Here is a 57,671-nt window from a genome sequence, read left to right as displayed (position 1 = left end):
TCAAGGATGAACTCGAGGCTTATGGGATCAATGCCCGTGGCTGGTTTCCGAGCATCGAGACCCGTTTCTTCCCCGGGTGGATGAACGGCGGGGCCATCTCGCTTCCAACCGGCGTGATCTACCTCAGCAACGATCTCCTGAAGAGCCCGTACGGCTTGCAGATCGCGGCCCACGAGGCCAGGCACCAGGTGCAGTACGAGATGATCCGCCGCACCGATCCCGATCCGTGGGATATCTTGACCGGTGACGACAACAGCGACAAATACGAGCAGGTCGAGCGCGACTACGGCTTCACGCGCGAGGAGATCGAGCAATGGCGCCACGAGTTCAAGGTGTGGAATTACGAGTTTCCCCCGTCTGGTGACCCGAATAATCCCGAGTACCAGGAGCAAATGCAGCGGTATCTGGACCAGCAGGTTGAGGTCAACGCCCGGGAGCGTGAAGACGAGTTCGCCGACGTGTACACCTCCGAGGATCTAGAGCAGGACATGCGCGATGCCGGAGTGCGGTGACGCCGAGGCGCACCCGGGCCGCCGGGGCATGCTCGCGGCGGGTGCGCTGCTCGGTATCGGGCTGCTCGCGGGCTGCGGAGGTCCGATGGCGAGCACCTGCTACGAGGGCGATGTCCCCGCGGATGAGCTGCCCGATACGGGGTTCGAACTGCCCTTCGGGCTCCCCGTCGAGACGTTCCAGCGCAGAGAGCCGCAGCTGATCCCGGGGGCGATCGCGGTGAGCCCCGATGGAAAGACTGCGGTGGCCCTCGAGCCACCCGACCGCAAGTTCCTGGACCTCAGCCGCACGGCGGGAACCACCTACTGGGACGTCGCAAGCGGTCAGATCATCGAGCGTCGCGATGACTGGATGAGCGGGGCGCTCGCATGGCACCCCAGTGGAGAGCTGCTCGCCGTCTCCTCCCAGGAGCGCATCCTGCTGATGAGCCCGGACGGTCAGGCGCAGTGGACCCTCGGGGGACACCAGGAGTCCACCCGCCGCGTCGTCCGTGAGATCCGTGATCTCGCCTTCAGTCCCGACGGCGAGCGCCTGGCATCTCTCAGCACGGACCGCACCGTCCGCCTGTGGTCCGCCGCCCCGGGCACGTGCGATCCCGGCCGGGTCCTCTCCTGGCGGCATCCGCCGATCGCCCTCGCCTTCAGCCCGGACAGCGCGGTGCTCGGCATCCTGCTGGAGGATAGGGGTCTTGTCCTGCATGACGGCCGCACAGGCGAGAAGCTCTCGCCCGGCCCCGGCGAGCAGGTGCAGGGCACGGCCGTTGCTTGCAGCGCCGAGGGCACGTTCGTGGTCGCCGATGAGGAGATGGGCACGCTGCGCAGTGTCACTGTCGATGGCGCGGTGGCCGACGGGCCCGCGCTGCCGACGAGCTGCGGGCAATACGCCGCTGCAGGACCCGACGGGCAGGTTGTCTTCTCCGGGCCGGGCCCGGACCTCGCGCTGTGGACTCCGGGGCAGACGGAGCTGCAAGTGCTCACCCCCGAGGTCGACGACTCCGCTCCGAGCCCCATCACCGAACTTGGCCGACCCGCCATCGCCCCGGACGGCACGCTGTACGTCATCTCCCGCTGGCAGGGCATCCTCCGCTTTGACGGCACGAGCTGGGGCACCTTCGAGATGCCGTGAGGCGCACGGCATCTCGTCGGCGCCACCACCCCGTCCCCAGCAGCTCATGGAACAATCGACCGGTGCCTGTGGACCTGATCTATGACGACCCCGCCTCCGATGTGATGCTCGATGCCGCCGCCGGTGTGCGCCGCAGCATCCTCCCCGGCGGAGTGCGTCTGCTGACCCAGACCGACCGCACCGTCCGCTCCGCGACGCTCGGCCTATGGCTGCAGGTGGGATCGCGCGATGAGACCCCGCAGCATGCCGGCTCCACGCACGTGCTCGAGCATCTGCTGTTCAAGGGGACCGCGCGCCGCAGCGCCCTGGACATCGCCGCGGCTTTCGACGAGGTGGGCGGGGATTCCAATGCGATCACCGCCAAGGAGCACACCCTGTACTACGGGCGGGTGCGCTCCGCGGATCTGCCGATGGCGGTGGACGTGCTGACCGACATGGTCACCGCGAGCCTGCTGCAGGAGGAGGCGCTGCTCACCGAGCGCGAGGTGATCCTCGAAGAGCTCGCCATGGCGGAGGATGACCCGAACGACGTCGGCTACGAGACGTTCCTCGCCGATGTGCTCGGTCCGCAGACGGCACTCGGCCGACCCGTCGGCGGCACCGCACAGACTGTCAGCTCGCTTGACATCGAGGATGTGCGCGCCCATTACGCCGAGCACTATCGGCCCGAGAACCTCGTGGTCACCGCCGTGGGGGATCTCGACCACGATCAGCTCGCCGAGCTCCTGATCGCAGGGCTGCGCCGTGGCGGCTGGGAGCTGACCGACGGCGCCCTCCCGCAGCGCCGCAGCCCCGCCCCGCAGGAGGGACCCGATCCTGTGAGCACGCCCTCGGACCTGGCCGCGCTGCGTCCGCACCGCCTCACCCGCCCCACCGAGCAGAACCACATCTACCTGGGCGGACAGGGCGTGACCGCCCTCAGCGAGCAGCGCCACACCCTCTCGGTGCTGATGTCAATCCTGGGCGGCGGGATGTCCTCCCGCCTGTTCCAGAACATCCGCGAACAGCGCGGACTCGCCTACACCGTGTACTCCTTCAGCTCCGGGTATCGGGATGCGGGCCTGTTCGGCATGTACGCCGCCTGCCGCCCGGGCCGCACCGCCCAGGTGGTCGAGCTGCTGGCCGCGGAGATGGACCGCATGGGCAGCACTGGCGTCACCGAGCAGGAGCTCACGCGTGCTAAGGGCCAGATCACCGGCTCGTTCGCCCTGGGGCTGGAGGACACCAGCTCTCGGATGGGGCGGCTCGGCACGATCGAACTGGCCCACGGCCGGTACACGAGCGTCGATGAGACCCTGGCCCGCATCAGCGAGGTCACCGGTGAGCAGGTGCGCGAGCTCGCGCAGCGCTTCGCCACCTCGATCAGCACCCGCGTGGAGGTGGGGCCGGAGCACCCGGCCTGACCCCTCCCACCCAGCGCCCCGCCCACGGGCACGCCCGAGCGACCAGACCCACCGTCCCACTCCAGCGCCCGCCCCCGCATCGTTCCCCGCCCCATCGTCCTCAGGAGGATCCGTGACCGCATCCAAGACCAGCACCCCCGAGCAGACCTCCGCCCTGATCCGCGTGGCCGTGATCGGCGCCGCCGGTCGCATGGGCAGCGCCGCCTGCGCCGCCGTGGAGGAGGCCGCGGATCTTGAGCTCGTCGCCCGCATCACCGACGGCGATGACCTCGCGGGTATCACCGCGGCCGGCGCGCAGGTCGCGATCGACTTCACCGTCCCGGCCGTCACTGCCCAGAACGTGGCCTGGCTGGTGGAGCACGGCGTGCACGCGGTCGTCGGCACCACCGGCTGGAGCGAGGAGAAGCTCGATGCCCTGCGAGCCCAGCTCGAGCACGCCCCGGGGATCGGTGTGCTCATCGCCCCGAACTTCGCCATCGGCGCCGTGCTCGCCATGCGTTTCGCCGAAATGGCCGCCCGCTACTTCGACAGCGCCGAGGTGATCGAGATGCACCACCCGGACAAGCTCGACGCTCCCTCCGGCACCGCCCGCCACACCGCTGCCGCCATCGCTCGCGGACGCGCCGCCGCCGGGCTCGGCCCCGTGCCCGATGCGACCGACACCGACCCCGACCACGCCCGCGGCGCGGTCGTGGACGGGATCCACGTGCACGCGGTGCGCCAGCGCGGCCTCGTGGCGCATGAGGTCGTGCAGTTCGGCTCGGCCGGGGAGCAGTTCCTGCTGCGACACGACTCCTTTGACCGCATCAGCTTCATGTCCGGCGTGCTGCTGGGCGTGCGCGAGGTCGCCTCCCATCCGGGCCTCACCGTGGGCCTGGACGGCTACATGGACCTGGGCTGATCTGCCATGCCGAAGGGACTGGGGCCGCGGATCTTCGTGGCCGTCCTGCTGCTGATCACGCTCGCCTACTGCTATGGCCTGGGCTGGATCGCCTGGGGCTTCCTGCGCGCCGGGGGAGTGATCGGCTACGGGCTCGCACTCGGCATCGCACTGCTGCTGGGGCTCACCGTGTGGGTGACCTGGCGGGAGGTGCTGTTCGGACTGGGCACCGCGCGGCTGGCCCGCGAATACACCCCACCCGCAGATGGCGGTGCGCACGGGGCCAACGGGACCGATGGGGGCGAAGGGGCCGACGGGGCAGACGGGGCCGATGGGACCACCGGGGGCAAGGGGGCCGATGGGGCGGTGCCCGCACCCGCGGATCCGCGCGCCGAGTTCGAGGCCGCCCGCGCGGCCGTCGAGGACGGCGGCCAGGACGACTGGCAGGCCTGGTATCGCCTGGGCCTCGCCTATGACGCGCTGCGCGACCGTCGCCATGCACGCATGGCCACCCGTCGGGCCCTCGAGGCACGCGGCCGCTGAACGACGGATCCCCACCGCGGAGCAGAACGCCGCTGCCACAGGCTTGATACCGTCGAGCCATGCACCCTGCTGTGACGGACGCCACGGATGAGTACCCCTTCGACCTCGGCTCCTACCGCCGTGAGGTCTCCACGACCGACCCGGAGGCCGCTGAGTGGTTCCGGCGCGGGCTGATCTGGACCTACGCCTTCAACCATGAGGAGGCCTACGGCTGCTTCGTGCGCTCGGCGCAGGCAGACCCCGGATTCGCGCTCGCCCACTGGGGCGCCGCGTATGTGCTGGGTCCGAACTACAACAAGCCCTGGGCGGACTTCGATCCCGAGGATCTCGAGCGCTCCCTCGCGCACGCCGCCGAGCACACCCGGCGCGCCCTCGACCTGGCGTCCGATGCGCCCGCCGTGGAGCGCGCGATCATCGCGACGCTCCCGCACCGCTACCCGGCCGAGCAGCCGCCGGCGGGGGAGGACTGGCCGGAGCAGTGGGTGCTCGGCTACGCCGAGGCCTGTCGAGAGCTCTACCGCGATCACCCCGATGACCTCGACGTTATCGCCATCCACCTCGATGCCCTGCTCGGGGTGCGGCCCTGGGAGCTGTGGGATCTGCGTACCGGCGAGCCCGAGCCCGGGGTGCCCACCCTGGAGGCGAAGGACGTCGCGGACCGTGCGCTCGTGGACCCGCAGGCCCGTCAGCACCCCGGCGTGCTGCACATGGCGATCCACCTGATGGAGATGTCCGGCCAGCCCGAGACGGCGCTCTGGGTGGCGGACTGGGCACGGGATGTGGTGCCCGACGGCGGCCACCTGGTGCACATGCCCACCCATATCGACGTGCTGTGCGGGGACTACCGCCGCGTCATCGAGACCAATGAGCGGGCGGTTCAGGCCGATGAGCGCTACCTCGCCGCGCGCGGCGGGGAGAACTTCTACACCCTGTACCGGGCGCACAACCTGCACTTCGTCATGTATGGGGCGATGTTCCTCGGGCAGAGCCAGAAGGCCATCGACGCGGGGCGGCGCCTTGAACAGACCCTGCCGAAGGAGCTGCTGACGGTCACCTCCCCGCCGATGGCGGACTGGCTCGAAGGCTTCTACCCGATGACCATGCACGCCCTGATCCGCTTCGGCCGCTGGCAGGAGATCCTCGACGAGCCGCTGCCCGAGGACCAGAATCTGTTCTGCACCACCACCGCCGTGATGCACTACGCCAAGGGCGTGGCGAGCGCCGCGCTCGGGGACGTGGAGGCCGCCCGGGACCACCGTCGGCTCTTCCACGCGGCCGTCGAGCGCGTCCCGCATTCCCGCACCGTCTTCAACAACACCTGCCGGGACATCCTCGAGGTGGCCGCGGCGATGCTCGACGGGGAGATCGAGTACCGCGCCGGGAACCACGACGAGGCCTTCGCGCATCTGCGTCGCAGCGTCGAGCTGGACGACTCCCTGCCGTATGACGAGCCGTGGTCCTGGATGCAGCCCACCCGCCACGCACTCGCCGCACTGCTCATGGAGCAGGGCCGCCTGGATGACGCCGAGCAGGTGTACCGCGAGGACCTGGGCTATGAGCCGTCGATCCCGCGCGCGAACCTGCACCCGGACAATGTGTGGAGCCTCCACGGCTACCACGAGTGCCTCGTGCGCCGCGGGGCCGATGAGCTCGCCTCTGTGGTCAAGCGCCGCCTGGACATCGTCCGCGCCCAGGCCGATGTGCCGGTGACCGCGTCCTGCGCCTGCCGCCTGGAGGCCATGGGCCCGACGGCGCGAGCGGCCGCCGGGCCGCTCCCGCTGGGCTTCGCCGCCGCCGCGACAGAGAGCGGCGGATGCTGCACCGGGGATGCATCGGCCGATGAGGGCTGTGACCAGGCCGCTGAGGATACGGACGGTGCCTGCTGCGAGAACCCTCAGGCTTGACGCAGCACCCGCACGGGGTCGATGCGGCTGGTCAGTGCCGTGGGAGCGGCTGCTGCCAGCATCGTCACCACCAGCACCAGCCAGGCGACGGCCAGGTGAAAGCTCCAGCGCGGTGCAGGCAGGAGTCCCAGGTGGTGCATGAGCAGCATCACCGCGGTCCCGGCGGTCACCCCGGTCAGCGTCAGCGCTGCCACATGCGCGAGCGCGATCACGATGATCTGACTTCTGCTCGCCCCGAGCACGCGGCGGCGTCCGATATCGCGCTGATGCAGGAGCGTCCACACCCCCACCAGGATCATGACCACTCCACCCCCGATCACCAGCGCCCCGATGAGCGCTGTGGTGCCGGAGCGGCTGATATCACGGCGGACGGTCTGCGCGGCCTCGCGTGCCTGGGAGCTCCCGTCCACGGTGATCTGCTCTGTGCTCAGCAGGGCGATGGCATCGCGTTCGTGCACGGTCGGATCGGTCCCCGCCGTGCCGATGATCAGCAGGCTGCGCACCTCGATCTGGTCCCCTTCGACCAGCCGGAGAGCAGTGCCGTCCAGCCGCGGGACGTCCTCGGCGCTGGCGTGATACACCCCGCTGACCGGCCAGGTCACGCCGTGAAGGTCCTGGTAGGCGTAGTGCTGCAGGTCCCCGTCGGCGCTCAGCCATGACTCGGGGATGTAGATGCCGGCCGTGCCGCCTGACGGCACCTGGAGCGCGGATTTCCCAGTGCTGAGCACGATGGCAGGGCGTACGGGGACGGGCGGCCCTCCGGGAGCGGTCGCCAGGGGGACCACATCGGCTGCGGGCCCCAACGCGGCGACCACCTCGACATCGCTGCGCTGGGCGTAGGCCGCGAGCGCATCACGGGAGACGGTCACTGGTGTGTCCGCCGTGATCACGGTCGTGCGCAGCGCGGGTGTGGAGAGGTTCTGCTCCACGCGGTGACGCAGGGCATCTCCTTGCCCGGCTGTCGAGTCGATGAGGACGGTGCAGAGCGCGACGAGGGTGAGAACTAGTGCAGAGAGCACCGGGGCGCGGCGGATTTCGCCGAGTGCTTCACGCAGCAGCGTGCGCGCGGACACCGCGGCCCTCCCATCGCAGAATCCGATCGCAGCGGCGCGCAAGCTCTTCGTCATGGGTGACCACGAGAACCGCGGCCTCGTGGAGGTGGGCACGATCCAGCAGACGCTCCACGACCTGAGATCCGCTGGTGGCATCGAGGTTGCCGGTCGGCTCATCGGCCAGCAGCACAGGTGGGTCCTTCACGAGCGCCCGGCACAGCGCGACGCGCTGGGCCTGTCCTCCCGAGAGGTCGCGCACGGTCGAGCCGGCCTTGGGGGCCATCCCGACGTGCTCGAGGAGCTCGTGCGCGTATCGCGTGGCCTGCGGTGGGGGGATCCCGGCGAAGAGCGCACCTTCGATCACGTTCCCGAGCACGCTGCGGCGAGGATCGAGCATCGCGTCCTGGAACACGAAGCCGATGCTCTGCGCACGAAGCCGACTGCGCTCCGCGTCGCGGAGAGTGTCCACACGCTGGCCGTGCAGAGAGATCCGGCCGGTGTGCGGGGTGAGCATCAGCCCGGCCAGGTACAGCAGGGTGGACTTCCCACAGCCTGATGGCCCCACCATCGCTGTCACCGATCCAGCGGGAATCTGCAGGTGCAGGTCGGCGACCACGGCGGTGTCGTTGCCGGGGTAGCAGTACGTCACGCCATCCAGGTCGATCATCCGGAGCGGTCCTCCGGGGCAACGATCAGCACTTCGCTGCCCGGATCAATACCGCTGACAATCGCCGCGCCACGATCGGCGATCTGCACCGTTACCGGAAGATGGGCGCCCTCGCGCGTGGTGACATAGGTACTGCCATCAGGTTTCTGCCGTAGCGCCGCCACGGGGACGAGCGGCCCGGTGGTTTTCTCGGCAAGGGTGACGGTTGCGGAGAGCCGTTGTCCGTTGCGGAGGGGAGCGCAATCGGAACCGCAGGGCTCCGGCAACGTCACGGGGATCTGGATCCGGCCGTCCTCGAGGGTTGTCGGAGCACCAGTGATGGCGTGGAGCGTCTCGTCCTCGAGTGGCACAGTGACAGGAAGCCCCTCCCGAAACTCAGCAGCGATGTCTCCCTCGGAGTGAATGGCAAAACTCGGTGCTGCCTCGAGCACCTGCGCCACCTCCTGCCCGCTGCTGAGCACGCTGCCGACGTGAACTCCATCGGTAGCTAAGACGCTGGCGGGAAGCTCAGGAACGAAGATCAGCTCGGCGGGAGTGATGATCGCGGCGGCAGGGCCGGTGATGTCGTGCTCGGCGTGCCAGCGGATGACGGCTGTCTCCGTGGCCGGTCCGAATTCGCCGTCGATCGGGACCTCGCGGGGTAGGTGACCCGTGGCACGGAGGAACGTCTGGAGCTGTTCGACATCGCTCCCACTCATGTCGCGCTTCATCTCTCGGAAAGCAGGAACCTTCCCTTCAGCAGCAATGACGGGTTCCTCATTGATCCAGAGAAGCGGATCGCCGACGTCGATCATCTCGTCAGCCACCGGCCGTGTGAGCGTGCCGTCGCGCGGGGCGCGCACCGTGAGCGCGTTGGCGCGCGTCACGGTGACGGCGGCAGGGATGGTGTGCCCGAGCGTCCCTTCGGTGACCGTGACGAAGGTCGGCGGTGGGGGAGAGTCCGCTGCCTCGGTGCGAGTCGCCACGGATGTTGCGGCGAACCACGTGATCACCAGGGCCATCACGATCCCGATGGCGCCGATCACCAGGCGCGGGCGAACGGCGGACATCACCCGCATGTCGCCTGGGCTTCCTCAAGCGCTTCCACCCCGTCATTCTCCGCGACGGAGCCCCACGGATCCCAGGCCGCTCCCTTGGACTCGATCCACGTTTCCCGCGACGGTGGCTCCTCGACTGTGTAGCCCTCGTCGGTGAGGCATTGCGCCTGCTCGACAAGTTCGTCGTACACCGCAGACAGATACTCCGGGTCCGCAGCGGGCGGTGGGCCGATCGCCCCCGCCTGCATCAGCTCCTTCTCGCACAGCTCGTAGACCCGATCGAACTCTTCCTCAGTGACGACGGTGTTGTCATATTGGAAGCCGCCATCGGAGGTGACCTCGATGGGAAGCCCCTCTCGGTTCATGCACTCCCCGATGGCCTCAGCGCGTTCTTCGTAGACGACACTAGGCGGCGTGGAACCATCTGGTGCTTGCCCGCCAGCCTCGTCTGGTGGATTGTCTGAGCAACCTGCGGCCACTGCGAGGATGAGCGTCGCCCCGAAAGCCCACGTCGGTAATCGAAATGCCATTCGTGGATTATGGGGGTAGTCAGCGTGCACAGTAGGCAGATGACTTGTCGTAGCCAAAATACCCCTTACCCCCGGTAATGTAGTACGACGCACTGGGGTATCCGAGGCCGAGGTAGGTGGTACGAACATAGCCGGCATCCGCGTATTTCTTTGTTGTGTTGCGCTGAGTGTGCGAGTGTTCTCCGTCGGCGTAAATTTTTGTGGCCACGGGACTGTCGGTGTTGCAGGTCTTAGTGCCCTGCTCGGCCCCCGCGTAAGCATGGGCGGATACTGCCGATGCTGCCGTGAGGAGCACTGCTGTCATGGCGAAGGTTAGACGACGACGCATGTGAATCCCCCAAAATCGCTCGCACTTCATCGTGAGAAACTTTGTTGACAGTTGCGCTGTCGGTAGCGACGTTAGCCGGGTGCGGACGGTATCGCAAGTGAACATTTGGTAAACCAGAAAAGAAGAGAGGGTGTATCTGCTTTGGTTGCTGGCGGGTTTCGGGGGACCGCGAGTGGTGCGGTGCAAGCTCCGTGCTGTCATCAGTCTGCGCGGAAGCCTTCGCCCCGTCAGCCCCAGCCCAGCGCTCGCAGCCCCGCGGCGGTGGCCGCAGCAGCGATCACCACCACGAGGAACGGCACGCGCCGCCACAGCAGCAGCGCCGCCACCCCCAGGGCCACCAGGCGCGTATCGAGCTGGAGGGACTGCCCGCTGGTGGCGGCCTGCGTGGCCACCAGCGCACCCAGCAGCGCGATCGGCAGCAGCGTGGTGATCCGGGAGATGCGCGGACGCTCGAGCACCTCCGGCGGCACCTGGTAACCGATCCACTTCTGGACGAAGGACAGCGCCGAGGCGGCGAGCACCGCGATCCATAGCAGGCTCATCGGGCCTCCTTCCCGCGGTCCCTTCGATCCCCTCGGATCCCATGGTTCCCTCGGATCCCACGGTTCCCTCGGTTCCCGTGCTTTCCATGCTGGGGCCGACGGGGATCCGGCCCGGCCCGCAGCCCCGCCACCACCGCGACCAGCGCCGCCGCTAGCACCGGCAGTCCCGGCGGCAGCAGCGGCGTGGTGATGAGCGCGATGAAAGCCGCCGCCACCGCGATCGCCACCGCATCCCGGGAGCGCAGGCGCGGCCACAGCAGGGCGAGGAAGGCAGCGGCCGCTGCCGCGTCCAGTCCCCAGGCCGCCGGATCCGCCACATGCTGACCGGCCAGCGCCCCCAACAGGCTGAACAGGTTCCAGAAGATATACACCGCCACCCCGGCCGCCCAGAACCCGGCCCGACGGTGGGCGGGCGTCGTCCCGGTGGTGGCCAGGGCTGCGGACTCGTCGATCGTCAGCTGCGCTCGCAGCAGCCCGCGCACCCCGCCGCGCGGCAGGGAGGGCGCCAGGATCAGGCCGTACAGGGTGTTGCGGATCCCCAGCAGCAGCGCCGCGAGCGCCGCCCCCATGGCGGAGCCACCGCCGCCCACCACGCCGATGAAGGCGAACTGGCTGCCGCCGGTGAACATGATCAGCGACAGCACCATCGCCTGGGCGACGCTGAGGCCGGAGGCGGTGGCGAGCGCACCGAAGGAGATGCCGTACAGTCCCGTCGCGATCCCGATCCCCAGGCCCGTGCGGCGGATCCGGCGCAGCTGCGCGGCCGGGAGCTGCGCGGACTCGGGCAGGTCAGTGCCAGCGGGCGTCGGGTGCGGGGAAGCGGTCATGATGGCGGCCACCCTAGGGCCCCCGCACGGCGCTGCGTCGCGCGTGTCCACGGCCCGATATGGGATCCTGCCGGTATGAGCACCACGTCGTATCCCACCGCCGCGAACGGCCCGGATCTGCCGCTGCGCACCCAGGCCCTGCTGCTGGACATGGACGGCACGCTGATCGACTCCGGCGACGCCGTGGAGCGGGCCTGGAACCAGCTGCTGCAGGAGCTCGGCGGCGGCCTCACCTTCTCCCACGCCATGCACGGCAAACCCGCTCGACAGACGCTGCACGAGCTCTACCCGGACGTCAGCGAAGAGCAGATCACTGCCGCGCACCGCCGCATCGAGGAGCTCGAGATCGCGGACGTCGCCGGGATCGAGGTGCTGCCCGGCACGCAGCGGCTGCTCGCCGAGCTCGATGCCGCTGCCGAGCAGCTGGGGCGCCCCACCTGGACCGTCGTCACCTCCTGCACCCGAGAGCTGTTCACCGCCCGCTGGGAGCGCACCGGCCTGCCTGAGCCCGCGCACACCGTCACTGCCGACCAGGTCACCCGCGGCAAGCCCGACCCCGAGCCCTACCGCGTGGGTGCCGAACGCCTCGGCGTCGAGCCTGCGCAGGCCGTGGTGATCGAGGACGCGGTGGGCGGCCTCACCTCCGGGCGCGCCGCCGGCTGCCCCACCATTGCGGTGACCAGCACCACCCCCGCCGCGGAGCTCGCCGACCTCGCGGGCGCCCTGATCACCTCCCTGGATGACCTCGAGGTGCACGTGGACGGCAAGGACCTGCTCGTCACCCGCCGCGGCGGCTGAACCTCACAGACCCCGCCGCGGGGCTGACGGGGCGGGCGTTGATAGGCTCGACCAGCCCTCCCACGCGAGGCGCGCAGCCAGCCCCGCCGGCCTCACCCCGTCGGTCCCGGACCCGCTGCCGCGCGGTACGGAAGCGGCATCACGTCCCCCTCGAAAGGACTCGCCCCATGTGCGGAATCGCCGGCACCTACGGCTTCGGTGACCTCACCGAGGACATCGCCCGACGGATGAACTGCGCCCTGGCCCACCGTGGCCCCGACGGCGAGGGCATCCACGTGTCCGGTGACGTGGGCCTGGCGCACCGTCGGCTCTCGATCATCGACCGCGAGCACGGCGCCCAGCCGATGACCACCGCTGATGGCCGCTACACGATCGTCTACAACGGCGAGACCTACAACTACCTGCCGCTGCGCGAGGAGCTCGAGGGCCTGGGCCATCAGTTCCGCACCGCCTCCGACACCGAAGTGCTGCTGGAGGCCCACGCCCAGTGGGGCATCGAGGCCTACGACCGCTTCAACGGCATGTTCGCCTTCGCGATCCACGACGCCGAGGCCGGCAGCCTCGCGCTCGCCCGCGATCACTTCGGCATCAAGCCGCTCTACTACTGGGTCGACCCGGAGATCGCTGAGGGCGAGACGCCGCGCGTGCTGTTCGGCTCCGAGATCCGCTCCCTGCTGGCCGCGAAGGTGTTTCAGGCCGCGCCCGATGACCGCGCCGTCTACCGCTACCTGAAGTTCCGCGTCCAGGACGATGACGCGCAGACCTTCTTCGCGGGCGTGCGCCGCCTCATGCCCGGCCAGGTCCTCACCATCACCCGCGACGGCGTGGAGCTCGCCTCCTACACCCGCCTGCAGGAGGAGCTGCGGGAGATCGCCCGGCAGCCGGGCCGCCCCTATGACGAGTCCGTCGTCGCCGAGTACCGCGAGCGCTTCGAGCAGGCGGTGCAGCTGCGCCTGCAGTCCGAGGTGCCCGTCGGCACCTCCCTGTCCGGGGGCCTCGACTCCTCCGCCGTGGCCGCTGTGATCGCCCGGCACCTGCGCGAACAACCGCAGGATGAGTCCTTCGCCGCCGTCGGTTCGCGCCAGAACACCTTCTCCGCCGTGTTCCCCGGTTCCCGTAACGACGAGGAACGGTACGTGGATGCGCTGCTGGAGGACTACTCCGGGCAGATCACCGCCCACAAGATCCACCCCCAGCCGCCCGCCTTCCTCGAGGACCTGCGCGACTTCGTGCGCACCCAGGAGGAGCCGATCATCTCCACCGGCCCCTACGCGCAGTACGCGGTGATGCGCGAGGCCAGCCAGCACGTGACCGTGCTGCTGGACGGCCAGGGCGCCGACGAGATGATCGCCGGGTACAACCCGTACTTCTACGTCTACCTGCGCCAGCTGCGCCGCCAAGGCCGCTTCGCCGAACTTGCCAAGGAGATGGCCGGCTCCCGCGACATCCTGCGCAAGCTCGCCAAGGTCCGCTTCTCCGGCCGCACCGAGGTGCCGATCGAGGCGCTGCTGAACAACGAGTTCGTGGCCGCCCACCAGCACGAGAAGGTCACCTCTGTGCAGGATGACCTCAAGGAGCGGCTGCTGGAGGACACCTTCCGCTCCTCCCTGCCCTCGCTGCTGCGCTACGAGGACAAGAACACAATGCGCTTCAGCATCGAGGGGCGCGTCCCGTTCGTGGACAAGGAGCTGCTGAAGTTCCTGTTCTCGCTGGATGAGTCCGCGATCATTCACCGCGGCTGGAACAAGCGGATCCTGCGCGAGGCCATGGACGGGATCCTCCCGGACATGATCGCCCGGCGTCGCAACAAGATCGGCTTCACCACCCCGGAGAGCGAATGGTTCCGGGCGGTCGCCCCGCAGCTGCGCGAGATCTTCGCCTCCGAGTCCTTCGCCTCCCGCCCCTACTTCGAGGCGCAGTCCGTCGTCGCTCTGTTCGACGATTACATCGCCCATCCTGAGAACTACGGCACGCTGATGTTCTGGCGCCTGCTGAACGTGGAGCTGTGGATGCGCACGTTCTTCGACGACGCCGACGGGGCGGGGCGTGCCCTCGGTGAGGGGGCCGCGGATCCCGAGCCCGCCCCGGAGGTGAAGCCCGCGGGGGAGGAGCCCGTCGCACCCGAACTCGCGGCGGAGGAGCCCACGACGAAGGAGGCCGCGGCCGAGGAGATCGCCCCCAAGAGCGACTATGTCGCCAATGAGGGCAAGGAGCTGGACCTGGTCTCCGCAGCCGATGGACACACCTGGCGGCGCTTCCCGCTGCAAACCGAGCTGGTGGACAAGGACACGGACCTCACCGCGCTTGTGCGCGGCCACGTCGAGCGCTTCGCCGCCGACCTGCCCGCCGATGCTCTGCCGGACGGCGCCCCCTGGTACTACGTGATCAGCGAGAAGATCATCGCGATCACGCAGGGCCGCTCCTGGTTCACCTGGGAGATTCAGCCCCGCCGCAGCGCCCGCCTGCTCAGCCGCTTCGTCACCCGCACCCCGGCCGGTATCGGCCTGGGCGACCCCACCACCATGGAGCTTGCGATCCGCGAGGTGGGTCTGCCGCGCATCCTCGCTGCCTCCGCCGCCGGGGCGGCCGGGAAGCTGGTGCGCCGCAAGGGCCTGTTCTACGAGGTCGTCGGCGCGAACGTGCGCGCGATCGACGGCCCCACCCCGTACTCGGCCTTCCCCTCGAACGTCTCCGCGAAACTGCCGCCCAAGGATCCCGACGGCGTATCCGCGCAGCTCTCGGCCGCGATCCGCGCCGCGGACCTGCCTCAGTCACTGAAGGAGTCCTTCCGCGGCACCGTGGTGATGGACGCCAACGACATCGGCCGCAATGTGCTGGGATCCGATGTGGATGTCCCCGCCGCGCAGCTCGAGGCGACCTTCGCTGACAACCCCCTGGGGCAGGGCCGCCAGCGCACCCCGATGGCGATCCTCGCGGACCTCGGGAGTGCGTCGCAGCGCTGACGCCAGAGGAGACCGGACTAGGCTTCGAGCACCAGGACGTCCCCGGGAGGAGACCATGACCGCAGGCACTGCGCGCACCGACCGCCCCTTCGGAACGCTGGGGGCCGCGATGGTCACCCCGTTCACGGCCGACGGCTCCGCCGTGGACCTTGAGGCCGCGCAGCGCCTTGCCGCGCACCTCGTCGAGGGCGGGCATGACCTGCTGGTCGTCTCCGGTACCACCGGGGAGGCCCCCACCCTCTCCGATGCGGAGAAGGTGCAGCTCTCGCGCGCGGTGCGGGAGGCCGCCGGTCCCGAGGTCACTATCCTCGCGGGGGTGGGCACCTACGACACCGCCCACTCGATCGAGCTGGCCCGCGCCCATGCGGACCTCGCTCTGGACGGCCTGCTCGTCGTCACCCCCTACTACTCCAAGCCCACGCAGGCGGGGATCATCGCTCACACCCGGGCGGTGGCCGATGCGACCGACCTGCCCGTGATGCTCTACGACATCCCCGGCCGCAGCGGTGTGCCGCTCGAGCTCGAGACCCTGCAGCGCCTGGGCGAGCATGAGCGGATCCTCGCCGTGAAGGACGCCAAGGGCGATCTGCAGCAGGCCGGGATCGTCATGGCCAGCACCGATTTCGCCTACTACTCCGGTGAGGACGCCCTGAACCTGCCGTGGCTCGCGATCGGCGCCGCGGGCCTGGTATCCGTCGTCTCCCAGGTGGCGCCGCAGCTCGAGCGGGAGCTCGTGGACGCCGTGGAGCGCTCCGACCTCGCCGCGGCGCAGGACGCGCACCATCGCCTGGTCCCCGTGGTCCAGGCCATCATGACCCGCCTGCCGGGTGCGGTCGCAGCCAAGACCGCGCTGCACCTGCAGGGGGTGCTCCCCAACGCCGCGATGCGCGGCCCCCACGCCCCGGCCGATGAGGGCCAGGTGAGCGCGCTGCGCACCGCCCTGGACGCCGTCGGCCTGCTCTGACCTTCCTGACCTCGCCCTCCTGGAGGCTTCCGTGACCGAGACCATCTTCGCCGAGCACCTGAACCAGCCGCCCAAGCTCAAGCCCGGCACCCTGCGCGTGATCCCCCTGGGCGGCCTAGGGGATGTGGGCCGCAACATGTCGGTGCTGGAGGTGGAGGGCCGCCTGCTGGTCATGGACTGCGGAGTGCTGTTCCCCGAGGACTCCCAGCCTGGCGTGGACCTGATCCTGCCGGACTTCGACTACATCCGGGACCGGCTCGATGACATCGCCGCGATCGTCCTCACCCACGGACATGAGGACCACATTGGCGCCGTGCCCTACCTGCTGCGCCTGAAACCCGACATCCCGCTGGTGGGCTCGCAGCTAACCCTCGCCTTCGTCGAGGCGAAGCTGAGGGAGCACCGCATCACCCCGTACACCCTCGCTGTGAAGGAGGGGCAGAAGGAGTCCTTCGGGCCCTTCCACTGCGAGTTCGTGGCCGTGAACCACTCGATCCCCGACGCCCTGGCCGTGTACGTCGAGACCAGCGCCGGCACCGTGCTGAACACCGGCGACTTCAAGATGGACCAGCTGCCGCTGGATGGCCGGATCACCGACCTGCGCGCCTTCGCCCGCCTGGGGGAGAAGGGCGTGGATCTGTTCATGGTGGACTCCACCAACGCGGAGGTCCCGGGGTTCACGGTGGGGGAGCAGGAGATCGGGCCGACGCTCGCCGCCCTGTTCGCCCGCGCGAAGCAGAAGATCGTCGTCGCCTCCTTCTCCAGCCACGTCCACCGCGTCCAGCAGGTGCTCGACGCCGCCGCGGAGCACGGTCGCAAGGTCGCCTTCGTGGGCCGCTCGATGGTGCGCAACATGGGTATCGCTGCCGAGATGGGCTACCTCGAGGTGCCCGATGACGTGCTCGTGGATGTCAAGCGCATCGACCAGCTGCCCGATGACCAGGTGGTGCTCATGTGCACCGGTTCCCAGGGCGAGCCGATGGCGGCGCTCGGCCGCATCGCCAACCGCGACCACCGCGTCTCCGTCGGCCCCGGGGACATCGTGGTGCTCGCCTCCTCCCTCATCCCCGGCAACGAGAACGCCGTGTTCCGCGTGGTCAACGGGCTGATGGCGCTCGGCGCCGAAGTGGTCCACAAGGGCAATGCGAAGGTTCACACCTCCGGGCATGCCAGTGCCGGCGAGCTGCTGTACTGCTACAACATCGTGCGGCCCAAGAACGTTATGCCGATCCACGGCGAGGTGCGCCACCTCATCGCCAATGGCAAGATCGCCGAATCCATGGGCACCGATCCGGAGCGGATCGTGCTGGCGAAGGACGGGCACGTTGTGGACCTCAAGGACGGGGTCGCGAAGGTCGTCGGGGAGATCCCCAACGGCTACGTGTACGTGGACGGCTCGAGCGTGGGCGAGATCTCCGAAGCGGACCTCAAGGACCGCCGGATCCTCGGCGATGAGGGCTTCATCTCCCTGTTCGCCGTGGTCAACTCGGAGACCGGCGGACTCATCGCGGGCCCGGAGATCCACGCCCGCGGTGTCGCGGAGGATGATGCGGTGTTCGAGAAGATCCGCCCGGACATCATCAAGGCGCTCGAGCAGGCCGTCGTGGACCAGTCCAACCGCCGCGACACCTACCAGCTGCAGCAGGTCATGCGCCGCGTCGTGGGGCGCTACGTCTCCCAGCGCCTGCGCCGCCGCCCCATGATCATCCCGATCGTCGTCGAGGCCTGAGGCGCGCGGGCGCGGCGAGTGCGCGTGCCCGCTGCCTGCCCCGCCCGGGCCCGTTCCGCGCCCGCTGTGGGTGACGCATGCCGCTGCTTCCCGGGCTGAGAGTGCCCCGGGAGGTACCCTGGGACCTATGGCGACACGTACGTCTTCCCCCGCACGTGCGTCGAAAGGCTCCTCGCGGTCCTCTGCCGCGGGCTCCTCGCGGACCCGCGCGGCCGCGGCGAACGACCCCTCGACGCTTCCTCTGCCGGTGCGCGCAGCGCGCTCTGGCTATCTGGCGATCGCTCGCATGGTCGGCGGTCTGGTGCGCTCGATCGGCGTGCAGCGCTGGGAGGTTGCTCCGGAGATGCGCCGCGATGGCTACGCGCTGCTGCTGATGCTCATCGCGGCCCTCGTGGCTGTGGTCGAGTGGTGGCAGGCCGCCGGGCCCGTGCTCGGCGCGGTGCACACGGTCGTGGCCGGCACCTTCGGCATCTCCTCGATGGTCATCCCGTTGCTTGCGGTCGGCTGGTCGCTGCGCATGTTCCGCCGCCCCGACCAGGTGCGCGCCAACACCCGCATCTCCCTGGGCATCTCGCTGATCCTGGTGGCGATCTCCGCGATCGCCTCGACCAGCGCCAAGATGCCCGCCCCCGCCGACGGCATCGCCGCCCTCGCCCGCGGCGGTGGCGTGCTCGGCTATCTCGCCGCCGCCCCGCTGATCGCGCTGCTGCCCCCGGTCGCCGTGATCATCCTGTACGCCCTGGTCATCGCCTTCGGTGTGCTCGTGCTGACCGCCACGCCGGTGGAGTCGATCCCCTCTCGCGTGCGCGGCGTGTACGACGAGCTCGTGGGCCGCAGCGAGGAGGAGGACGAGGAGCGCATCGCCTTCGGCCTTCGTCCGCGCCGGCCCGATCCCGCGCTGCATGAGCAGGAGACTGCGGTGCAGCCGGCCGGTCGCACGCGACGCCGGACCCGCCAGGAGAAGGAGGCCGAGGCCGCCGAGCGCGACCACGAGACCTTCGGCTACGCGGGCGATGAGGCCTTTGAACAGGGGGTCGAGGAGGGCGGTCCGGGCCGGGGCCGCAAGGGACGCGGCCGCAAGAAGGCCGCCTCCGCAGCGGCCGCGGGGCCGCGCCGCGGCGCTCCCGAGGACCCCACCGAAGTCTTCGACGTGGTCCAGGACGAGAACCAGCGCGCCAAGACCTTCCCCGAGAAGGGCGCGGGTGCGACCACCCCGATGCCCACCGCGAAGGGCGGTGCGAAGCCCGCCGCTGGGGCGCCGAAGCCCACGCAGCCGGTCGCGACGAAGCCCGCCGCACAGGAGAAGCCCGAGCTGGTGCCCCCGCCGATGGGCGATCTGCCGCGTGCCGGGGAGCAGCTCGAGCTGGCCGGGGACATCGTCTACACCCTCCCCGACTCCGACTTCCTCATCGAGGGCCCGCCGCACAAGACCCGCTCGGAGACCAACGACCGCGTGGTCTCCGCGCTCGAGGAGGTCTTCGAGCAGTTCAAGGTCAACGCCGACGTGGTCGGCTTCTCCCGCGGCCCTACGGTCACCCGCTACGAGGTGGAGCTTGCGCCGGGCACCAAAGTCGAGAAGGTCACCGCGCTCGACAAGAACATCGCCTACGCGGTGGCCAGCGCCGATGTGCGCATCCTCTCGCCGATCCCCGGCAAGAAGGCCATCGGCATCGAGATCCCCAATACCGACCGCGAGACCGTCGCGCTCGGCGATGTGCTGCGCAGCCCCGTCGCGCGCCGTAATGAGCATCCGATGGTGATGGGCGTGGGCAAGGACGTCGAGGGCGGCTACGTCGTGGCGAACCTCGCGAAGATGCCGCACCTGCTGGTCGCGGGCGCCACCGGCGCCGGTAAGTCCTCCTTCGTCAACTCCATGATCACCTCGATCCTCATGCGCTCCACCCCGGAGGAGGTGCGCATGGTGCTCGTGGACCCCAAGCGCGTGGAGCTCACGATCTACGAGGGCATCCCGCACCTGATCACCCCGATCATCACCAGCCCCAAGAAGGCCGCCGAGGCCCTCGAATGGGTGGTCAGGGAGATGGACGCCCGTTACGACGACCTCGCGGCGTTCGGCTTCAAGCACATCGATGACTTCAACAAGGCGGTGCGTGCCGGGGAGGTCACGCCCCCGCCCGGTTCCGAGCGCAAGCTCGCCCCGTACCCGTACCTGCTGGTCGTGGTCGATGAGCTCGCGGACCTCATGATGGTCGCCCCGCGGGACGTGGAGGCCTCGATCCAGCGCATCACCCAGCTGGCCCGCGCCGCCGGGATCCACCTGATCCTCGCCACGCAGCGCCCGTCGGTCGATGTGGTCACCGGCATCATCAAGGCCAACGTGCCCAGCCGCCTCGCGTTCGCCACCTCCTCCCTGCAGGATTCGCGCGTGATCCTCGATGCACCCGGCGCAGAGAAGCTGATCGGTCAGGGCGATGCCCTGTTCCATCCGATGGGCAAGGCCAAGCCCATGCGCGTCCAGGGTGCGTGGGTCAACGAGTCGGAGATCCACAAGGTCGTCGACCACGTCAAGAGCCAGATGAAGCCGAACTATCGCGAGGATGTCACCGTCGCGGCGGCCAAGAAGCAGATCGACGATGACATCGGTGATGATCTCGATGTGCTGCTGCAGGCCGCGGAGCTCGTGGTCACCACACAGTTCGGCTCCACCTCGATGCTGCAGCGCAAGCTGCGCGTCGGCTTCGCGAAGGCCGGCCGTCTGATGGACCTGCTGGAGTCCCGCGAGATCGTCGGCCCCTCCGAGGGATCCAAGGCCCGTGACGTCCTCATCCACCCCGATGACCTGGGAACGGCCCTCGCCCGCATCCGCGGCGAGGAGGAGGATCCCGCACCGGTCACTGCCGGCGAGAGCGAACCCTACGCCGATGATGCTGTGGACACCGACGCGGCTGCTGCCGCAGCCAGCGCCGAAGGGCACGCCGAGCAGGATGACCGCTACGGCACGGACCCCCTCGCCGAGGATGGCAGCGAGCACGCGATCGACTACTACGACGATGACGGCGAGGACCCCGACTCCGAGGACGCTTGGAGCTTGACGGGCCGCTGAGCCGCCCCGCCTGTTCCACGTCATCGCATCTGCCGCGGCCGCCCCGTCGGCCCCCTGTAGCCAAGGAGAGACCATGAGCGCACCGGCCGCCCCGCAGGCCCCCCTGTGGAACATCGCTAACATCCTCACGATGCTGCGCTGCGCCATGGTGCCGGTGTTCGTGTGGCTCGCGGTGGTGCATGCCGAATCGGTGGGCGGACGCCTGCTGGTGACCGCCGTGTTCCTGGTGGCGATGGCGACCGATGCCCTGGACGGCCACCTGGCCCGCTCGCGGAACCTCATCACGGACTTCGGCAAGATCGTCGACCCGATCGCCGATAAGGCCATCACCGGCGCCGCCTTCATCATGCTCTCGGTGTGGGATTACATCCCCTGGTGGATGACGATCCTGATCCTCGTGCGCGAGTTCGGGATCACCATCATGCGCTTCACGATCCTCTCTCACGGGGCACTGCCGGCGAACTGGGCCGGCAAGCTCAAGACGGTCTTCCAGACCATGGCGATCACCTTCTGCCTGCTGCCCTTCGAGCTGTGGTGGCCTCCGGCTTACTGGATCGGCTGGACGCTCGTGCTCATCGCCGTGATCCTCACCGTGTGGTCGGGGCTGGTGAACCTCAAGGACGGTCTGCGGTTGCGCCGCGAGGCCCTCGCTGGCGGCACGAACCGGGCATGACCGCCTCGGTGCCGGGGGAGCGCATCGACCCCACCGCGCTGGTGGCCGCGGCCATCGCGCAGGACCTGCGTCTGGCGACCGCCGAATCCCTCACGGCCGGGGCCCTCGTGGCGCGCCTGGTGGATGTGCCCGGGGCGAGCGCCACCGTCGTCGGGGGAGCGGCCTGCTACAGCCTGGATGCCAAGACGCGCGTGCTGGGCGTCGGTGCGGAGCTGCTGGCCCGCGAGGGAGCGGTCACCGCGGAGGTCGCTCGACAGATGGCGCGCGGCGCCCTCGAGCTGTATGCCGCGGATCTCGCGGTCTCCACCACGGGTGTGGCTGGGCCCGGGCCCGATGAGCGCGGGGTGCCCGCCGGGACGGTCTGGCTGGGCCTGGCCCGGCGCGGCGCCGAGCCACTCGCCCGTGAGGTGCATCTCAGCGGGGATCGGGCGGCGGTGCGTGCCGCGAGCGTGGAGGCAGCCCTCCAGCTGCTGTCCGAGCACGTGGACCGCCCGGCCCAGGAGAGCCCGCGCCGCGCGTGACCTCTCCTCCCCAGGCACGCGTCATCCACAATGGAGCACGGCACCCAGCGGGCATTCGGACGTGTGCCACTACACTGCGGGGAACACGGAAGCGGGCAGCGGCGTTGGAAGAGTCGTGATGAGTTCGATCCACCGGGCCCCGACGGCCCGGCAGATGCCCCAGAACCACCCCGGCGGCACCCGGCACCGCAGACCCGCGATCCGGCTTCAGCACACGCCGCCCGCGAGCCCGATGAAAGGAGGAAGGCCCATGATCCTGTTCCGTCAGGAGCTCGGAGACGTCCTGCGCGAAGCCCGTCGCGCCCAGGGCCGCACCCTGCGGCAGGTGTCCTCCGACGCCCGCGTGTCCCTCGGCTACCTCAGCGAGATCGAGCGCGGCCAGAAGGAGGCCTCCAGCGAGCTGCTGGTCTCCGTGACTGACGCCCTCGGCCTGCCGCTGTCCTACGTGCTGCGCGAGGTCTCCGAGCGCATCGCCGTGGCTGAGCACGTCACCATCCCGGACACCGTCCCGGAGGGGCTGGCCGACGACGCTGCCCCGCTGGTCGGCGCGCACTGAGGTGCGCCGCAGCGAGTTCACGGAGCTGTCGGAGCACGTCTTCGGACCGGCTCTGGCCCGCGCCTACACCACCGACCTCGTGCTTGAGGAGGTGGGCGGATTGACCGCCCACGAAGCCCTCGAGCGCGGGGTCGCCGTGCGTCGGGTGTGGACCGCGCTGTGCGATGCCATGGATGTGCCCGAGGCTGACCGCTGGGAGGTTCCGCCCGAGCAGCGCCGCCGCTGAGGTGCCGACGGTGCGGATGGGCGCGGGGCGCGGTGAGCTCCCCGGTGCACGGAGCATGACCAGCAGTGCGTCGGGAGGCGTGAGACACGCGAGACACGCCGCGCGACACGCCGCCGCAGCATCACCCATTCGAACATCTGTTCGGTACTGTGTGCTGCGACGGCCCCACCGGCCGCCATCTCGACCTCTCCTCCACAATGCCCCGTCATCCACAATCGGGCGGGGCCTGCGGCGAATGTCGGGGTCGGCTCCTACTGTGGCCATACACGGACACGACGTCGGCACACCCGGCACCCCAGGAAGGAACACGCACATGGCAGCTTCGAAGTCCGCCACCAAGGACCGCGCCTCCTCGCTCGACAACGCCCTCGCGCAGATCGACCGCCAGTTCGGCAAGGGCTCGATCATGCGTCTGGGGGATGACACCCGCCCGCCGGTCGAGGTGATCCCCACCGGTTCGGTGGCCCTGGATGCCGCGCTCGGCATCGGTGGTCTGCCTCGCGGCCGCATCGTGGAGATCTACGGTCCGGAGTCCTCCGGCAAGACCACCGTGGCCCTGCACGCGGTCGCCAACGCTCAGCGCAACGGCGGCATCGCCGCGTTCATCGACGCGGAGCACGCCCTGGACCCGGAGTACGCCAAGAAGCTCGGCGTGGATACCGACGCCCTGCTGGTCTCCCAGCCGGACACCGGCGAGCAGGCCCTGGAGATCACCGACATGCTGATCCGCTCCGGGGCGCTGGACATCGTGGTGATCGACTCCGTGGCCGCCCTGGTGCCCAAGGCCGAGATCGAGGGCGAGATGGGTGACTCCCACGTGGGTCTGCAGGCCCGGTTGATGTCCCAGGCGCTGCGCAAGCTCACCGGCGCCCTGTCCGCCTCCGGTACCACCGCGATCTTCATCAACCAGCTGCGCGAGAAGATCGGCGTGTTCTTCGGCAGCCCCGAGACCACCACCGGCGGCAAGGCCCTGAAGTTCTACGCCTCGGTGCGCATGGACATCCGTCGCATCGAGACCCTCAAGACCGGCTCCGACGCGGTGGGCAACCGCGCCCGCGTCAAGATCGTCAAGAACAAGATGGCCCCGCCCTTCAAGCAGGCCGAGTTCGACATCCTCTACGGCGAGGGCATCTCCCGCGAGGGCGGCCTGATCGACCTCGGCGTCGAGCACGGGATCGTCCGCAAGTCCGGAGCCTGGTTCACCTATGAGGGAGACCAGCTGGGCCAGGGCAAGGAGAACTCCCGCCAGTTCCTGAGGGACAACCCGGACCTCGCCGCAGAGATCGAGGAGAAGATCCTGCGCACCCTGGGGGTGGGCAAGTACGCCGCGCAGCCGGAGGCCCCGGCAGAGGGGGACGCCGCCCTCGGGGAGGACGAGTTCCTCGACGAGGACGTCCCGGCCACCATCTGATCCCCGGATCACCCGCCGATGACATCCTTCTCACCGCGCGATGCCGATGCCCCGCGGGGCGTCGGCATCGCCGATCCGGATGCGCGGGTGCGCAGCGAGCTGCAGCGGCGCACCCGGGAGATCCTCGAGCGCGAGCGGCCGGGCGCGGATCCGGAGGCGATCGAGCGTGAACGCACCGTGGTGCGCGAATGCCGTCACCTCATGCGTCTGCTCGCCACCCGCGCCCGCTCGGAGGGAGAGCTGCGCAGCAAGCTCGCTGAGCCCGCCGTGCCCGCGGCGCTCGCCCAGGAGGTCATCGACCGCCTGGAGCGCGCCGATCTGCTGGATGATGCGGCCTTCGCCGCGGAATGGGTCCGCCAGCGCCGCGAGCTGCGCGGCCTCGGGGATGAAGCGCTGCGCCGCGAGCTCGTCGCCAAACAGGTCGAGGAGGTCCACATCGATGCGGCTCTTGCCGCGGGGGAGGACAGCGAGGAGCAGCGCTGCCGCGAGCTCGTGCGTTCGCGCCTGGATACCCAGGACCGTCGCCGCCTGCGCCGGGAACGCGACGGTGCGCACCGGCGACGCCTGGCGCGCAGGCTCGATGCCCTGCTGACCCGCAAGGGCTATCCGGGGGACATGGCGGTGCACGTCATCTCCGGGGAGCTGCGTCGCGCCGCCGACCGGGCGTGAGCGATCCGACGTCCCCGGCCGCCGACGAGGCGGGGGATGCCCCGTACCCTGGATCCACCATGACTGCCGACCCCTCGCTGCGTGCTGATTCTCCGATGAGCACAGACATCACCGCCCCTGCCGATACTGCCCTGCCTGTGTCCGATGCAGCCCCGCGCGGCACCTATCAGGTGCGCACCTTCGGCTGCCAGATGAACGTCCACGACTCCGAGCGCCTGACCGGTCTGCTGGAGTCCTCCGGCTACGTCGCCGCGCCGGAGACCGCCGACCCCCGCAAGGGTGAGGTGGACGTCGTGGTGTTCAACACCTGCGCGGTGCGCGAGAACGCGGCGAACAAGCTGTACGGCACCCTGGGCCATCTGCGCCCCGGCAAGGACGCGAATCCCGGCATGCAGATCGCCGTGGGCGGCTGCCTGGCGCAGAAGGACCGCTCCGTCATCGTCGAGCGTGCCCCCTGGGTGGACGTCGTCTTCGGCACGCACAACATCGGCTCCCTGCCGGTGCTGCTGGACCGGGCCCGCCACAACAAGCAGGCCGAGGTGGAGATCCTCGAATCCCTCGAGGTGTTCCCCTCCACGCTGCCCACCAAGCGAGAGAGCGCCTACGCAGCCTGGGTGTCGATCTCCGTGGGCTGCAACAACACCTGCACCTTCTGCATCGTCCCCTCGCTGCGCGGCAAGGAGAAGGACCGCCGCCCCGGGGAAATCCTCGCCGAAGTGCGTGACGTCGTGGACTCCGGCGCGATCGAGGTGACGCTGCTGGGCCAGAACGTGAACTCCTACGGCGTGGAGTTCGGCGACCGCGGCGCCTTCGCGAAGCTCCTGCGCGCCTGTGGAGAGATCGACGGGCTCGAGCGGGTGCGGTTCACCAGCCCCCACCCGGCCATGTTCACCGATGACGTCATCGACGCGATGGCCGAAATTGAGAACGTCATGCCGCAGCTGCACATGCCGCTGCAGTCCGGCTCTGACCGCATCTTGAAGGCCATGCGCCGCTCCTACCGTTCCAGGAAGTTCCTGGGGATCCTGGAGAAGGTGCGCGAGCGCATCCCGGAGGCTGCGATCACCACGGACATCATCGTGGGATTCCCCGGGGAGACCGAGGAGGACTTCCAGCAGACCCTCGAGGTGGTCGAGGCGTCCCGCTTCTCGAGCGCCTTCACCTTCCAGTACTCCATCCGCCCCGGCACACCCGCCGCGACCATGGAAGACCAGATCCCCAAGGCCGTCGTGCAGGAACGGTTCGAGCGCCTCATTGCGCTGCAGGACCGGATCACGTTCGAGGAGAACCAGAAGCTCGAAGGCCGCACTGTCGAGGTCCTCGTCGCCGAAGGGGAGGGGGACCGCGATCAGGAGACCCGGCGCCTGTCGGGCCGGGCTCGCGACCACCGCCTGGTGCACTTCGCTCTGCCCGCAGATCTGCCGGAGACGGCGCGGCCTCGCCCGGGCGATCTGGTGGATGTGACCGTCACGCGCGCCGCCCCGCACTACCTCATCGCCGACAGCGCCCTGCAGCTGGCACCCGGCGAGCACAGCGCCCCGGGGCGTTTCGCGGTGCGGCGCACCCGCTCCGGTGACGCCTGGGAGGCGGGGGAGCTGGGGCTCGATGCCAGCTGCGGCACCGGCAGCGGCGCGGCACCGAGCGGCCCAGTCACGCTCGGGATGCCGAGCCTGCGCCGCTCCTGAGGGGTCCTCCCCACGGCGGGGATCTCCCCGAAGCGCCGACGCCCGCACAGCGCAGACCTCCGTGCAGCGCTAGCCTCTTCACGGCGAGGTGCCTGCGGCCGGGCGGCTCACGCTGTGCGTGCGGCGCGCAGCGTGTGCGGCGCTCAGCTGTCCAGGTCGTCGATCTCCGGGCCCAGACGCTCCTCGAGGCTGTGGAAGAACGCGATCACGGTGCTGAGCCCGCACTTGATCGCCCCCTCGATCTGCGCATCCAGCACCCCGGCGCGGAAATCGGAGACCAGCTCCCCGTACACGCCCAGCAGTCCTTCGGACTCGCGGCGCACATAGACCTTGGGCCAGATGCGGTTCATGTTCCACTCATTGCAGAGCTTGACCATCTCGACCTTGCGGGAGATGTCCACCGAGTGGCTCCAGCGCCCGCGGGTCTGCAGCACCCCGTGATCCTCTCCGGCGATCGCGAAGTGGAATCGGTAGTCGTCGAACCGGGCGCGCAGCACGTCCTCATGCTCCTCGTCCTCGACGAAGCAGTAGCCCAGGCGCGACAGCGCCTGCTCGACACGCTCCAGGGACAGGGGGGCCAGACCATCGGCCGAGTCCATGCGGCGCTGGGACTCGTTCGGTGCAGTCACTTCCAACCTCGCGGGTGACGTAGGGGCGGCCCGGGACAGGCCCCGTCGGCCGCGGAACATCGGACACCTTACTCCTTCACCCCTGGCATCACCTGAGCACCAGGGGTGATCCCGCTGACCCTCCCACCCCGCGCCGACGGGCGGGCGTCCGTCGGCCCCGACTACAGTCAATCCCATGCCCACCAGCCCGGAAGCCGCCAGCCCGGACGCCTGCCCGCCCGCGGCCCCAGCGCCCCCGGCGCCCGAGCGCCCGCAGCGCCCCGTGCCGCCGCTGCTCGCCGTGGTGGGCGCGACCGCCACCGGAAAATCCGAGCTCGGCATCTCCCTCGCCCAAGCCCTGGACGGGGAGATCATCAACGCCGATGCGCTCCAGCTCTACCGCGGTATGGATATCGGGACCGCCAAGGTCACCCCCGCCGAGCGCGCTGACATCCCGCACCACCTGCTGGATGTCCTGGACGTCACCGACGAGGCCAGCGTCTCTGCCTACCAGCAGCAGGCCCGCGCCGCGATCGCCGCGATCCGCTCCCGCGGCCGCACCCCCATCCTCGTCGGCGGATCCGGGCTCTACCTGCGCGCCGTCCTCGATGACATCGCCTTCCCGCCCACCGACCCCGCGGTGCGAGAGCGCTATGAGCAGCGCATTGCTACCGAAGGCACCGCTGCGCTGCACGCCGAGCTCGCCGCGCGCGACCCAGAGGCTGCGCGCACCATCGGCCCCGGCGATGCCCGCCGCATCGTGCGCGCTCTCGAGGTCGGAGAGCTGACCGGCCAGCCCTTCGCCGCCTTCCTGCCGCGCCCGCGCTACCTCGACCCGACCACCACCCAGATCGGCGTCCATCGGCCCCGCCCGATCCTCCACGAGCGCATCAGCCGTCGCGTGCACCGCATGGTCGAGCAGGGACTGCTCGAGGAGATCCGCTCCCTGCGTGCGGCCGGCTTGGACCAGGGCCTCACCGCCCGCCGCGCGATCGGCTACGAACAGGGCCTCGCGGTGCTGGATGGGACGCTGAGCTGCGCCGAGGCGATCGAGGCCACGATCGTGGGCACCCGGCGCCTGGTGCGCAAACAGGACACCTGGTTCCGCCGCGACGAGCGGGTGCGCTGGCTGGATGCCGGATCCGCCGATGCGCGCGAGCTCACCGCCCAGGCGCTCGCGCTGCTGCCCGGCACGCCACCTGAGCAGTCGTAGGCTCGGGGCATGTCTGCGCCCCTCGCCTTCACCATCGGCCACGGCACCGAGAACGACTTCGTGATCCTCGATGATCCCGACGGCGCCCTGGACCTCGACGCCGCCACCGTCGCGGCCCTCGCCGACCGTCGCGCGGGCATCGGCGGGGACGGGGTGATCCGCGCGGTGCGCACCCGCGCCGCCGGGATCGACGCCCCGACGGGCGCCCCTGAATGGTTCATGGACTACCGCAACGCCGACGGCTCGATCGCCGAGATGTGCGGCAACGGCGTGCGGGTCCTCGCCGCCCACCTGCGCCGCCACGGCCATGTCACCGCGGACGAGTTCGCCCTCCACACCCGCGCCGGTACCCGCACGGTGCAGATCATGGCCGTCCCCGAGCAGGTGGGAGGCGAGTGGAGCGTGCGCGTGGGCATGGGCACCAGCCGCGCCGCGCAGAACGGACGCACTGTGCAGATCGCCGGGCAGCGCCTCGCCGTCACCGATGTGGACATGGGCAACCCCCATGCCGTCGCCTTCCTCCCAGCCGATGTGGAGCTGGCGGACCTCGACCTCGCCGAGCGCCCGGCCCTGGACCCCGACCCGGAGGCCGGAGCGAACATCGAGCTCGTCTCCCAGCGCGGAGACCACCATGTGGCGATGCGTGTTCACGAGCGCGGTGTGGGAGAGACCCGCTCCTGCGGCACTGGCGTCGCCGCCGTCGCGGTTGCCGCCGCGCAGCGCGCCGAGGACACGACGGGCGCGCCCTGGACGGTGGATGTCCCCGGCGGGCGGCTCCAGGTTGGCTGGGCCGAGGACGGCGAGGTGCTGCTGACCGGCCCCGCCCGCCTCGTGGCCGACGGGACACTGCTCGCCTGACGCAGCGCGGAGCCGGAGGAGCCTCGGGCCAGGCCGAGCCCCAGGGCCCCGGGCCAGGCCGAGCCCCAGGGCCCCGAGCCCGGCCGAGCCGGAGGAGCCTCGGGCCAGGCTTTATGCCTTAGGTGGCCGGGCCTACTTCGAGCACCCGGAATCCTTTGGCGCTCGCCCGCTTGCTGACCTCCCGCTCGGGCAGCTGCTCGCCGAGCCACCGCGCGAGCGGATCCGCCCCCAGATTCTTGCCCACCACGAGCGCCGCGGTGCCCGTCGGCGCCAGACGCGCCATCCACTGCAGCAGCAGCGCATGCAGCGCCGGCTTGCCGATCCGGATCGGCGGATTCGACCAGATCGCATCGAAGGCGATCTCGTCGGGCACCTCGTCGGGGGCGCACACCCGCACGGCCACCCCGGCACGCCGCGCATTCTCCGCCGTCAGCTCGCGGGCTCGCTCACTGACATCCACCGCCCACACCTCGGCGTCCGGATGCTCGAGTGCAGCGGTCAGCGCGATCGGCCCCCAGCCGCAGCCCAGATCCAGGATCCGCCCGTCCGGCGGCGGCAGCGTGATCTCATCCAGCCGATCCAGCAGCACCGCCGTCGCCTTGTCCAGACCCCGGCCGCTGAACACCGACGCGCTCGAGACGAGATCCAGCTCCCGCCCGGCCAGACGCACTCGCAGCGGGAGACGCCGGTCATCGGTGCCGGGGGAGGGGGTGAAGTAATGCTCAGCCACCGCGCCAGGATACGGAGCGCACGGCAGCGTCGGGACCCGGATAGGCGGGAGGGGAGGTCTGCACCGCGGGAGACGCCGCCCTCCCCGCTGTGCCCTGCGCGAAAATCCCTCGACCCGCGAATGCGCCCGTGGGATCCTGGTGCGACCGTCCGCGCCGACCGGCGCCGATTCCCGAACCTGAGGAGCTCCCAGATCGTGCCCATCGCCTTCCACCCCGACCCCACCCCCGACACCGACGTCGCGGAGACCGGCACGGGATCAGGCGCGAGCACGACGGAGCAGCCCTCCCGCGACCCGCTCACCGCACGGATCCTCGCGCGCGGCGATGCCTCCGTCTCCGCGGTGACCTACTCCTCCCAGACCGACGGCGAGCAGCTGGACCTCGCCGACCGGCAGGCCCTGCGTCGCGTCGCGGGACTGTCCACCGAGCTCGAGGACGTCACCGAGGTCGAGTACCGCCAGCTGCGCCTGGAGAAGGTCGTGCTCGCAGGCCTGTACACCTCCGGCAACGCCGAGGAGGCGGAAGTGAGCCTGCGGGAGCTCGCTGCGCTCGCCGAGACCGCCGGCTCCCAGGTGCTCGACGGTGTGCTGCAGCGCCGCGCCCACCCCGATCCCGCCACCTTCCTCGGCAAGGGCAAAGCCGCTGAACTGGCCGACATCGTCGCCGCCTGCGGAGCAGACACCGTCGTGGCCGATGGCGAGCTGGGCCCCGGCCAGCGCCGCGCCCTCGAGGACATCGTCAAGGTCAAGGTCATCGACCGCACCGCCCTGATCCTGGACATCTTCGCCCAGCACGCCAAGTCCCGTGAGGGCAAGGCGCAGGTGGAGCTCGCCCAGCTCGAATACCTCCTGCCGCGCCTGCGCGGCTGGGGCGAGTCGATGTCCCGGCAGGCCGGTGGCCGCATCGCCGCCGGCGGCGCGGGGATGGGCTCACGCGGCCCCGGTGAGACGAAGATCGAGCTGGACCGTCGGCGCATCCGTGACCGCATGGCCAAGCTGCGCCGCGAGATCAAGGCCATGACTCCCGGCCGCGCCACCCAGCGTGCCGAGCGCACCCGCCACCAGGTGCCGTCGGTCGCGATCGCCGGGTACACCAACGCCGGGAAGTCCTCCCTGCTGAACCGCCTCACGGGCGCCGGGGTGCTGGTGGAGAACGCCCTGTTCGCCACCCTGGATCCGACGGTCCGCCGCTCCGTCACCCCCGACGGGCGGGAGTTCACCTACGCCGATACCGTCGGCTTCGTCCGCCACCTGCCCACCCAGCTGGTGGAGGCTTTCCGCTCCACCCTCGAAGAGGTAGGGGACGCCGACCTGCTGCTGCACGTCGTGGACGCCTCTCACCCCGACCCCGAGGGGCAGATCACCGCGGTGCGCACGGTGCTCGGCGAGATCGACGGCTTCGACGTGCCGGAGATCATCGTCCTGAACAAGGCGGATATCGCCGCGCCGGAGACGATCGCGCGCCTGCGCAGCCAGGTGGGGGATTCCGCCGTCGTCTCCGCCCGCACCGGCGAGGGCATCGAGGAGCTGCGCGCACTGATCGCCGAGCGCCTGCCGCGGCCCGCCGTGGAGGTGGACCTGGTGGTGCCCTACTCGCGGGGGGATCTCGTCTCGCGTGCGCACACCACCGGCGAAGTGCTGGTCGAGGAGCACCTCATGGAAGGCACGCGCCTGCACGCCCGGGTCGACGAGGCCCTTGCCGCCGAGCTGCACGAAAGCGCCTGAGGCTGCGTCACACCCCGTACGTTTCGCACTGTTCCTGGCATGTTCCGCACGCGGATGGCAGGAAAAGTGCGAAGCGCAGAGGACAGGGCAGGCGCCGCGGGGCCGGGGCGGGCGCCGAGGGGCAGGGCAGACGGTCCAGGGTCGGGCCTAGCCCGGCGGCGCGGCGGGTGCGGGGACCCGCCGTGCCCCGGCTAGCCTGATGCGATGACCGCCCCCGAGCCACACCCCAGCGCGCCGACGGCGGCGGACATCCCCCTGCAGCGGCTGATGGACGCGGCCGTCGAGGCGATCGGCGGCAGCCCCCGGCCCGGCCAGAGCGCTATGGCCCAAGCGGTGGACACCGCCATGTCCGGCCAGCGCCACCTGCTGGTCCAGGCCGGCACGGGCACCGGCAAATCCCTCGCCTACCTGGTCCCAGCCCTGCGCCACGCCCTGGTCAGCGGCCGCCCCGTCGTCGTCTCCACCGCCACCATCGCGCTGCAGACCCAGATCGTCCGCAAGGACCTGCCACGCCTGGTGGAGGCCCTGGCTCCGCACCTGCCGCGCACTCCCACCTTCGCACTGCTCAAGGGGCGGGCGAACTATGTGTGCAAGCACAAGCTCGCCGGCGGCTACCCCGTGGACATCGAGCCCGGCGCCCTGTTCGCCGAGACGTCCCGCGGTAGCGATGGCACCGGCACCGAACGCCTGGGAGACCAGGTCAAGCGCCTGCGCGCCTGGGCGGAGGAGACCGACAGCGGGGACCGCGACTCCCTCGAGGACGCCGTCTCCGACCGCGCCTGGCGGCAGGTCTCAGTCACCGGCACCCAGTGCATATCCTCCCACTGCCCCTTCCTCGAGGACTGCTTCGCCGAACGCTCCCGCGAGCTCGCGCGAGAGGTCGATCTCGTGGTGACCAACCACGCGCTGCTGGCCATCGACGCCTTCGATCGCCACGGCATCATCCCCGACCACGATGTGGTGGTGTTCGACGAGGCCCATGACCTCACCTCCCGCGTCACGAGCGCCGTCACCGAACAGCTCACCCCCGGGATGCTGCGCGGCACTGTGCGGGACCTGCGCGGCATCGGCGTGGCCGCCACCGCCCTCGATGATGCCGGGGAGGAGCTGCGCGCCGCCCTCGAACTCGCCCCCGACGGCCGGGTCACCACCGATCTGCCCGAGCGTCTGGCCGATGCGATCGCGCAGGTGCGCACCGAGGCGCGCACCGCCCACTCCGATGCCCGAGACGCTGGAGATGATTCCCAGGCCGGGGCTCGCAAGAGCGCGCGTGCCGCGTTGCAGGAGATCATTGACGTCAGCGAGCGTCTGCTGGATCCGGCCGAGGATGACGTGGTGTCGGTATCCCGCTCTCAGGCCACCGGCCGCACCAGCCTGCAGGTGGCCCCGCTCAGCGTCGCCGGAGCCATGCGCGGGGCGATCCTCGAGGACCGCACCGCCATCCTGACCTCTGCGACCCTCGCGCTCGGCGGTCGCTTCGAACCCGCCGCCGGGGAGGTGGGGCTCGCTCGGGCGGACCGCATCGGCCCCGAGGACCTGCCACCCCTGCCCGATGCCGGCTCCTGGGCAGGCCTGGACGTGGGCAGCCCCTTCGCCTACCGACGCCAGGGCATCCTCTACACCGCCGCGCATCTGCCCGCGCCCGGCCGGGACGGACCGAGCCTGGCGATGCTCGACCACCTCACGGAGCTGGTGGACGCCTCCCGTGGCGGGGCGCTGTGTCTGTTCTCCTCGCGCCGCGGGGCGGAGATCGCCGCGGAACATGTGCGCGCCCGCCTCGACCTGCCGCTCGCGGTCCAGGGCGAGGACTCCATGGCGAACCTGGTGCGGATCTTCCGTGAGGACGAGGATGCGAGCCTGTTCGGCACCATCACGCTGTGGCAGGGGGTGGATGTCACCGGACACTCCCTGCGCCTGGTGACGATCGATCGGATCCCGTTCCCGCGGCCCGATGACCCGCTGATGTCCGCCCGGCAGGAGCGGGTGGCGCAGCAGGGAGGGAACGGATTCATGCGCGTCGCCGCCCAGCATGCGGCCTTGCTCATGGCGCAGGGGGCGGGGCGGCTGATCCGCACTGTCGAGGACCGAGGCATGGTCGCGGTGCTGGATCCGCGCCTATCCACCGCCCGCTACGGCTCCTTCCTGCGGGAGGCGATGCCACCGCTGTGGCCCACCGCAGATCCGCAGATCGCGCTCGGCGCGCTGCGTCGTCTCGCCGACCGCTGACTGGGATCACCGAGCTGTACTGACCGCTGGCCGCTCCGGATTGCGCGCCGACGGCCCCGGTGCGGCGACCGCTCACACGGCACGCAGGACCGCGACGACCTTCCCGAGGATCTCCGCGTGATCGCCCAGGATCGGGGCGAAGGCGGGGTTATGGGGCATGAGCCAGACGTGGTCATCGCGCTGCACGAAGGTCTTCACGGTCGCTTCACCGTCGATCATCGCCGCGACGATCTCGCCCTTCTCCGCATGCGCCTGCGAGCGCACCACCACCCAGTCGCCATCGCAGATCGCGGCGTCGATCATCGAATCGCCCACCACCTGCAGCAGGAACAGTTCGCCATCGCCGACTAGGCGCTGGGGGAGGGTGAAGACGTCCTCGATCTGCTCCTCGGCAGTAATCGGTACGCCGGCCGCGATCCGGCCCACAAGCGGCACGGACACCGAGTTCGGGCTCAGCTCAGGGACGGGTTCCGGGACAGCAGGGGTGTCATCGGCCTCCGGCATCACCACCTCCATCGCCCGCGGGCGCTTGGGATCGCGGCGTATGAAGCCCTTGACCTCGAGGGTCTGCAGCTGATGCGCGACCGAGGAGGAGCTGGTCAGGCCCACCGCATCGCCGATCTCCCGCATCGAGGGCGGGTAGCCGCGCTGCGCCACGATCTCAGTGACGGTCTGCAGGATCAGCCGCTGGCGGCGGGTCAGGCCTGCGGTGCGCTCATCGGCCGGGACGTCACCCTGCGCTCGGGTGGGTCCGGGGGTGCTCGGCGTCATCGTGCGGCCTCCTGCGTGGCTCGTCCTTCTCGGATGCGGTCGTTCGTGCCTGGTCGCCCCGCGCCGACTCTGCCTGATCCTGGCTGATCAGAGCTCGGCGCGGTTCGTCTGTCGGACCCCTGCGGTTGTGTGGTCCATGCACCCCAGAGTAGGGCGACACGCATCACGATCCAAACATATGTTCGAGGTGCCTCTTGCGTGTCGCACTCCTCCCGGGTAGCGTCGCACACACATTCGATCGAACAGGAGTTCGGATATGAGCACCGGAATGCGCAACGGGACCGCCACAGTCCTTCCCTTCCCCGCGCAGGACGAGCGGGCAGAGCCCGCCGCTCGCGCACGCGTTCGACTCGAACCCACCCGTCGGGGTCGGCGTCTGCTCACGGCGCTCGCCTTCGTGCTCGGGCTGCTGGTCGCCGTCGGCGTGATGCTGAGCCTGGATCTCTCCTCCGCCCGCGCGGGGGATGAGGCCACCGCCCCGGTCACGATCACCGTGCAGGAGGGCGAGACCCTGTGGGAGCTCGCCCAGGACCATGCCCCCGCGGGCATGAGCGAGCAGGAGTTCATCACCGAAGTGCGCCTGCTGAACAAGCTGAGCACCCCGCGGGTCGCCGCCGGTCAGGTGCTCGAGCTCCCGGAGGCGGAAACCGCGCGCTGATGTTGAGCAGGGCCGGTACCCTGGGCGGATGCACTGCCCGTTCTGTCGCCACCCCGACTCCCGCGTTGTGGACTCGCGCACGTCCGATGACGGCGCGACCATCCGGCGACGTCGCCAGTGCCCCAATTGCTCACGCCGCTTCTCCACTGCGGAGACTGCCTCGCTGTCAGTGCTCAAGCGCTCCGGAGTCAGCGAGCCTTTCAGTCGGGCCAAGGTGATCTCTGGGGTGCGCAAGGCCTGTCAGGGCCGCCCCGTCACCGACGATCAGCTGGCCGTCCTCGCCCAGCGGGTCGAAGAGGACATCCGCTCCAGCGGCGTCGCCGAGATCGACGCGCACGACGTCGGCCTGGCGATCCTGCAGCCCCTCCAGGAGCTGGACGTCGTGGCATTCCTGCGTTTCGCCAGCGTGTACCAGGGGTTCGACACCCTGGAGGACTTCGAGGCCGCGATCCAGCGGCTGCGCGAGCAGTCCTCCGCGCCCGACGACGCCGCCTGAGCCGTGATCCGGTCCGGTCCATACGACGGGCCGGACGAATCCTGGAAAGTGGTCAAAAGCATCGGCCGGGTGCGCTTAGGATGTCCTTCGTGCACCGCTGAGGTGCACGCCGGTCGGCGGTCGTGGAGGGGAAGCCACGGCCGCCGACCTTTTTCGTACCCGGGCCCCAGGGCTTTTCCTGCGCACCCGGGCCTGGGGCTCTGCCCGAGGCTCAGCAAGGGAGGCCCGCTGGCAGCGCCCGTGCGTGCACAGCCCCCAGATGCTGCGTGGGTCGGCTCATCGCCACGTAGAGGTCTCCGGCGCCGTGCTCATCGATCAGCTCCGCCGGCTCCACGATCACCACCGCATCGAACTCCAGGCCCTTGGCATCCTGTGCCGTCATCACCGCGACCTCGTCATCCACCCCGGCAGATCCCAGGCCCACCGTCGGCATCTGCGGTTTCTCCCGCAGCGCCGCCGCAACCTGCTCGACGCGGGAGCCGACGGTGATCACCGCGATCCGTCCGATCCGCTCATCGAGGAGATCCGCGACCGCCTGCGCGGCGCCATCGGCCAGGCCGTCGGCCTCCACGCGCTGCCACAGCGGGTCCCGCTCACCGTCACGCACCGAGCTCACCTCGGTCACCGGGAGGTCATGCGCCGCTGCCATCGCGAGCGCCCGATCCATGATCCGCGCCGGGGTGCGGTAGTTGACCGTCAGATGCTCCACCTCCAGGCGGTCCTGGACGTAGGGGCCCAAGGCATCGGTCCACGAGGCGGTGCCGCCCGCGGCGGAGGTCTGCGCGACATCCCCCACCACTGTGAAGGACTTCGTCGGAGCGCGCCGCATGAGAGCGCGCCAGGACATCGCCGAATGCTCCTGCGCCTCATCCACCACCACGTGCCCGTAGGTCCAGGAGCGCTCTGCGGAGGCCCGCTCGGCCAGCGTGCGACCATCGCGCACCTGATTCACCCGCTCCGCCAGATCCTCGGCACGCACGATGCCGGAGGTATCGATGTTCTCGATCACCCGCCGGGCGTACTCCACATCGGCGCGCCGACGGTCCTCGTCATCGCGCGCCTTCGCCTCCGCCGGCGCGGAATCCTCGCCCAGCAGCTCGGCGACCTCGTCCAGCAGCGGCACATCCTCGATGGTCCAGGCGGCGTCCTTGTCCCGCACCAACAGCTCCACCCGGTCCGCGATCGCCCGCGGTGCCGCAGCCCGCAGCCGCTCCGGGTGCGCGAACAGGATCCGCAGGAAGCCCTGCGGGGTGTACGGCAGCCACGCGAGGTTCAACCAGCGCCGCACCTGCGGGTCATGCCGCAGATCCGACAGCAGCTCACCGCGGTCCTCCGGCAGCACGGTCGTACCGGCCGCCAGCAGCGCCTTCTCATAGCGCTCCACCAGACGGTCTAACGCCGCCCGCACGAACACCGTGCGTGCGGCGTTGTGCGGCTTGTGCGAGGCGCGGGCCTCCTTGCGGGCTGCCCGCACATCGGCCGCGGCCAGAGTCAGTGCAGTGCCATCCAGCCGAATCTGCTGATCGCGCTCGGGGACGAGCTGGCGCTGCTTGACCGCGCGCGAGAGCAGCTGGGCCATCGCCGCGTCACCCTTCAGACGCGCCACCTCATCGTCGTCATGCTCGGTGGCCTGCACCCCGGGGAACAGGTCGCCCGGCGTCATCATCACGACCCCCGATTCGCCCAGGCTCGGCAGCACCCGTTCGATGTAGCGCAGGAACCCGGCCGTCGGTGCCATGATCAGCACGCCCGTGTGCTCCAGACGCCGCCGATGCGTGTACAGCAGATATGCGGCCCGATGCAGCGCCACCGCAGTCTTACCGGTGCCCGGCCCGCCCTGCACCACCAGCACGCCGCGGTTGCCGGAGCGGATGATGCGGTCCTGTTCCGCCTGGATCGTCGCGACGATGTCCCCCATGCGGCCCGTGCGCTTGCCGGAGACCGCGGCGAGCAGCGCCCCTTCGCCCTGCAGCACCAGGTCCCCCTGGTCCTGCTCGAGCACGCTCTGATCCAGCACGTCATCCTCGAGACCCACCACGGTGCGGTTCCGGCTGACCAGGTGCCGGCGCAGCCGCACGCCCAGACGCTCAGTGCTCGTGGCGCGGTAGAACGCCGCGGCGGCGGGGGCGCGCCAGTCCACCAGCAGCTGCTCCCGTTCGGGCGTGAACAGGCCGATGCGACCGATGTAGTGGCGTGCCGCATCATCCATGTCCAAGCGCCCGAACACCACGCTGCGGGAGACCGAGCGCAGCAGCGACAGCCGATCCTCGTACAGCGTCATGAAGGCATCCCGCTCGGAGCGGTTCTGATGGGTGGACGCCTGCTGCGAGCCCTGGATCTCATCGAGGTTCCGCTCCACCTGGCTGATCAGCTCATCCAACCGGGTGTAGAGCACATCGGCGTAGGCCTGCTCCTTCCCGATCTCCCGGGCGATCCGGTCCTCCGCATCCTGCACGGTGCTGCTCCCCTCAGCGAGGTGGTCCTGGCGGCGTCCGCCCCCCGCGATCGCACGGATCGGCGGCGGAGCGCAGTGGTCCATTATGGTGGACAGGCCTGTGAGCGTGTGCCATCAGGTGCCGTTCGTCAGGCCGACCAGCAGGGAGGAGTGGATCGTGCGCGACCCTCGTGACCTCTACCGCTTCGAGAGCAGCGAGGTGCTGCAGGCAGTGCCCCGCACCGGGCTGACCCTCGTGCATGCGCTGCCCGGGATGGTGGACGCCGGTGGTGCCTGCCGTATCGCCGCCGAGTATCTGCGCGATGAGCTGCGCACCCTGCCCTTGGTGACCTTCGACACCGATGAGCTGATCGATTACCGCGGCGCCCGCCCCCAGGCCACGTTCGATGGCACCTCGTACACCGAGGTGAGCCTGCCGGAGCTGACCCTCTCGCTCATGTACGACGAGGCGGACCGCCCGTTCCTGTTTCTCGCCGGGCCCGAACCGGACCTGCAGTGGGTGCGCCTCACCGAGGCGCTTATCGACCTCGTGGAGTACTTCGAGGTGGAGCGCGTGGTGGGCATGCAGGCGGTGCCGATGGCGGTGCCGCACACGCGGCCCATCGGCCTGTTCGCCCACGCCAATGACCCGGAGCTGCTGGGCCGCCCGGGCAGCGGGGCCACCCCCGCCCCGGGCACCGGACCGGATCCCGACGGGGTGGAGCTTGTGCTGCCGGCAGCTTTCAGCGCGCTGCTGGAGCATCGCCTGGGCCGGGCCGGGCATCCCGCGATGGGGTATGCCGCGCAGGTCCCGCACTACCTCACGCGCACCGACTTCCCGGCCGGGGCGCTGGCGCTGCTGCGCCGGGTGAGCGAGGCCGCCGAGCTGGATCTGCCGCTCGTGCATCTGGGGGACCTGACCGATGCGGCGGCTGCGGCGCTGCAGGCCACTGTGGAGCAGAACGCCGAAGTGCGCCAGATTGTCGCCGCGCTCGAGGAGCAGTACGACGCCGTGGCGAACTCCGACGGGGATTCGCCGCTGGCGACCACGATGGATCTGCCCACGGCCGATGAGATCGGCGAGCACTTCGAGCGCTTCCTGGCCGATCACGACCAGGGCGGCCCGGAGGATCTGCGCGGCCGCTGAGCGCGCGGGTCGTGGGCCGATGTCTCCGGCAGGTCACCCGTCGGCCGGTTCGTTATTCCTTCGTGACCGCGGAGAAGCTTCCGCACTGTGAAGGAGGCCACGGCCGTGACAGAATGGACGGCGTTGCGGTGATGCAGTTCCAGCAGGACGGTCCGTCACGGGTGCTTCGGCATCCCTGTGCGGTGAGCACCAATGCGCCACCCGCTGTTGCGGGGGACGGCTTCACGCGGCACCGCGGTCGCGCCAGGCGACCGATGATGGACGACACAGAAGGTGACAGGTATGGCACAGGGCTCGGTCAAGTGGTTCAACGCCGAGAAGGGCTACGGCTTCATCGAGATCGACGGGGGCGGCGCTGACGTCTTCGTGCATCACAGCAAGATCGACATGGACGGCTACCGCTCGCTGGACGAGGGCCAGCGTGTGGAGTTCGAGGTGACGCAGGGAGATAAGGGCCCGCAGGCCGAGCAGGTCCGCCCGCTCTGATCTCTGCGTCCTTCGGGACGAGCATCACGGCCCGGCCAGAGCATCCCGCTCTGGCCGGGCCGTTCGCATGCTCAGCCCAGCACCCGGCCCGCGCGCGCCAGCGCCTGGACCTGGGCGCGCGGGGCAAGGCGTACGGAGACCGCGTCGGAGCGCAGGTCCCGATCGATCCCGTCCGGCAGCTCGGCCTGGGAGGCCAGCAGCACGCAGTTGCCGCGCCGCTTGCCGCTGAGGTGCGCCGGCTCAGCGATCACGCCGACGTGGGTGAAGACCTCGCTGAGCGTGGCCACCTCATCGGCCATCAGCCCGCTGCCGGGTGGGGCCGCGCAGTTAGCGAGGTAGATCCCGCCGGGCCGCAGCACCCGTGAGACGTGGCACGCCGCCTCCAGCGAGGTGAGCGAGGACGGTGTCGTCGCGCCGACGAACACATCGCGCACGAGCACATCGAAGCGGTCCTCCCGCCAGGCGGCCAGGGCGGTCGCGGCATCCTCGATGCGCAGGCGCAGCTGTGGGGAGCGCGGCAGATCGAACCATGTGCGCACCTGCTGAGCCAACAGCTCATCGACCTCCACGACGACCTGCCGGGAGGCCGGGTGACGGGCTGTGATCGCACGCGGCAGGGAGCAGCCGCCCCCGCCGAGGTGCGCGATCTGCGCGGCGCTGCGCGCGGAACCGGCGGCGGAGGATGCGCCATCGGCGGGGGAGAGCCCCAGGTGCCGGTCGATCACCAGCAGCATCCAGCGCATGTACTCGAACACCAGGTGTTCCGGCTCGGGATGCAGATGGGAGGAGGGCACGCCGTTAACCTCCAGCAGCACGGAGCCGTCGTTCTCGACGCTCAGGCGCGCGGTGCCGGTCGAGATCGGGATCGGGGTCTCGAGCGGCCCGAGGCTGACGAAGCTGGTGCGGCGCGGGCGGTCACGGCGGGGCATCGCCCCACTGTAGAGCGCGTCGCAGCGGAGCGGTCCGCACCTCTCCTCCACAACGGTGCGTCATCCACAATCCGCGCTCTGGCACCTCGTCTGTCACACCCCGCGCATAGCGTGCACAGCACGGAACGCGACCACGGATCGCCCCGGCCGATGGCCATCACCGCCCCCAGACCCGTCGAGCACAGGCCCAGCCCAAAAGGAGGAGACATGAGCACCATCCGCACCCGAGGAGCCCGCGCTTCGGCATCCGGTGTCGCGACGGTCCCGCTGCGCCTGCTGCTGTCCCGTCTGGACCAGGATCAGGCGGACCTCGACCGTGCCCGCGCTCTCCTGGCCGAGGGCGAGCGCCTACAGCACAGCGATCCGCGGGAGGCCTTCGAGCTGGTCCACCGCGCCGCACTGCGCGGCGCCGGCGTGATCGCCGCCCGCGCCAATCGGGCCCGGCGCCGTCGCCTGCCCTTGAACGTGTGGGATGCCCTCGCGCGCCTCGGGGGAGCCGATGCCGACCGTGCCGAGCAGGCCGCCCCGATGGTCGCCGAACGCGAGCGCCTGGACCGTGCACCGGGCGCCCACCCTGACCCGCAGCTGCTGACGGAGCATCTGAGGCTGACCGCCGCCCACCTGGAGCAGATCGCCGCCCGGCTGGTCGAGGAGCTGCCGGCTCCGCTGGCCGAACTCACCGCCGAGTAATCGCGGGCGCGCTGCACACACCCGGTACAGTGCGGATTCAGGGAGGTGGCGATGCAGGCAGCTCGTACGGGCGAGGACCGGACAGAGATCCCGGGCATCCTCCACCTGGACATGGATGCCTTCTTCGCCTCGATCGAGGTGCGCGATGACCCCGCGCTGCAGGGACGTCGGGTGGTCGTGGGCGGGGCCGGTGCCCGCGGCGTCGTCGCCGCCGCCAGCTACCCAGCGCGCGAGCGTGGCATCCGCTCGGCCATGCCCATGTCGACCGCGCGGCGCCTCGCCCCGGATCTCGTCATCGTGCCGCCGCGCATCGACCACTACCGCCGCGTGAGCGCCCAGGTGATGGAGCTGCTGCACACCGTCGTGGCAGAGGTCGAACAGATCAGCGTCGATGAGGCCTTCCTTGATGTGCGCGGCGCCCAGCGTCTGTTCGGCCCGCCGGAGCAGGTTGCTGCCCTGCTGCGGCAGCGGATCCGCGAGGAGCTCGGGCTGCCCAGCTCCGTGGGCGGCTCGGTATCCCGGGCGGTCGCGAAGATCGCCTCCGCTCAGGCCAAGCCTGATGGCCTGCTCATCGTCCCTGCACAGCGCACCGCCGCCTTCCTCGCCCCGCTGCCGGTCGGCGTGATCTCCGGGGTGGGACCCCGCGCCCAGGCCGGGCTCGAGAAGCTCGGAGTGCGCACCATCGGGCAGCTGCGCGAGCTGCCGCCCTCGACGCTCGCCCGGGTGCTGGGGCCACGCGCCCCTAAGATCGCCCGAATCGCCGACGGTACCGACCGCACAGGCCTGGGCCGACGGGTGCGGGACCGCTCGCTGGGCACCGAGCGCACCTGGGATGAGGACCTCACCGACCCTGCCGAGGTCCGCCGCCGCCTCACGGTCATGGCCGACGACGTGGCCCGCGACCTGCGTCGGCGCGGACTGATCGCCCGTGGGACAGTGCTGAAGCTGCGCAGCCCCGACGGCACCACGATCACCCGCTCGGTGACCCTCGAGCAGCCCACCGCGAGCGGGGAACGGCTGCGGGAACACGTCGTGGCGCTGTGGGAGCGAGAGCGAGCCTCGATGCCGCGCGTGCGCCTGGCCGGTGTGCGCGCCACGCATCTCGAACGTCATGCCGGTGGGCTCGCCCAGTCTGAGCTGACCGGCAGGTCGGCGGGCTGGCACGAACTGGAAGCTGCGATGGACCAGGCGGTCGAGCGTTTCGGCCGCAGCAGCCTGGCCCGCGGTTCCACCGTGAATCCGGCGGACCCGCCCGCTTCCGGGCACGGTTCACAACGTTCAGCAGAACGGCCTAAACTGGACTGACCGCCGATGTCGGCCCTGAGCCGTCACGGTGCGAAGGCGCCCGCGGGGCGCGCAGGACGGGGACAAGGAGCGGGACCATGCCGCTGTCTGAGCACGAGCAGAAGATGCTCGACGAGATGGAGCGCCAGCTGTTCGCGGACGATCCGCGACTGGCCCGTGCTTTTGCGCCGCAGCGCCGCCGTCCCTCCTCCCGCCGCAGCGGCCGCCGCATCCTCCTGGGTCTCGGCATCGTGGTCGTCGGCCTCGGTGTGCTGGTCCTGGCTGTCTCTCTGCCCGCCGTGTGGCTCGGGGTGCTCGCCTTCCTGGGCATGCTGGGCGGAGCGGTGCTGGCGGTGACCACCCCGAGCAGCCCCGCCGAAGATGCCGACAGCGCCGACGGCGGTGATGGCGGGGGAGGGCCCGAGATTCCGCCCGCCCCCGGCGGAGATTCCGGCAGCTTCATGCGCCGCATGGAGGAGCGCTGGGAGAAGCGCGCTGATGAGGACGGCCGCGTCTGACGCGGACGGCGCTGAGCATCTGAACCTCGACGGCCCCGGCTCCCTGTGAGCCGGGGCCGTCGTCGTGCACGCTGCGAGCAGCTCCGCTCGCCCTTTCCACGCCATTCCCCACATCCCTCCACCGGGACCCTCCCCATCCCTCCACCGGACTCCCCGTGTCGCGCGATGCCGGCACCGCGGCCTTCTGACCTGCACTGATGAGAGCGCCCGGTCGTTCAGAGCGGCGGGGAGGCGGTCTGCGAGGACGCCGCACCGTCTCCATCTGCGCTACGCGACGTGGATCTCCCTCCACCTCTCCCCACCCTCGTGACCTGCAAAGATGCAGCCGAAATCGGGCAGTTCGCGGGAAGGGCTGGCTTTTGGTGGGGAGGAGTGGGGTAAAGTGGGGCGCGTTGGGAGGAGATGGGCTCGGATCGCCGTGCGCGGCGGGTGAAGGAGGTCGCGGATGTTCCTCGGCACCTTCACGCCCAAGCTCGACGAGAAAGGGCGCCTGATCTTCCCGGCCAAGTTCCGCGACGAGCTCGCCTCGGGACTGGTCATGACCCGTGGGCAGGAGCACTGCATCGCCGTGTACCCGCTCATGGAGTTCCGCCAGAAGCTCGAGGAGGCCCGTCGGGCGCCCACCACCGACCGGCGCACCCGCGACTACCTGCGCGTGCTGCTGTCCGGCGCGGAGGACGTCATCCCGGACAAGCAGGGCCGCATCACCATCCCGGGCCACTTGCGCACTTATGCGGGGCTGGACCGGGAATGCGCCGTCATCGGCGCTCTCGACCGGCTCGAGATCTGGTCGCTCCCGGCCTGGGAGACCTACCTCGAGCAGAAGGAGGAAGGTTTCGCCGAGACCTCCGAGGAGGTGATCCCGGGCCTGTTCTGAGCCCGAGAGCCCGAACTCCGTCCTGTGAGACCTCTCGTCGTTCCCGCCCCGACGCAACTTCCCCGGTGGCGGGTCGGGAACGACGGGGAATCTGGCAGGACGGCCCCGTCCCGCAGCGCGGGACCGGCTCCAGGCGACCGGAGCGCACTGCCATCAGCACACAGCACGCACGATCCAGGGAAGGGGTGACATGGAACCGACCACCGCCGGCCGTACGGCCGCTGAGCGCCACGTCCCGGTCCTGCTCGAGCAGTGCGTCCAGCTCCTCGCCCCCGCCCTCGACCGCCCCGACGCCGTGCACGTGGATGCCACCCTCGGCATGGGCGGCCACGCGAGCGCGGTGCTGCGCGCCTGCCCGCAGGCCCGCCTGATCGGCATCGACCGCGACCCGCAGGCCCTGGACCTCGCCCGGCAGCGCCTGGCCCACGACGGCGTCGGTGAGCGCGCCACCCTCGTGCACGCCACCTACGACCAGCTGCCCGACGTCCTCGCGGACCTGCAGATCCCCGCCGTCCACGGCGTCATGATGGACCTGGGGCTCTCCAGCTTCCAGATCGACACCGCCGAGCGCGGCTTCTCCTACGCCGCCGACGCCCCGCTGGACATGCGCATGGATCCCACCACCGGCCCCACGGCCGCGGATCTGCTGCGCGACCTCGACGAGACCGAGCTCGCGCGCATCCTGCGCGACTACGGGGATGAACGCTTCGCCCGCCGTATCGCCCGCCGCATCGTCGGCCAGCGCGAGCACGCTCCGATCACCCGCAGCGGACAGCTCGTGCAGCTGCTGGATGCCGCGATCCCCGCCGCCTCCAAGGCCAGCGGCGGCCATCCGGCCAAGCGCACGTTCCAGGCGCTGCGCATCGCCGTCAACGCGGAGCTCGAGATCCTCGCCACCGCGCTCGAGGCCGCCCTCGATGCCCTGGCGGTCGACGGCAGGATCCTCGTGGAGTCCTACCACTCCGGTGAGGATCGCCTGGTCAAAACGGCGTTCGCGCGCCGCACCCGCTCCAGCGCGCCGCCCGGCCTGCCGGTCGAGCTCGAGGAGCACCGCCCCACCTTCAGCCCACTCGTGCGCGGCGCCCGGCAGGCGGACGCCCACGAGCGCGAGACCAACTCCCGCGCCGCCTCCGTGAGGCTGCGCGCCCTCGTCCGCACCCGCATCACCCAGGGAGCACACTGAGATGGCCAGCACCACCGCCGTTCACGCGCCCGCCCTCCGCCCGGTGCGCAAGGGCCGCGCCGCCGCGCGCCCGAAGCTCACCGTCGTCGCCACTCCGAAGGCCAGCGGCAGCTCCCTGCCGTTTGCGCTGCTGTGCACCCTCATCGTCACCGCCACGCTTGCGGCGCTGCTGTTCATGAACATCCAGATGTCCGATGCGAGCTACCGCATCACCCGCCTGCAGATCCAGTCCCAGCGCCTCACCGAGGAGCAGCAGGGGCTGCAGGAGACCAATGAGCGCCTGGGCACCCCGCAGGAGCTCGAGCGGCAGGCTCGCGAGATCGGCATGGTGCCGGTGACCGATCCCGGATATATCGACCTCGACACGGGCCAGATCATCGGCCGGACGGCCCCGGCGGAGCAGACTGGGGGTGCGCCCCAGCTGGCGGAGGTGCCCGCCGAGGAAGCCGTCCCGCCGGCCCAGATCTACGACGAGCCCGAGCCCTACCACGGCATGGGGAACGAAGGGAACTGATATGGCCGCAGCGCGACGTCGGCGCCGAGGGCTGATCCCACCCGCCCGGGTGGGGGAGCCCAGCACCCGCCACCGCCTCCTGATCGTCATGGTCATGGTTGCGGTGCTCGCGCTGTCCGGGCGTCTGGTGTGGGTGCAGGGCCTGGATGCGACGGCGCTCGCCCAGGAGGCCGTCGAGCAGCGCACCGTCACCCGTGTCATCCCCGCCATGCGCGGAGACATCGTGGATCGCCGCGGCGAGGTGCTCGCGAGCTCCGTGGAGCGCTACGACATGTGGGTCAACCAGCTCCAGGTGGACCAGTACACCGGGTACGGCGACGACGATCCGCTGGAGGGTGTGGAGGCGGCGGCCCGGGACCTCGCGCCCGTGCTCGGCTGGTCCACGGCGAAGACCCGCGAGGCCCTCACCGGCGAGCGTGGCTTCCAGTACCTCGCCAAAGGGGTGGAGCCGGCCGTCCGCGATGCCGCCATGTCCCTGAAGATCCCCGGGATCGGTTCCGATCGGGTGCCCGAGCGGATCTATCCCGCCGGAGCCGTGGGCGGCAACGTCATCGGCTTCGTCGGTGACGACGGCACCGCTTGGGCCGGCACCGAGCTGACCTTCGATGAACAGCTGCGGGGCACCGATGGGCGCACCAGCTATGAGCGGGGTGCGCAGGGTCAGATCATCCCCACGGGCAAGCAGGAGACCACCGAGGCCGTCGACGGCAGCGATGTGGCGCTCACGATCGACCGTGACCTGCAATGGAAGGCGCAGCAGGTGGCGGCCTCGGCGATGGAGAGCTGGGGTGCCACCGGGGCGAGCGCCGTGGTGCTCAATGCGCGCACCGGTGAGGTGCTGGCCCTGGCCGAGCACCCCACCTACGACCCCAATGACCCCGGGGCCGCGGATGAGGAGTACCGCGGCAACCGAGCCATCTCCGATGTCTTCGAGCCGGGATCCACGGGCAAGCTCTTCACGTTCGCGGCAGCGATCGAGGAGGGCACGATCACCCCGGAGAGCCACTATGAGGTCCCCTATGAGATGTGGTTCGAAGGAGAACGGATCAAGGACGCCTATCACCACCCGGACCAGCGCCTGACGGCCTCTGGCGTGCTCAAGAACAGCTCCAATGTGGGCACCGTGCAGGTCGCAGAGACGGTCAGCCCCGAAGTGCGCTACGACTACCTGCGCGCCTTCGGTCTGGGGGAGCGCACCGGCATCGAACTGCCGGCTGAGGCCGCGGGGGTGGTCCACCCCGTGTCGCAGTGGTCCGGCCGCACCCGCTACACCACCGCCTTCGGTCACGGCTACTCCGTGAACGCCCTGCAGATGGTCTCCGCTGTGGGCACCTTCGCCAATGACGGGGTGCGCGTGCAGCCCTCCCTGATCCAGGGCGTGCGGCAGGCCGATGGCAGCATCAAGCCCCTCGGCGAGCCCGAGCAGACGCGCGTGGTCTCCTCCGAGACCGCCGCGACCATGCGCGAGCTGATGGACAACGCCGTGGATGATGATGAGCATGCGGCCGCGATCCCGGGCTACGCCGTGGCCGGCAAGACCGGCACCGCCCAAGTCCCGGGCGGCACGTACACCGCGTCCTTCATCGGCTTCGCCCCTGCGGATGATCCGGAGCTCGTGGTCGGGGTGTTCGTCTTCGGTCTGAACAGCTACATCTCCGGATCCCGCGCCGCTGCCCCCGCATTCTCCGAGCTGACCGCCTTCGCCCTGCAGAACCAGGGCATCGCCCCCACTGGCCAGCCCGGCCGCGAGCTCGAGAACGAGTGGTGAGCTGAGCATGACCTCTCCCGATGAGAACCGTCCGGTCGAGCCTGCCCGCCCCCGCACCCCGGCAGGCATGAGCTCCACTGACCTCGCCCAGCTGCTCAGTGTGGAGCCCCCGGCCCCCGCAGTGTGGCTGACCGGTGTCACCCTCGACTCCCGCTCCGTCCAGGAGGGGGACCTGTGGTGCGCCCTGCCCGGTGCGAACGCCCACGGCGCCGACTTCGCCGCCCAGGCGCAGGAGCGCGGGGCCGCCCTCGCCCTGACCGACGCCGCCGGGGCTCCGCGCTGCACGCAGGCAGGCCTTCCCGCGCTGGTGGTCAACGATCCCCGCGCCGTCACTGCGCTCGCGGCCGCTGCCGTGCTGGGCCGACCCGCCCGGCAGTTCGCCACCATCGGCGTGACCGGCACCAATGGCAAGACCTCGGTGACCACCGCCGTGGTACGCACGCTGCAGGCCCTCGCTGTGCCGAGCGGCATGATCGGCACCTCCGGCACCACCTACACCGGGGCCGATGGGGATGAGCACCGTATCGCGACCGTTCGCACCACCCCGGAGGCCCCGGAGGTCCATGGCATTTTCGCGCGCATGGTTGAGGACGGTGTGCAGATCGCCGCGATGGAGGTCTCCAGCCATGCCCTCGTCCTGCACCGCGCTGACGAGGTCATCTACGACATCGCGCTGTTCACGAACCTCAGCCAGGACCATCTGGATTTCCACGGGACGATGGAGGAGTACTACGCCGCCAAGCGCGAGCTGTTCACCCCTGCGCATGCCCGGCGCGGCGTGATCTGCGTGGACGATGCCTGGGGCCGCCGCCTCGCCGAGGAGGCCCAGATCCCGGTGACGACCTATGCGACCATCCCCGGCACCGAGGCTGATCACACCGTCCGTGAGGTGCGTCCCGACGGGTACGGCAGCACCTTCCAGCTCGACAGCCCGGAGGGATCCCGGCAGCTGCACGCCGCCCTGCCCGGAGCGCACTACGTCGCCAACACGGTCGCCGCGCACCTGCTGCTCGCGGGCCTCGGACACCATGGAGACGAGGTCGATGCGGCGCTCGCCGCCCACGGCACCGTGCCCGGCCGCATGGAGGCCGTCGCCCAGCAGCCCGTGCTCGGCGTCGTCGACTTCGCCCACACCCCCGATGCCCTCGAGAAGGCCCTCGGCACCCTGCGCGCGGTGCCCAGCACCCGTCGGATCATCGCTGTGATCGGGGCCGGCGGGGACCGGGATCGCACCAAGCGCCCCCTGATGGGGGAGGTCGCCGGGCGGCTCGCCGACGTGGTGATCGTCACCGATGACAATCCCCGCAGTGAGGACCCCGCCGCGATCCGCGAGCAGGTCGCTGCCGGCATTCCCGCGACGAGCCCCGCCCAGGTCCTCGTGGTGGACGGCCGCGCAGAGGCCATCCGGCGTGCGGTGCAGATCGCCGACGTGTCCGACACCATCCTGGTGGCCGGCAAGGGAGCCGAGAGCGGACAGGAGATCAGGGGTATCGTCCAGCCGTTCGATGACCGCGCCCAGCTGCGCGAGGCCCTCACGGCCGCCGCTGCGCCGCACGGAGCCGCTGAGACCACCCCCACGGACGAAGGACGCTGAGCATGCTCGAGACCACGGCACGGCAGATCGCTGACCTCACCGGTGGTGAGCTCGTCGGCGGTGCCCGCGGCGACGAGACGGTCACCGGGATCGCCCGCATCGACTCCCGCGAGGTGCGGGACGGTGATCTCTTCGCTGCCTTCGCCGGGGAGCAGGCCGACGGCCACGACTACCTGGAGGCCGCACGCGCTGCCGGCGCGACCCTGGCCCTGGTGAGCACCGTCCCGGAGGATCTGACCGTGCCCGCGGTGCGGGTGAGCGACGTCCAGGAGGCCCTCGCCGCTCTGGCCCGTGCGCAGCTGGAGCGCGCCCGCCGGGAGAACCCGCAGCTCACCGTGTTGGCGATCACCGGCAGCGCCGGCAAGACCGGCACCAAGGACCTGCTGGGCACCGTGCTCGCCAGCGCCGGGGAGACCATCGCCCCCGTCGGCAGCTTCAACAATGAGCTGGGTCTGCCGCTGACGGTGCTGCGCCTGACCCCCGCCACCCGGTTCCTGGTGCTCGAGATGGGCGCCCGCGGTATCGGCCACATCGCCCACCTCACCGCGATCGCCCGCCCCGATGTGGCGCTCGTGCTCAACGTCGGCAGCGCGCACCTGGGCGAATTCGGGTCCGTGGAGGCGATCGCCCAGGCCAAGGGCGAGCTCGTCGAGGCGCTCGAGCCGACGGGCCGCGCTGTGCTGGCCGCCGAGGACCACCGCGTCGCCGCGATGGCCGAGCGCACGAACGCCCCGTCGGTCACGTGGGGTTTCGATGCTGGGCAGGTGCGCGGAGAGGACCTCACCCTGGACGATAAGGCACGCATCGGTTTCACCCTGCAGATCCCCGCGGGGCTCACCACCGTGGACGGCGCCCCCATCCCGCCCGGCGAGCACGCGGTGCGCCCGGACCTGCTCGGCGAGCACCAGGCCGGCAATGTCCTGGCCGCCCTGACCGCCGCGATCAGCGTAGGCGTGGACCCCGCCGCCGCGGCAGCGGCCCTGCAGGATGCGCGTCTGGGTTCCGGGCACCGCATGCAGGTCCACCGCGTCGGCGGCGCGATGATCATCGATGACGCCTACAACGCGAACCCCGACTCCATGCGGCAGGCGCTCAAAACCCTCGCCCACCTGGGCCGCAGCCACCGCACCATCGCGGTGCTCGGCGAGATGCTCGAGCTGGGGGAGGAGTCCACGGTGCTGCACGACCAGATCGGTCGGTTGGCCGTGCGGCTGAACATCTCCCAGCTGTACGCCGTCGGCTCCGGGGCGGCGGCCATGCACCATGGAGCGAGCCTCGAGGGCAGCTTCGGTGGGGAGTCCGAGCTGCTCGCCGACGTCGATGAGGCGATCGCCGTGCTACAACGGGTGGTGCAGCCCGGTGACGTCGTCCTTGTGAAGTCCTCGCGCGACGCAGGACTGCGCCGCATCACCGCTCCGCTCCTGGAGCATCTGCAGGCCAGCCACCCCTGTGAGACCGACGCACGGACGGGAGTGAACGCATGATCGCGATCCTCGTCGCCGGTGCCGCCGCGCTGGTGCTGTCATTCCTGGGCACCCCGCTGTACATCCGCTTCCTCTCCGCCCGCGGCTACGGACAATTCGTGCGCGATGACGGCCCCACCACGCACGCCACCAAGCGCGGCACCCCCACCATGGGCGGCGTCGCGATCATCCTCGCGGTCCTCATCGCCTACTTCGGCACCCACCTGGTGCTGTGGTCATCACCGAGCGCCTCCGTGATGCTCGTGCTCTTCCTGGCGGTGGGCCTGGGCATCGTGGGCTTCCTGGATGACTTCCTGAAGATCTCCCAGCAGGACTCCACCGGACTGCGACCCCGCTACAAGCTGCTGGGCCAGTTCGTGGTGGCCACCGCCTTCTCACTGCTGGCCCTGCTGTTCCCGGATGACCTCGGCCGCACGCCCGCCTCGACGATGATCTCCTTCGTCCGGGATATCACCTGGCTGGACCTGGCGTTCCTCGGCACCGTGATCGGCGTGATCCTCTTCGCGCTGTGGGCGAACTTCCTCGTCGCGGCTTGGTCCAATGGCGTGAACCTGACCGATGGGCTCGACGGCCTGGCCACGGGCGCGACCATCCTGTTCACCACCGCCTACCTGGTGATCAGCTTCTGGCAGTGGCGCCAGGGCATGAACATCCTTGAGGGCGCCGCGGATCCCGCGACCGCCTACGCTGCGCGCGATCCGCTGGACGTGGCTGTGCTGTGCGCCGCGATCATCGGCGCCTGCGTCGGCTTCCTGTGGTGGAACACCTCTCCGGCGAAGATCTTCATGGGCGATACCGGCTCCCTCGCCCTGGGCGGGGCGATCGCGGGCCTGACCATCGTCACCCGCACCGAGATCCTCGGCGCCATCATCGGCGGCCTGTTCGTCACCATTTCCCTGTCGGTCATCATCCAGGTCACCAGCTTCAAGCTCACCCGCAAGCGCGTGTTCCGCATGGCGCCGCTGCAGCACCACTTCGAGCTCAAGGGCTGGAACGAGGTCACCATTGTGGTGCGGTTCTGGATCGTCGCCGGTGTGCTGGCGGCACTGGGTCTGGGCATCTTCTACCTCGATGCGCTGCCGGGGCTGAACGCATGACCGCCCCGGTCGTGCCCGTCCTGCAGCGTCCGTGGCCCGGCCTGGACGTCAGCGGTCTGCGGATCCTCGTGGCCGGTTTCGGGGTCTCGGGCTACGCCGTGGCCGACCAGACGATGCAGCGCGGCGCCCACGTGCTCGCCGTGGATGGCAAGGACACCGAGGAGGTGCGCGAACGCGCCCGCATCCTCGAGGTCCTCGGGGTCGAGGTGCGCCTCGGCGCCGAGCACACCACCGCTCTGCCCACGGATCGGGAGATCGACCTCGTGGTCACCTCCCCGGGGTGGCGGCCCGATCAGCCGCTGCTGGCGGCCGCCGGCGCGGCCGGCATCCCGATCTGGAGCGAGGTGGAGCTCGCCCGCCGCATGCAGGCCGCCGACGGTCCCGCGTGGCTGGGCGTCACCGGCACCAACGGCAAGACCACCACCGTGACGATGCTCGATTCGATCCTGCGCGCGGCCGGACTGCGTGCCACTGCCTGCGGCAACGTGGGACTGCCGGTGATCGAAGCGGCCCTGGACCCCGAGGGGTATGACGTGCTGGCCCTCGAGCTGTCCAGCTTCCAGCTGCATTGGACCGAGCATCTGGACCTCGAGGCTGCCGCGGTGCTGAACATCAGCGAGGACCACCTGGACTGGCACGGCGGCGCAGAGGCCTACGCCGCCGCGAAAGGCCGCATCTTTGAGGGCGTGCGCACCGCCTGCGTCTACACCGTCGCCGATGACGCCACCCGGCATCTCGTGGAACAGGCCGATGTGGTCGAGGGCGCGCGAGCCATCGGCCTCACGCTCGGCACCCCCGCGCTCAGTGAGCTCGGGGTAGTCGACGGCATCCTTGTGGACCGCGCTTTCATCGCGGAGCGCCGCCGCGCCGCCGCCGAGCTCGCCACCCTCGAGGACCTTACCCACCTCGCGCCCCACGGCGTCGGCCCCCACCTGGTGCTCGATGCCCTGGCCGCCGCGGCGCTCGCCCGCGCCTACGGCGTGGAGCCCATCGCTGTCCAGCAGGGCCTGCGCAGCTATCAGCTGGGCGGACACCGTGCCCAGCACCTGGCCACCATCGACGGCGTGAGCTACGTCGATGACACGAAGGCCACCAATCCCGCTGCCGCCTCCGCGTCGCTGCGCGCAGCCGAGCGCACCGTGTGGATCGCCGGTGGGGATACCAAGGGCGCGGACGTCGACGCGCTCGTTGCTGACAATGCCTCGCGTCTTGTGGGCGTGGTGCTGCTGGGCACGGAGGCCGCCGCGTTCACCCAGGCACTCGCCCGACACGCGCCCGAGGTCCCCGTCCGCCGGGTCGATCCGGGCCACACTGACGATGTCGGCAACAGATCCCGGCTCATGCAGGAGGCTGTCGCCGCTGCCCACGAGCTCGCCACCGCGGGTGATGTGGTGCTGCTGGCCCCCGCCGCCGCCAGCATCGACCAGTTCCGTGACTATGCGGAACGGGGGGATCTGTTCGCGGCGGCTGTGTCCCGACTGCCAGGAGAGCGTGCATGACGATGGAGGACACGAGGCGCCGTGCCTCACAGGCCCCGCGCCGCCGCTCCACCCAGGTGCTGCGTCCCGATGAGGAACAGCCCCTGGGCAATATCGGCGGGCGCGCCCGCGAGGAGCTCGCCGGGTGGCTGCGCTCCCCGGCCCTGGACTTCTACGCCCTCATCGTGGTGGGCACCCTTCTGGTGGGGATCGGCCTGGTGATGGTGCTGTCCTCCAGCTCGGTGGGAAACATCTCCCGCGGCGACTCGGGATTCGCCGGACTGCTGCGCCAGGGCACCTTCGCGACCATGGGTCTGGTGGCTTTGGTGACCGCGGCGATCCTGCCCCCGGGCTTCTACCGGCGCACCGCCTGGATCCTCTTCGCCCTGGGCCTGGTTCTGCAGTCGCTCGTGCATGTGCCCGGCCTCGGTGAGGAGGTATACGGCAACCGCAACTGGATCCAGATCGGCGGCCAGAGACTCCAGCCCTCGGAGTTCCTCAAGCTTGCGCTCGCCGTCTGGCTCGGAGCGCTGCTGGCCACGAAACGCCCGCTGCTGAATCGGCCCGGTCACCTGCTGTTCCCCCTCGTCCCCGGGGTGGGACTCGCCCTCGGACTCGTGGTGTGGGGGCATGACCTGGGCACCATGCTCGTGATGTGCATGCTCGTGGCCGGAGCCGTGTGGGTGGCCGGGGTGCCACGCCGCTGGTTCGTCGGCGCCGGGCTCGCAGGGCTCGTCGGCGTGATCGCCTTGACCGTCACCAGCGGCAACCGCATGGCCCGCATCAACAACTGGCTGCATGGCACCTGTGAAGGCGACTCCTGCCTGCAGTCCCAGCAGGGGATGATGGGCTTGGCCGAAGGCGGCTGGTGGGGCGTGGGCCTGGGCGAATCCCGCCAGAAGTGGGGGCGCCTGCCCGCCGCCGAGAACGACTACATCTTCGCGATCATCGGCGAGGAGCTGGGGCTCATCGGCACCCTCGGCGTGCTCGCCCTCTTCACGGCCCTGGCCCTGATCATGTTCCGCATGATCAACCGCCTGGAGGATCACTTCCAGCAGATCACCGTGGCCGGTATCAGCGCCTGGCTGCTGGGGCAGGCCTTCGTGAACATGATGGTGGTCACCGGGCTGCTGCCCGTGATCGGCGTGCCCCTGCCCTTCATCTCCTCCGGTGGCTCCGCACTGCTGGCCTCGATGACCGCGCTGGGCGTGCTGCTGTCCTTCGCGCGGCGCGAACCGGGCGCCGCCGAAGCCATCGGCGCTCGCATGGGCACGGTGCGCCGCTCCATCTCGATCCTGCCCGCCCCCGCCCGCTCCACCTCTGCGTCCGCCGCCCTGCCCGCGTCCGGACGGACCCGCACGCGCCGCCGCCGTGGGCGCTCCCGCCGTACCGCATCTCGAAGGACCCGATGACCTCCACCGCCGCGCCCCGCATCCTGCTGGCCGGCGGCGGCAGCGCCGGTCATGTCTCGCCGCTGCTCGCCACCGCCGCCCAGCTCTCCCGACGCACCCCCGAGGTGGAGATCCTCGTGCTCGGCACCGCCGAGGGACTCGAGGCGGATCTCGTCCCGGCCGCCGGGTACGAGCTCGCCACCATCGAGAAGGTCCCCTTCCCGCGCCGTCCGAACGGGGCCGCGGTGCGCTTTCCGGTCCGCTTCGCTGCCACCGTGCGGCAGGTGCGGCGCCTGCTGCGCGACCGCGCAATCGACGTGGTCGCCGGGTTTGGCGGATACGTGTGCCCGCCGGCCTACCTCGCGGCCGGCTCGCTGCGACGGCCCTTGGTGGTGCATGAGGCCAACCGCCGGGCGGGGCTCGCCAACCGTCTCGGTGCCCGCCGCGCCGCCGCGGTGCTGACCGCGTTCCCCGGCTCCACCCTGCCCGGCGCGCACCGCATCGGTATGCCCATGCGTGAGGGCATCGCCCATCTGGACCGCGCCGCCCGCCGCGATGACGCCCTGCGCGGCTTCGGCCTGGACCCGGCCCGGCCCGTGCTGCTGGCGACTGGTGGTTCCCTCGGCGCGCAGCGGCTGAACACCGCCGTGGCCGAGGCCGCCGCAGATTTCACCGCCGCCGGCGCTCAGATCCTCCACATCACCGGCCGCGGCAAGGCCGAGGGCATCACCGAGGTCCCCGGCTACCGGGTGCTCGAATACGTCTCCGCGATGGAAGACGCCTATGCTGCCGCGGACCTCGCTCTGACCCGCTCTGGAGCAGGGACCGTGTGCGAGCTGACCGCCGTCGGCCTGCCGGCCGTGCTCGTGCCCCTGCCGATCGGCAACGGTGAGCAGGCTCTGAACGGCCAGGATGTCGTGGAGGCCGGGGGAGCGCTCATGGTGCCCGATGCCGAGCTGGATGCGGAGCATCTGCGCAGCGCCGTGCTGCCGCTGCTGCGCGACGGCGACCGCCGCGATGAGATGGCGCGCGCCGCCCGCGCCTTCGGCATCACCGACGCCGCGGAGGTGATGGCCGATGTCATCATCGCCGCCGTCCGCGGTGAGGAGCCACCCCTGCCGCCCGCGGACCAGGAGACGGGCCGATGAGCGCTGGGCCGATGGACACCGGGCAGGTGAGTGCTGATGAGCCCCTGACGCCTCGCACGATCCTGCGTCCCGGCGAGGTCATCACCCGACCCGACTGGCCCGCCGAACTGCCGGTGCGCTCCGTGCATGTGGTGCGCATCGGCGGTGCCGGCATGAGCGCTGTGGCCCGCCTCGCGCTCGAGGCCGGGTACACGGTCAGCGGCTCTGACTCCCAGGACGGCCAGTTCATCGGCCCCCTGCGCGCGGCCGGGGCCCGCATCGGCATCGGCTTCGACGCCGCGCTGCTCGCCCCGGACCTGGATCTCGTGATTGTCTCGACCGCCGTGCGGGCGGACAACCCCGAGGTCCGCGCCGCCCGCGAACGCGGCATCCCCGTCATCCACCGTGCCGCGGCGCTCGCCGGGCTGCTGGGCTCGCGAGAGCTCGTGGCCGTCGCTGGCACGCATGGCAAGACCACCACCACCGGCATGGCCGTCGCGGCGCTGCGTGGTGCGGGGCACGATCCCGCCTGGGCGCTGGGCGCGGCCGTCCCCGACCTCGGCCGCAACGCCGGGTTCGCTGCGGATCCGGCGCGCGGCGATGCGGCGGGGGAGCGTCTGGCGGTCGTGGAGGCCGATGAGTCCGACGGCTCCTTCCTCGCCTTCACGCCCCGCTCCCTCGTGGTGACGAACCTTGAGCCCGATCACCTGGACTTCCACGGCGATGCCGCGCATCTCACCGCGGCCTTCGATGCCCTCACCGCCCGGATCGCGGGCGGCGGCACCCTCGTGGTGTGTGCCGATGACGACGGGGCCCGCGCCCTCGGGGACCGGGCGGCTGCACGGGGTATCGCTGTCCTCACCTATGGCACGGCCGAGGACGCCGCCTGGCGCCTGGTCCGCGAACAGCCCGGCCCGCGCGGCACTGCGATCACCGTGTACAGTCCTGCGGGTCCGCTCGACCTCGAGCTGTCGGTCACCGGCCACCACAATGCCCTGAACGCGCTCGGCGCCCTCGCCGCGACCGCCGCCGCGGACCCGTCGGCCGATCCCCGGGCCCTCGCCGCGGGGCTCGCCGGGTTCACGGGGGCCGCCCGGCGCTTCGATGTGGCCGGCACCGTCGCAGGGGTGACGGTGGTGGATGACTACGCCCACCATCCGCGGGAAGTGGCTGCCGCGATCGCCGCCGCCCGCGGCATCGTCACCGCCGCGCAGCAGGGCGGGCGCGTCCTTACCGTGTTCCAGCCGCATCTGTTCTCCCGCACCCGCGACTTCGCCGCACAGTTCGCCAGTGCTCTCGAAGACGCCGATCGCACCTGGGTGCTGCCGATCTACGCCGCCCGCGAGGACCCCGACCCGACCGTCACTGCGCGCACCATAACCGAGCTCGCCGGAGATCAGGTCACCTCGCTGGAGGCGGATGACCAGGCGGCAGCGGCGGTCGCTGCGGTCGCTGCCGAGGGGGATGTGCTGCTCATGCTCGGCGCGGGCAGCATCGACCAGCTCACCCCCGGCGTGATGACCGCCCTCGCCGCCGCGGAGGCCCCGTGATGGCTCGTCGGCCCAGCGCCCCGCGCCCCCGCGGCACCGGCCGGTCGTCGGCCCGGACCACTCCGCCGCGGACGGCGCCGCAGGGGACGGCGCGGCCGCGGCGAACACCATCTGTTCTCTTATACACATCTAAAAAAAAAAAAAACAACATCCTCTCCTCATCCTTATCCCCTCCCCTACCACATCGCCTTCTCCTTTCATTACGTCCTGATTTGCGTCTGCCACTCC

The 57,671-nt window shown here is 70.5% G+C and carries 51 protein-coding genes (1 of these 51 running past the window's edge); 40 read left to right on the top strand and 11 right to left on the bottom strand.

Annotated elements, in window-relative coordinates:
• From MU407_RS04370 to MU407_RS04345, 6 genes are all read left to right on the top strand, one after another.
• On the top strand, positions 1–512 hold the 3' portion of the coding sequence (locus MU407_RS04370; RefSeq protein ID WP_246955633.1) for a hypothetical protein. 262 nt of this gene lie to the left of the window's left edge; 512 of the gene's 774 nt are visible here — the last part of the coding sequence; its start codon lies beyond the left edge, outside the window; its stop codon occupies positions 510–512.
• Positions 513–597: 85 nt separating this feature from the next.
• Positions 598–1,635: a hypothetical protein gene (locus MU407_RS04365; protein WP_246955631.1), complete on the top strand. Its 1,038-nt coding sequence runs from the start codon at positions 598–600 to the stop codon at positions 1,633–1,635.
• A 62-nt stretch (positions 1,636–1,697) separates the two neighbouring features.
• Positions 1,698–3,038 (top strand): pitrilysin family protein, encoded by a 1,341-nt coding sequence (locus tag MU407_RS04360; protein WP_246955629.1) that lies wholly within the window; start codon positions 1,698–1,700, stop codon positions 3,036–3,038.
• A gap of 112 nt (positions 3,039–3,150) precedes the next feature.
• Positions 3,151–3,939 (top strand): 4-hydroxy-tetrahydrodipicolinate reductase, encoded by a 789-nt coding sequence (gene dapB / locus MU407_RS04355; RefSeq protein WP_102236595.1) that lies wholly within the window; start codon positions 3,151–3,153, stop codon positions 3,937–3,939.
• 6 nt (positions 3,940–3,945) lie between these two features.
• On the top strand, positions 3,946–4,461 hold the full coding sequence (locus MU407_RS04350; protein WP_146007747.1) for a hypothetical protein: 516 nt from the start codon (positions 3,946–3,948) through the stop codon (positions 4,459–4,461).
• A gap of 59 nt (positions 4,462–4,520) precedes the next feature.
• Entirely contained in the window at positions 4,521–6,365 is a 1,845-nt protein-coding gene (locus MU407_RS04345) for a tetratricopeptide repeat protein (RefSeq protein WP_246955628.1), read from the top strand.
• Here the strand turns inward: MU407_RS04345 and MU407_RS04340 are convergent.
• The 6 genes from MU407_RS04340 to MU407_RS04315 all read right to left on the bottom strand — a co-directional run bounded on the left by MU407_RS04340 (position 6,356) and on the right by MU407_RS04315 (position 11,348).
• Positions 6,356–7,438: an FtsX-like permease family protein gene (locus tag MU407_RS04340; protein WP_102236593.1), complete on the bottom strand. Its 1,083-nt coding sequence runs from the start codon at positions 7,436–7,438 to the stop codon at positions 6,356–6,358. The two genes, MU407_RS04345 and MU407_RS04340, sit on opposite strands and share 10 nt — an antisense overlap.
• Positions 7,413–8,084, bottom strand: a complete 672-nt coding sequence (locus MU407_RS04335) for an ABC transporter ATP-binding protein (protein WP_246955626.1) — start codon at positions 8,082–8,084, stop codon at positions 7,413–7,415. The genes MU407_RS04340 and MU407_RS04335 overlap by 26 nt, the downstream gene beginning before the upstream one ends.
• Complete coding sequence (locus tag MU407_RS04330) at positions 8,081–9,142, bottom strand: peptidoglycan-binding domain-containing protein (protein WP_102236591.1); 1,062 nt, start codon at positions 9,140–9,142, stop codon at positions 8,081–8,083. The genes MU407_RS04335 and MU407_RS04330 overlap by 4 nt, the downstream gene beginning before the upstream one ends.
• On the bottom strand, positions 9,133–9,486 hold the full coding sequence (locus MU407_RS04325) for a hypothetical protein (RefSeq protein WP_246955624.1): 354 nt from the start codon (positions 9,484–9,486) through the stop codon (positions 9,133–9,135). Before MU407_RS04325 ends, MU407_RS04330 begins: the two co-directional genes overlap by 10 nt.
• 720 nt (positions 9,487–10,206) lie before the next feature.
• Complete coding sequence (locus MU407_RS04320; RefSeq protein ID WP_102236589.1) at positions 10,207–10,521, bottom strand: AzlD domain-containing protein; 315 nt, start codon at positions 10,519–10,521, stop codon at positions 10,207–10,209.
• Entirely contained in the window at positions 10,518–11,348 is an 831-nt protein-coding gene (locus tag MU407_RS04315) for an AzlC family ABC transporter permease (RefSeq protein WP_246955622.1), read from the bottom strand. The genes MU407_RS04320 and MU407_RS04315 overlap by 4 nt, the downstream gene beginning before the upstream one ends.
• Positions 11,349–11,423: 75 nt before the next feature.
• On the opposite strand from MU407_RS04315, the gene MU407_RS04310 reads away from it, so the two are divergent.
• From MU407_RS04310 to miaB, 12 genes are all read left to right on the top strand, one after another.
• Positions 11,424–12,146: an HAD-IA family hydrolase gene (locus MU407_RS04310; protein WP_246955620.1), complete on the top strand. Its 723-nt coding sequence runs from the start codon at positions 11,424–11,426 to the stop codon at positions 12,144–12,146.
• 167 nt (positions 12,147–12,313) lie between these two features.
• Entirely contained in the window at positions 12,314–15,109 is a 2,796-nt protein-coding gene (asnB, locus tag MU407_RS04305) for an asparagine synthase (glutamine-hydrolyzing) (RefSeq protein WP_246955618.1), read from the top strand.
• Positions 15,110–15,164: 55 nt separating this feature from the next.
• Entirely contained in the window at positions 15,165–16,073 is a 909-nt protein-coding gene (gene dapA / locus MU407_RS04300; protein ID WP_246955616.1) for a 4-hydroxy-tetrahydrodipicolinate synthase, read from the top strand.
• Between the two features lie 31 nt (positions 16,074–16,104).
• Positions 16,105–17,802: a ribonuclease J gene (locus MU407_RS04295; RefSeq protein ID WP_246955614.1), complete on the top strand. Its 1,698-nt coding sequence runs from the start codon at positions 16,105–16,107 to the stop codon at positions 17,800–17,802.
• A gap of 127 nt (positions 17,803–17,929) precedes the next feature.
• The gene (locus tag MU407_RS04290; protein ID WP_246955612.1) at positions 17,930–20,866 is read left to right on the top strand and encodes a DNA translocase FtsK; all 2,937 of its coding nucleotides are present in this window, start codon (positions 17,930–17,932) and stop codon (positions 20,864–20,866) included.
• A gap of 73 nt (positions 20,867–20,939) precedes the next feature.
• Positions 20,940–21,539 (top strand): CDP-diacylglycerol--glycerol-3-phosphate 3-phosphatidyltransferase, encoded by a 600-nt coding sequence (pgsA, locus tag MU407_RS04285; RefSeq protein ID WP_102236583.1) that lies wholly within the window; start codon positions 20,940–20,942, stop codon positions 21,537–21,539.
• Positions 21,536–22,060 (top strand): nicotinamide-nucleotide amidohydrolase family protein, encoded by a 525-nt coding sequence (locus MU407_RS04280; RefSeq protein WP_102236582.1) that lies wholly within the window; start codon positions 21,536–21,538, stop codon positions 22,058–22,060. Before pgsA ends, MU407_RS04280 begins: the two co-directional genes overlap by 4 nt.
• Before the next feature lie 250 nt (positions 22,061–22,310).
• Entirely contained in the window at positions 22,311–22,616 is a 306-nt protein-coding gene (locus MU407_RS04275; protein ID WP_246955610.1) for a helix-turn-helix transcriptional regulator, read from the top strand.
• 1 nt (position 22,617) lies between these two features.
• Positions 22,618–22,842: a DUF3046 domain-containing protein gene (locus MU407_RS04270; protein ID WP_246955608.1), complete on the top strand. Its 225-nt coding sequence runs from the start codon at positions 22,618–22,620 to the stop codon at positions 22,840–22,842.
• A gap of 313 nt (positions 22,843–23,155) precedes the next feature.
• Positions 23,156–24,253: a recombinase RecA gene (recA, locus tag MU407_RS04265; protein WP_102236579.1), complete on the top strand. Its 1,098-nt coding sequence runs from the start codon at positions 23,156–23,158 to the stop codon at positions 24,251–24,253.
• 18 nt (positions 24,254–24,271) lie between these two features.
• Positions 24,272–24,922 (top strand): regulatory protein RecX, encoded by a 651-nt coding sequence (locus MU407_RS04260; protein WP_246955606.1) that lies wholly within the window; start codon positions 24,272–24,274, stop codon positions 24,920–24,922.
• Positions 24,923–25,017: 95 nt separating this feature from the next.
• A complete protein-coding gene (gene miaB / locus MU407_RS04255; protein WP_246955604.1) occupies positions 25,018–26,607 on the top strand; it encodes a tRNA (N6-isopentenyl adenosine(37)-C2)-methylthiotransferase MiaB in 1,590 nt (529 codons plus the stop codon).
• A 143-nt stretch (positions 26,608–26,750) separates the two neighbouring features.
• Here the strand turns inward: miaB and MU407_RS04250 are convergent, their stop codons facing one another.
• Positions 26,751–27,236 (bottom strand): YbjN domain-containing protein, encoded by a 486-nt coding sequence (locus MU407_RS04250; protein ID WP_233191015.1) that lies wholly within the window; start codon positions 27,234–27,236, stop codon positions 26,751–26,753.
• Positions 27,237–27,411: 175 nt separating this feature from the next.
• On the opposite strand from MU407_RS04250, the gene miaA reads away from it, so the two are divergent.
• Together miaA and dapF are read left to right on the top strand one after the other, a co-directional pair.
• A complete protein-coding gene (gene miaA, locus MU407_RS04245) occupies positions 27,412–28,428 on the top strand; it encodes a tRNA (adenosine(37)-N6)-dimethylallyltransferase MiaA (protein ID WP_246955602.1) in 1,017 nt (338 codons plus the stop codon).
• 9 nt (positions 28,429–28,437) lie between these two features.
• A complete protein-coding gene (gene dapF, locus MU407_RS04240; RefSeq protein ID WP_246955600.1) occupies positions 28,438–29,286 on the top strand; it encodes a diaminopimelate epimerase in 849 nt (282 codons plus the stop codon).
• 118 nt (positions 29,287–29,404) lie between these two features.
• Here the strand turns inward: dapF and MU407_RS04235 are convergent, their stop codons facing one another.
• Positions 29,405–30,016, bottom strand: coding sequence for a methyltransferase (locus MU407_RS04235; RefSeq protein WP_246955598.1), 612 nt, complete (start codon positions 30,014–30,016; stop codon positions 29,405–29,407).
• 195 nt (positions 30,017–30,211) lie between these two features.
• Here MU407_RS04235 and hflX point away from each other — a divergent pair, with 195 nt between their 5' ends.
• On the top strand, positions 30,212–31,741 hold the full coding sequence (hflX, locus tag MU407_RS04230; RefSeq protein ID WP_102237437.1) for a GTPase HflX: 1,530 nt from the start codon (positions 30,212–30,214) through the stop codon (positions 31,739–31,741).
• A 204-nt stretch (positions 31,742–31,945) separates the two neighbouring features.
• Entirely contained in the window at positions 31,946–33,967 is a 2,022-nt protein-coding gene (locus tag MU407_RS04225; protein WP_246955596.1) for an ATP-dependent DNA helicase, read from the top strand.
• A 72-nt stretch (positions 33,968–34,039) separates the two neighbouring features.
• Here the strand turns inward: MU407_RS04225 and lexA are convergent, their stop codons facing one another.
• Positions 34,040–34,738 carry a transcriptional repressor LexA gene (lexA, locus tag MU407_RS04220; protein ID WP_246955594.1) on the bottom strand — a complete coding sequence of 233 codons (699 nt, stop codon included), beginning with the start codon at positions 34,736–34,738 and terminating at the stop codon, positions 34,040–34,042.
• A gap of 256 nt (positions 34,739–34,994) precedes the next feature.
• Between lexA and MU407_RS04215 the strand changes: the two genes are divergently transcribed.
• The gene (locus MU407_RS04215) at positions 34,995–35,396 is read left to right on the top strand and encodes a LysM peptidoglycan-binding domain-containing protein (RefSeq protein ID WP_233190815.1); all 402 of its coding nucleotides are present in this window, start codon (positions 34,995–34,997) and stop codon (positions 35,394–35,396) included.
• A 28-nt stretch (positions 35,397–35,424) separates the two neighbouring features.
• Positions 35,425–35,892, top strand: coding sequence for a transcriptional regulator NrdR (gene nrdR, locus MU407_RS04210; protein WP_102236556.1), 468 nt, complete (start codon positions 35,425–35,427; stop codon positions 35,890–35,892).
• Positions 35,893–36,103: 211 nt separating this feature from the next.
• On the opposite strand, the gene MU407_RS04205 is transcribed toward nrdR, so the two are convergent.
• Positions 36,104–38,347 carry an AAA family ATPase gene (locus tag MU407_RS04205; RefSeq protein WP_246955592.1) on the bottom strand — a complete coding sequence of 748 codons (2,244 nt, stop codon included), beginning with the start codon at positions 38,345–38,347 and terminating at the stop codon, positions 36,104–36,106.
• A gap of 157 nt (positions 38,348–38,504) precedes the next feature.
• On the opposite strand from MU407_RS04205, the gene MU407_RS04200 reads away from it, so the two are divergent.
• The gene (locus MU407_RS04200) at positions 38,505–39,473 is read left to right on the top strand and encodes a PAC2 family protein (protein ID WP_246955590.1); all 969 of its coding nucleotides are present in this window, start codon (positions 38,505–38,507) and stop codon (positions 39,471–39,473) included.
• Between the two features lie 282 nt (positions 39,474–39,755).
• On the top strand, positions 39,756–39,959 hold the full coding sequence (locus MU407_RS04195; RefSeq protein ID WP_010534039.1) for a cold-shock protein: 204 nt from the start codon (positions 39,756–39,758) through the stop codon (positions 39,957–39,959).
• Between the two features lie 71 nt (positions 39,960–40,030).
• Here the strand turns inward: MU407_RS04195 and MU407_RS04190 are convergent, their stop codons facing one another.
• A complete protein-coding gene (locus MU407_RS04190; protein WP_246955588.1) occupies positions 40,031–40,888 on the bottom strand; it encodes a fused MFS/spermidine synthase in 858 nt (285 codons plus the stop codon).
• A 207-nt stretch (positions 40,889–41,095) separates the two neighbouring features.
• Between MU407_RS04190 and MU407_RS04185 the strand changes: the two genes are divergently transcribed.
• The 14 genes from MU407_RS04185 to murC all read left to right on the top strand — a co-directional run bounded on the left by MU407_RS04185 (position 41,096) and on the right by murC (position 57,443).
• Positions 41,096–41,578 carry a hypothetical protein gene (locus MU407_RS04185; RefSeq protein ID WP_246955586.1) on the top strand — a complete coding sequence of 161 codons (483 nt, stop codon included), beginning with the start codon at positions 41,096–41,098 and terminating at the stop codon, positions 41,576–41,578.
• A gap of 51 nt (positions 41,579–41,629) precedes the next feature.
• Complete coding sequence (dinB, locus tag MU407_RS04180; protein WP_246955584.1) at positions 41,630–42,883, top strand: DNA polymerase IV; 1,254 nt, start codon at positions 41,630–41,632, stop codon at positions 42,881–42,883.
• A gap of 77 nt (positions 42,884–42,960) precedes the next feature.
• A complete protein-coding gene (locus MU407_RS04175; protein ID WP_102236552.1) occupies positions 42,961–43,380 on the top strand; it encodes a DUF3040 domain-containing protein in 420 nt (139 codons plus the stop codon).
• A gap of 445 nt (positions 43,381–43,825) precedes the next feature.
• Positions 43,826–44,257, top strand: coding sequence for a division/cell wall cluster transcriptional repressor MraZ (gene mraZ, locus MU407_RS04170; RefSeq protein ID WP_102236551.1), 432 nt, complete (start codon positions 43,826–43,828; stop codon positions 44,255–44,257).
• Between the two features lie 190 nt (positions 44,258–44,447).
• A complete protein-coding gene (gene rsmH / locus MU407_RS04165; protein ID WP_246955582.1) occupies positions 44,448–45,440 on the top strand; it encodes a 16S rRNA (cytosine(1402)-N(4))-methyltransferase RsmH in 993 nt (330 codons plus the stop codon).
• A 1-nt stretch (position 45,441) separates the two neighbouring features.
• Positions 45,442–45,954, top strand: a complete 513-nt coding sequence (locus tag MU407_RS04160) for a hypothetical protein (protein WP_102236549.1) — start codon at positions 45,442–45,444, stop codon at positions 45,952–45,954.
• A 1-nt stretch (position 45,955) separates the two neighbouring features.
• Complete coding sequence (locus MU407_RS04155) at positions 45,956–47,722, top strand: penicillin-binding protein 2 (RefSeq protein WP_246955580.1); 1,767 nt, start codon at positions 45,956–45,958, stop codon at positions 47,720–47,722.
• Between the two features lie 7 nt (positions 47,723–47,729).
• Complete coding sequence (locus MU407_RS04150) at positions 47,730–49,316, top strand: UDP-N-acetylmuramoyl-L-alanyl-D-glutamate--2,6-diaminopimelate ligase (RefSeq protein ID WP_246955578.1); 1,587 nt, start codon at positions 47,730–47,732, stop codon at positions 49,314–49,316.
• 2 nt (positions 49,317–49,318) lie between these two features.
• Complete coding sequence (murF, locus tag MU407_RS04145; RefSeq protein ID WP_246955576.1) at positions 49,319–50,800, top strand: UDP-N-acetylmuramoyl-tripeptide--D-alanyl-D-alanine ligase; 1,482 nt, start codon at positions 49,319–49,321, stop codon at positions 50,798–50,800.
• Positions 50,797–51,897: a phospho-N-acetylmuramoyl-pentapeptide-transferase gene (gene mraY / locus MU407_RS04140; RefSeq protein WP_246955574.1), complete on the top strand. Its 1,101-nt coding sequence runs from the start codon at positions 50,797–50,799 to the stop codon at positions 51,895–51,897. The genes murF and mraY overlap by 4 nt, the downstream gene beginning before the upstream one ends.
• Positions 51,894–53,396 carry a UDP-N-acetylmuramoyl-L-alanine--D-glutamate ligase gene (murD, locus tag MU407_RS04135; RefSeq protein WP_246955572.1) on the top strand — a complete coding sequence of 501 codons (1,503 nt, stop codon included), beginning with the start codon at positions 51,894–51,896 and terminating at the stop codon, positions 53,394–53,396. The genes mraY and murD overlap by 4 nt, the downstream gene beginning before the upstream one ends.
• On the top strand, positions 53,393–54,787 hold the full coding sequence (gene ftsW, locus MU407_RS04130; RefSeq protein WP_246955570.1) for a putative lipid II flippase FtsW: 1,395 nt from the start codon (positions 53,393–53,395) through the stop codon (positions 54,785–54,787). The genes murD and ftsW overlap by 4 nt, the downstream gene beginning before the upstream one ends.
• Positions 54,784–55,914, top strand: a complete 1,131-nt coding sequence (gene murG / locus MU407_RS04125; protein WP_246955568.1) for an undecaprenyldiphospho-muramoylpentapeptide beta-N-acetylglucosaminyltransferase — start codon at positions 54,784–54,786, stop codon at positions 55,912–55,914. Before ftsW ends, murG begins: the two co-directional genes overlap by 4 nt.
• Complete coding sequence (gene murC / locus MU407_RS04120; RefSeq protein WP_233190811.1) at positions 55,911–57,443, top strand: UDP-N-acetylmuramate--L-alanine ligase; 1,533 nt, start codon at positions 55,911–55,913, stop codon at positions 57,441–57,443. Before murG ends, murC begins: the two co-directional genes overlap by 4 nt.
• Positions 57,444–57,671 lie beyond the last annotated feature (228 nt).

The sequence above is a fragment of the Brachybacterium sp. Marseille-Q7125 genome (assembly GCF_023062615.1).
Classification (GTDB): domain Bacteria; phylum Actinomycetota; class Actinomycetes; order Actinomycetales; family Dermabacteraceae; genus Brachybacterium.
This window is presented reverse-complemented; position numbering and strand designations above follow the sequence as displayed.

What these genes read in the sequence shown, in the direction of transcription:
- MU407_RS04365 (WP_246955631.1), top strand. Translation starts at nt 598, where the DNA reads ATGGCGAGCACCTGCTACGAGGGCGATGTCCCCGCGGATGAGCTGCCC.
- MU407_RS04350 (WP_146007747.1), top strand. Translation starts at nt 3,946, where the DNA reads ATGCCGAAGGGACTGGGGCCGCGGATCTTCGTGGCCGTCCTGCTGCTG.
- MU407_RS04345 (WP_246955628.1), top strand. Translation starts at nt 4,521, where the DNA reads ATGCACCCTGCTGTGACGGACGCCACGGATGAGTACCCCTTCGACCTC.
- MU407_RS04335 (WP_246955626.1), bottom strand. Translation starts at nt 8,084, where the DNA reads ATGATCGACCTGGATGGCGTGACGTACTGCTACCCCGGCAACGACACC.
- MU407_RS04330 (WP_102236591.1), bottom strand. Translation starts at nt 9,142, where the DNA reads ATGCGGGTGATGTCCGCCGTTCGCCCGCGCCTGGTGATCGGCGCCATC.
- MU407_RS04325 (WP_246955624.1), bottom strand. Translation starts at nt 9,486, where the DNA reads ATGAACCGAGAGGGGCTTCCCATCGAGGTCACCTCCGATGGCGGCTTC.
- MU407_RS04320 (WP_102236589.1), bottom strand. Translation starts at nt 10,521, where the DNA reads ATGAGCCTGCTATGGATCGCGGTGCTCGCCGCCTCGGCGCTGTCCTTC.
- MU407_RS04315 (WP_246955622.1), bottom strand. Translation starts at nt 11,348, where the DNA reads ATGACCGCTTCCCCGCACCCGACGCCCGCTGGCACTGACCTGCCCGAG.
- MU407_RS04310 (WP_246955620.1), top strand. Translation starts at nt 11,424, where the DNA reads ATGAGCACCACGTCGTATCCCACCGCCGCGAACGGCCCGGATCTGCCG.
- asnB (WP_246955618.1), top strand. Translation starts at nt 12,314, where the DNA reads ATGTGCGGAATCGCCGGCACCTACGGCTTCGGTGACCTCACCGAGGAC.
- dapA (WP_246955616.1), top strand. Translation starts at nt 15,165, where the DNA reads ATGACCGCAGGCACTGCGCGCACCGACCGCCCCTTCGGAACGCTGGGG.
- MU407_RS04290 (WP_246955612.1), top strand. Translation starts at nt 17,930, where the DNA reads ATGGCGACACGTACGTCTTCCCCCGCACGTGCGTCGAAAGGCTCCTCG.
- pgsA (WP_102236583.1), top strand. Translation starts at nt 20,940, where the DNA reads ATGAGCGCACCGGCCGCCCCGCAGGCCCCCCTGTGGAACATCGCTAAC.
- MU407_RS04280 (WP_102236582.1), top strand. Translation starts at nt 21,536, where the DNA reads ATGACCGCCTCGGTGCCGGGGGAGCGCATCGACCCCACCGCGCTGGTG.
- MU407_RS04275 (WP_246955610.1), top strand. Translation starts at nt 22,311, where the DNA reads ATGATCCTGTTCCGTCAGGAGCTCGGAGACGTCCTGCGCGAAGCCCGT.
- recA (WP_102236579.1), top strand. Translation starts at nt 23,156, where the DNA reads ATGGCAGCTTCGAAGTCCGCCACCAAGGACCGCGCCTCCTCGCTCGAC.
- MU407_RS04260 (WP_246955606.1), top strand. Translation starts at nt 24,272, where the DNA reads ATGACATCCTTCTCACCGCGCGATGCCGATGCCCCGCGGGGCGTCGGC.
- miaB (WP_246955604.1), top strand. Translation starts at nt 25,018, where the DNA reads ATGAGCACAGACATCACCGCCCCTGCCGATACTGCCCTGCCTGTGTCC.
- miaA (WP_246955602.1), top strand. Translation starts at nt 27,412, where the DNA reads ATGCCCACCAGCCCGGAAGCCGCCAGCCCGGACGCCTGCCCGCCCGCG.
- dapF (WP_246955600.1), top strand. Translation starts at nt 28,438, where the DNA reads ATGTCTGCGCCCCTCGCCTTCACCATCGGCCACGGCACCGAGAACGAC.
- MU407_RS04225 (WP_246955596.1), top strand. Translation starts at nt 31,946, where the DNA reads ATGACCGCCCCCGAGCCACACCCCAGCGCGCCGACGGCGGCGGACATC.
- lexA (WP_246955594.1), bottom strand. Translation starts at nt 34,738, where the DNA reads ATGACGCCGAGCACCCCCGGACCCACCCGAGCGCAGGGTGACGTCCCG.
- MU407_RS04215 (WP_233190815.1), top strand. Translation starts at nt 34,995, where the DNA reads ATGAGCACCGGAATGCGCAACGGGACCGCCACAGTCCTTCCCTTCCCC.
- nrdR (WP_102236556.1), top strand. Translation starts at nt 35,425, where the DNA reads ATGCACTGCCCGTTCTGTCGCCACCCCGACTCCCGCGTTGTGGACTCG.
- MU407_RS04195 (WP_010534039.1), top strand. Translation starts at nt 39,756, where the DNA reads ATGGCACAGGGCTCGGTCAAGTGGTTCAACGCCGAGAAGGGCTACGGC.
- MU407_RS04190 (WP_246955588.1), bottom strand. Translation starts at nt 40,888, where the DNA reads ATGCCCCGCCGTGACCGCCCGCGCCGCACCAGCTTCGTCAGCCTCGGG.
- MU407_RS04185 (WP_246955586.1), top strand. Translation starts at nt 41,096, where the DNA reads ATGAGCACCATCCGCACCCGAGGAGCCCGCGCTTCGGCATCCGGTGTC.
- dinB (WP_246955584.1), top strand. Translation starts at nt 41,630, where the DNA reads ATGCAGGCAGCTCGTACGGGCGAGGACCGGACAGAGATCCCGGGCATC.
- MU407_RS04175 (WP_102236552.1), top strand. Translation starts at nt 42,961, where the DNA reads ATGCCGCTGTCTGAGCACGAGCAGAAGATGCTCGACGAGATGGAGCGC.
- mraZ (WP_102236551.1), top strand. Translation starts at nt 43,826, where the DNA reads ATGTTCCTCGGCACCTTCACGCCCAAGCTCGACGAGAAAGGGCGCCTG.
- rsmH (WP_246955582.1), top strand. Translation starts at nt 44,448, where the DNA reads ATGGAACCGACCACCGCCGGCCGTACGGCCGCTGAGCGCCACGTCCCG.
- MU407_RS04160 (WP_102236549.1), top strand. Translation starts at nt 45,442, where the DNA reads ATGGCCAGCACCACCGCCGTTCACGCGCCCGCCCTCCGCCCGGTGCGC.
- MU407_RS04155 (WP_246955580.1), top strand. Translation starts at nt 45,956, where the DNA reads ATGGCCGCAGCGCGACGTCGGCGCCGAGGGCTGATCCCACCCGCCCGG.
- MU407_RS04150 (WP_246955578.1), top strand. Translation starts at nt 47,730, where the DNA reads ATGACCTCTCCCGATGAGAACCGTCCGGTCGAGCCTGCCCGCCCCCGC.
- murF (WP_246955576.1), top strand. Translation starts at nt 49,319, where the DNA reads ATGCTCGAGACCACGGCACGGCAGATCGCTGACCTCACCGGTGGTGAG.
- mraY (WP_246955574.1), top strand. Translation starts at nt 50,797, where the DNA reads ATGATCGCGATCCTCGTCGCCGGTGCCGCCGCGCTGGTGCTGTCATTC.
- murD (WP_246955572.1), top strand. Translation starts at nt 51,894, where the DNA reads ATGACCGCCCCGGTCGTGCCCGTCCTGCAGCGTCCGTGGCCCGGCCTG.
- ftsW (WP_246955570.1), top strand. Translation starts at nt 53,393, where the DNA reads ATGACGATGGAGGACACGAGGCGCCGTGCCTCACAGGCCCCGCGCCGC.
- murG (WP_246955568.1), top strand. Translation starts at nt 54,784, where the DNA reads ATGACCTCCACCGCCGCGCCCCGCATCCTGCTGGCCGGCGGCGGCAGC.
- murC (WP_233190811.1), top strand. Translation starts at nt 55,911, where the DNA reads ATGAGCGCTGGGCCGATGGACACCGGGCAGGTGAGTGCTGATGAGCCC.